This window comes from Cellulomonas jepli, assembly GCF_047229345.1.
GTDB lineage: Bacteria > Actinomycetota > Actinomycetes > Actinomycetales > Cellulomonadaceae > Cellulomonas_A.
Window position 1 is genome coordinate 1 of record NZ_JBFTER010000032.1, and the last position, 44,569, is coordinate 44,569.

At 75.7% G+C, this 44,569-nt stretch carries 45 protein-coding genes; 23 read left to right on the forward strand and 22 right to left on the reverse strand.

Annotation, left to right across the window (positions count from 1 at the left end):
* The 4 genes from AB6N24_RS09610 to AB6N24_RS09625 form a co-directional block, all read right to left on the reverse strand.
* On the reverse strand, nucleotides 1–1,325 hold a 1,325-nt coding region (locus AB6N24_RS09610; protein ID WP_412869177.1), incomplete at its 3' end, for a sensor histidine kinase.
* A 229-nt stretch (nucleotides 1,326–1,554) separates the two neighbouring features.
* Nucleotides 1,555–2,328, reverse strand: a complete 774-nt coding sequence (locus AB6N24_RS09615; protein WP_412869178.1) for an IclR family transcriptional regulator — start codon at nucleotides 2,326–2,328, stop codon at nucleotides 1,555–1,557.
* A 170-nt stretch (nucleotides 2,329–2,498) separates the two neighbouring features.
* Nucleotides 2,499–5,084: an ATP-dependent Clp protease ATP-binding subunit gene (locus AB6N24_RS09620; RefSeq protein ID WP_412869179.1), complete on the reverse strand. Its 2,586-nt coding sequence runs from the start codon at nucleotides 5,082–5,084 to the stop codon at nucleotides 2,499–2,501.
* A gap of 199 nt (nucleotides 5,085–5,283) precedes the next feature.
* A complete protein-coding gene (locus AB6N24_RS09625; RefSeq protein ID WP_412869180.1) occupies nucleotides 5,284–5,751 on the reverse strand; it encodes an NUDIX hydrolase in 468 nt (155 codons plus the stop codon).
* Nucleotides 5,752–5,835: 84 nt separating this feature from the next.
* On the opposite strand from AB6N24_RS09625, the gene AB6N24_RS09630 reads away from it, so the two are divergent.
* Together AB6N24_RS09630 and AB6N24_RS09635 are read left to right on the forward strand one after the other, a co-directional pair.
* On the forward strand, nucleotides 5,836–6,120 hold the full coding sequence (locus AB6N24_RS09630; protein ID WP_412869181.1) for a hypothetical protein: 285 nt from the start codon (nucleotides 5,836–5,838) through the stop codon (nucleotides 6,118–6,120).
* 200 nt (nucleotides 6,121–6,320) lie between these two features.
* On the forward strand, nucleotides 6,321–7,301 hold the full coding sequence (locus AB6N24_RS09635; protein WP_412869182.1) for a hypothetical protein: 981 nt from the start codon (nucleotides 6,321–6,323) through the stop codon (nucleotides 7,299–7,301).
* 181 nt (nucleotides 7,302–7,482) lie between these two features.
* Here the strand turns inward: AB6N24_RS09635 and AB6N24_RS09640 are convergent, their stop codons facing one another.
* Entirely contained in the window at nucleotides 7,483–8,133 is a 651-nt protein-coding gene (locus AB6N24_RS09640) for a DedA family protein (RefSeq protein ID WP_412869183.1), read from the reverse strand.
* A 296-nt stretch (nucleotides 8,134–8,429) separates the two neighbouring features.
* Between AB6N24_RS09640 and AB6N24_RS09645 the strand changes: the two genes are divergently transcribed.
* Complete coding sequence (locus tag AB6N24_RS09645; protein WP_412869184.1) at nucleotides 8,430–9,092, forward strand: HAD family hydrolase; 663 nt, start codon at nucleotides 8,430–8,432, stop codon at nucleotides 9,090–9,092.
* Nucleotides 9,093–9,176: 84 nt separating this feature from the next.
* On the opposite strand, the gene AB6N24_RS09650 is transcribed toward AB6N24_RS09645, so the two are convergent.
* The gene (locus tag AB6N24_RS09650; protein ID WP_412869185.1) at nucleotides 9,177–9,455 is read right to left on the reverse strand and encodes a hypothetical protein; all 279 of its coding nucleotides are present in this window, start codon (nucleotides 9,453–9,455) and stop codon (nucleotides 9,177–9,179) included.
* A gap of 435 nt (nucleotides 9,456–9,890) precedes the next feature.
* Here AB6N24_RS09650 and kdpF point away from each other — a divergent pair, with 435 nt between their 5' ends.
* The 6 genes from kdpF to AB6N24_RS09680 are packed head-to-tail and all read left to right on the forward strand — an operon-like array spanning nucleotide 9,891 to nucleotide 17,601.
* On the forward strand, nucleotides 9,891–9,980 hold the full coding sequence (gene kdpF, locus AB6N24_RS09655) for a K(+)-transporting ATPase subunit F (RefSeq protein WP_412869186.1): 90 nt from the start codon (nucleotides 9,891–9,893) through the stop codon (nucleotides 9,978–9,980).
* Nucleotides 9,980–11,644, forward strand: a complete 1,665-nt coding sequence (kdpA, locus tag AB6N24_RS09660) for a potassium-transporting ATPase subunit KdpA (protein WP_412869187.1) — start codon at nucleotides 9,980–9,982, stop codon at nucleotides 11,642–11,644. The genes kdpF and kdpA overlap by 1 nt, the downstream gene beginning before the upstream one ends.
* Nucleotides 11,641–13,737 (forward strand): potassium-transporting ATPase subunit KdpB, encoded by a 2,097-nt coding sequence (kdpB, locus tag AB6N24_RS09665; protein WP_412869188.1) that lies wholly within the window; start codon nucleotides 11,641–11,643, stop codon nucleotides 13,735–13,737. Before kdpA ends, kdpB begins: the two co-directional genes overlap by 4 nt.
* A 21-nt stretch (nucleotides 13,738–13,758) precedes the next feature.
* Complete coding sequence (gene kdpC, locus AB6N24_RS09670; protein ID WP_412869189.1) at nucleotides 13,759–14,334, forward strand: potassium-transporting ATPase subunit KdpC; 576 nt, start codon at nucleotides 13,759–13,761, stop codon at nucleotides 14,332–14,334.
* A gap of 7 nt (nucleotides 14,335–14,341) precedes the next feature.
* The gene (locus AB6N24_RS09675) at nucleotides 14,342–16,927 is read left to right on the forward strand and encodes a DUF4118 domain-containing protein (RefSeq protein ID WP_412869190.1); all 2,586 of its coding nucleotides are present in this window, start codon (nucleotides 14,342–14,344) and stop codon (nucleotides 16,925–16,927) included.
* Complete coding sequence (locus AB6N24_RS09680; protein WP_412869191.1) at nucleotides 16,924–17,601, forward strand: response regulator; 678 nt, start codon at nucleotides 16,924–16,926, stop codon at nucleotides 17,599–17,601. Before AB6N24_RS09675 ends, AB6N24_RS09680 begins: the two co-directional genes overlap by 4 nt.
* A 98-nt stretch (nucleotides 17,602–17,699) precedes the next feature.
* On the opposite strand, the gene AB6N24_RS09685 is transcribed toward AB6N24_RS09680, so the two are convergent.
* Both AB6N24_RS09685 and AB6N24_RS09690 read right to left on the reverse strand, forming a co-directional pair.
* Nucleotides 17,700–18,209: an acyl-CoA thioesterase gene (locus AB6N24_RS09685; protein WP_412869192.1), complete on the reverse strand. Its 510-nt coding sequence runs from the start codon at nucleotides 18,207–18,209 to the stop codon at nucleotides 17,700–17,702.
* 9 nt (nucleotides 18,210–18,218) lie between these two features.
* Entirely contained in the window at nucleotides 18,219–19,895 is a 1,677-nt protein-coding gene (locus tag AB6N24_RS09690; protein WP_412869193.1) for a SpoIIE family protein phosphatase, read from the reverse strand.
* Nucleotides 19,896–20,066: 171 nt separating this feature from the next.
* Here AB6N24_RS09690 and AB6N24_RS09695 point away from each other — a divergent pair, with 171 nt between their 5' ends.
* The 5 genes from AB6N24_RS09695 (at nucleotide 20,067) to AB6N24_RS09715 (ending at nucleotide 23,950) form a co-directional block, all read left to right on the forward strand.
* Nucleotides 20,067–20,363 carry an ArsR/SmtB family transcription factor gene (locus AB6N24_RS09695; protein ID WP_412869194.1) on the forward strand — a complete coding sequence of 99 codons (297 nt, stop codon included), beginning with the start codon at nucleotides 20,067–20,069 and terminating at the stop codon, nucleotides 20,361–20,363.
* Between the two features lie 81 nt (nucleotides 20,364–20,444).
* A complete protein-coding gene (locus tag AB6N24_RS09700) occupies nucleotides 20,445–20,828 on the forward strand; it encodes a VOC family protein (protein ID WP_412869195.1) in 384 nt (127 codons plus the stop codon).
* Nucleotides 20,829–21,037: 209 nt separating this feature from the next.
* Entirely contained in the window at nucleotides 21,038–22,021 is a 984-nt protein-coding gene (locus AB6N24_RS09705; protein ID WP_412869196.1) for a cutinase family protein, read from the forward strand.
* Nucleotides 22,022–22,553: 532 nt separating this feature from the next.
* Nucleotides 22,554–22,718, forward strand: coding sequence for a hypothetical protein (locus AB6N24_RS09710; RefSeq protein WP_412869197.1), 165 nt, complete (start codon nucleotides 22,554–22,556; stop codon nucleotides 22,716–22,718).
* A complete protein-coding gene (locus AB6N24_RS09715) occupies nucleotides 22,718–23,950 on the forward strand; it encodes a YeiH family protein (protein ID WP_412869198.1) in 1,233 nt (410 codons plus the stop codon). Before AB6N24_RS09710 ends, AB6N24_RS09715 begins: the two co-directional genes overlap by 1 nt.
* A 236-nt stretch (nucleotides 23,951–24,186) precedes the next feature.
* Here the strand turns inward: AB6N24_RS09715 and AB6N24_RS09720 are convergent, their stop codons facing one another.
* The 5 genes from AB6N24_RS09720 to AB6N24_RS09740 form a co-directional block, all read right to left on the reverse strand.
* Nucleotides 24,187–26,151, reverse strand: a complete 1,965-nt coding sequence (locus AB6N24_RS09720; RefSeq protein ID WP_412869199.1) for a carbohydrate-binding domain-containing protein — start codon at nucleotides 26,149–26,151, stop codon at nucleotides 24,187–24,189.
* A gap of 1 nt (nucleotide 26,152) precedes the next feature.
* Nucleotides 26,153–27,028, reverse strand: a complete 876-nt coding sequence (locus tag AB6N24_RS09725) for a polyphosphate polymerase domain-containing protein (protein WP_412869200.1) — start codon at nucleotides 27,026–27,028, stop codon at nucleotides 26,153–26,155.
* The gene (locus tag AB6N24_RS09730) at nucleotides 27,025–27,624 is read right to left on the reverse strand and encodes a DUF4956 domain-containing protein (RefSeq protein ID WP_412869201.1); all 600 of its coding nucleotides are present in this window, start codon (nucleotides 27,622–27,624) and stop codon (nucleotides 27,025–27,027) included. The genes AB6N24_RS09725 and AB6N24_RS09730 overlap by 4 nt, the downstream gene beginning before the upstream one ends.
* Nucleotides 27,625–27,878: 254 nt before the next feature.
* Nucleotides 27,879–28,322: a hypothetical protein gene (locus AB6N24_RS09735; RefSeq protein ID WP_412869202.1), complete on the reverse strand. Its 444-nt coding sequence runs from the start codon at nucleotides 28,320–28,322 to the stop codon at nucleotides 27,879–27,881.
* A 58-nt stretch (nucleotides 28,323–28,380) separates the two neighbouring features.
* Nucleotides 28,381–29,232 (reverse strand): helix-turn-helix transcriptional regulator, encoded by an 852-nt coding sequence (locus AB6N24_RS09740; RefSeq protein WP_412869203.1) that lies wholly within the window; start codon nucleotides 29,230–29,232, stop codon nucleotides 28,381–28,383.
* 100 nt (nucleotides 29,233–29,332) lie between these two features.
* On the opposite strand from AB6N24_RS09740, the gene AB6N24_RS09745 reads away from it, so the two are divergent.
* Nucleotides 29,333–30,001 carry an NADPH-dependent FMN reductase gene (locus AB6N24_RS09745; RefSeq protein ID WP_412869204.1) on the forward strand — a complete coding sequence of 223 codons (669 nt, stop codon included), beginning with the start codon at nucleotides 29,333–29,335 and terminating at the stop codon, nucleotides 29,999–30,001.
* Between the two features lie 28 nt (nucleotides 30,002–30,029).
* Here the strand turns inward: AB6N24_RS09745 and AB6N24_RS09750 are convergent, their stop codons facing one another.
* Nucleotides 30,030–30,983, reverse strand: a complete 954-nt coding sequence (locus AB6N24_RS09750; protein WP_412869205.1) for a helix-turn-helix transcriptional regulator — start codon at nucleotides 30,981–30,983, stop codon at nucleotides 30,030–30,032.
* Between the two features lie 100 nt (nucleotides 30,984–31,083).
* Between AB6N24_RS09750 and AB6N24_RS09755 the strand changes: the two genes are divergently transcribed.
* Both AB6N24_RS09755 and AB6N24_RS09760 read left to right on the forward strand, forming a co-directional pair.
* Nucleotides 31,084–31,488 (forward strand): VOC family protein, encoded by a 405-nt coding sequence (locus AB6N24_RS09755; RefSeq protein WP_412869206.1) that lies wholly within the window; start codon nucleotides 31,084–31,086, stop codon nucleotides 31,486–31,488.
* A gap of 200 nt (nucleotides 31,489–31,688) precedes the next feature.
* Nucleotides 31,689–32,132, forward strand: coding sequence for a hypothetical protein (locus AB6N24_RS09760; RefSeq protein ID WP_412869207.1), 444 nt, complete (start codon nucleotides 31,689–31,691; stop codon nucleotides 32,130–32,132).
* A gap of 19 nt (nucleotides 32,133–32,151) precedes the next feature.
* Here the strand turns inward: AB6N24_RS09760 and AB6N24_RS09765 are convergent, their stop codons facing one another.
* Together AB6N24_RS09765 and AB6N24_RS09770 are read right to left on the reverse strand one after the other, a co-directional pair.
* Complete coding sequence (locus AB6N24_RS09765; protein WP_412869208.1) at nucleotides 32,152–32,625, reverse strand: GNAT family N-acetyltransferase; 474 nt, start codon at nucleotides 32,623–32,625, stop codon at nucleotides 32,152–32,154.
* Nucleotides 32,626–32,671: 46 nt separating this feature from the next.
* On the reverse strand, nucleotides 32,672–32,962 hold the full coding sequence (locus AB6N24_RS09770) for a helix-turn-helix domain-containing protein (protein WP_412869209.1): 291 nt from the start codon (nucleotides 32,960–32,962) through the stop codon (nucleotides 32,672–32,674).
* Nucleotides 32,963–33,028: 66 nt separating this feature from the next.
* Here AB6N24_RS09770 and map point away from each other — a divergent pair, with 66 nt between their 5' ends.
* Complete coding sequence (gene map / locus AB6N24_RS09775) at nucleotides 33,029–33,811, forward strand: type I methionyl aminopeptidase (protein ID WP_412869210.1); 783 nt, start codon at nucleotides 33,029–33,031, stop codon at nucleotides 33,809–33,811.
* A 134-nt stretch (nucleotides 33,812–33,945) separates the two neighbouring features.
* Here the strand turns inward: map and AB6N24_RS09780 are convergent, their stop codons facing one another.
* Nucleotides 33,946–34,329 carry a hypothetical protein gene (locus tag AB6N24_RS09780; protein ID WP_412869211.1) on the reverse strand — a complete coding sequence of 128 codons (384 nt, stop codon included), beginning with the start codon at nucleotides 34,327–34,329 and terminating at the stop codon, nucleotides 33,946–33,948.
* Nucleotides 34,330–34,502: 173 nt separating this feature from the next.
* On the reverse strand, nucleotides 34,503–35,342 hold the full coding sequence (locus tag AB6N24_RS09785) for a PhzF family phenazine biosynthesis protein (protein ID WP_412869212.1): 840 nt from the start codon (nucleotides 35,340–35,342) through the stop codon (nucleotides 34,503–34,505).
* Nucleotides 35,343–35,383: 41 nt separating this feature from the next.
* Between AB6N24_RS09785 and AB6N24_RS09790 the strand changes: the two genes are divergently transcribed.
* The 3 genes from AB6N24_RS09790 (at nucleotide 35,384) to AB6N24_RS09800 (ending at nucleotide 38,383) form a co-directional block, all read left to right on the forward strand.
* Nucleotides 35,384–36,277 (forward strand): Cof-type HAD-IIB family hydrolase, encoded by an 894-nt coding sequence (locus AB6N24_RS09790; RefSeq protein ID WP_412869213.1) that lies wholly within the window; start codon nucleotides 35,384–35,386, stop codon nucleotides 36,275–36,277.
* Between the two features lie 263 nt (nucleotides 36,278–36,540).
* Nucleotides 36,541–37,596: a lytic polysaccharide monooxygenase gene (locus AB6N24_RS09795; RefSeq protein ID WP_412869214.1), complete on the forward strand. Its 1,056-nt coding sequence runs from the start codon at nucleotides 36,541–36,543 to the stop codon at nucleotides 37,594–37,596.
* Nucleotides 37,597–37,741: 145 nt separating this feature from the next.
* The gene (locus AB6N24_RS09800; protein ID WP_412869215.1) at nucleotides 37,742–38,383 is read left to right on the forward strand and encodes a DinB family protein; all 642 of its coding nucleotides are present in this window, start codon (nucleotides 37,742–37,744) and stop codon (nucleotides 38,381–38,383) included.
* Nucleotides 38,384–38,404: 21 nt separating this feature from the next.
* On the opposite strand, the gene AB6N24_RS09805 is transcribed toward AB6N24_RS09800, so the two are convergent.
* Entirely contained in the window at nucleotides 38,405–39,160 is a 756-nt protein-coding gene (locus tag AB6N24_RS09805) for a DeoR/GlpR family DNA-binding transcription regulator (RefSeq protein WP_412869216.1), read from the reverse strand.
* A 49-nt stretch (nucleotides 39,161–39,209) separates the two neighbouring features.
* On the opposite strand from AB6N24_RS09805, the gene AB6N24_RS09810 reads away from it, so the two are divergent.
* On the forward strand, nucleotides 39,210–39,920 hold the full coding sequence (locus tag AB6N24_RS09810; RefSeq protein WP_412869217.1) for an NUDIX domain-containing protein: 711 nt from the start codon (nucleotides 39,210–39,212) through the stop codon (nucleotides 39,918–39,920).
* A gap of 111 nt (nucleotides 39,921–40,031) precedes the next feature.
* Nucleotides 40,032–41,999: a diguanylate cyclase domain-containing protein gene (locus tag AB6N24_RS09815; RefSeq protein ID WP_412869218.1), complete on the forward strand. Its 1,968-nt coding sequence runs from the start codon at nucleotides 40,032–40,034 to the stop codon at nucleotides 41,997–41,999.
* A gap of 107 nt (nucleotides 42,000–42,106) precedes the next feature.
* Here the strand turns inward: AB6N24_RS09815 and AB6N24_RS09820 are convergent, their stop codons facing one another.
* The 3 genes from AB6N24_RS09820 to AB6N24_RS09830 form a co-directional block, all read right to left on the reverse strand.
* Nucleotides 42,107–43,396, reverse strand: a complete 1,290-nt coding sequence (locus AB6N24_RS09820) for a glycoside hydrolase family 6 protein (RefSeq protein WP_412869219.1) — start codon at nucleotides 43,394–43,396, stop codon at nucleotides 42,107–42,109.
* A gap of 150 nt (nucleotides 43,397–43,546) precedes the next feature.
* A complete protein-coding gene (locus AB6N24_RS09825) occupies nucleotides 43,547–43,948 on the reverse strand; it encodes a RidA family protein (RefSeq protein WP_412869220.1) in 402 nt (133 codons plus the stop codon).
* A gap of 196 nt (nucleotides 43,949–44,144) precedes the next feature.
* Nucleotides 44,145–44,504 (reverse strand): substrate-binding domain-containing protein, encoded by a 360-nt coding sequence (locus tag AB6N24_RS09830; RefSeq protein WP_412869221.1) that lies wholly within the window; start codon nucleotides 44,502–44,504, stop codon nucleotides 44,145–44,147.
* Nucleotides 44,505–44,569 lie beyond the last annotated feature (65 nt).

Genomic DNA, 44,569 nt, shown 5'->3' on the forward strand with positions numbered 1-44,569 from the left:
CCGGACGACCCCGTGGCGCCGGCGGGCGCGGCACCGGGCGCGCGGGGCCGGCCGGACGGGACGCTCGCGCCGAGCCGGCCGGACGGGACCGTGGGCCCGTCGGCGGTCGGTGCACCCGCGGGCACCGCGACGTCGAGCACGAACTCCCCGCCCTCGACACCGGCGGACACCGTCCCGCCCAGCGCCTCGACCCGCTCGCGCATGCCGATCAGCCCGCGCCCCGTCGGGCCGGCGGCGCCCGCCGGGTTCGTCAGCCGGAAGCGCGCGGTGCCCTCGCCCTGCGACCGCACGAGCGACGTCGTCGCGCCCGGCGCGTGCCGGCGCGCGTTCGTCAGCCCCTCCTGGACCGCGCGGTACAGGACGTACCCCGGCCCCGCGGCGACGTCGTGCCACGCACCCTCGACGGTCACCGGCTGGCCCGCCGCGACGGCGCTCGCGACGAGCTCGTCGACGTCGCACGCCGTGGGTTGCGGCGCGCGCTCGCCCTCGGCGCCGGTGCGCTGCAGCACCACGAGCACCTGTCGCAGCTCGGTGAGGGCCTCCCGCGCGTCGACCGCGATCGCGGCGAGCACCTCGCGCGCCTCGTCGTCGAGCCCGGGGTGCACGAAGGGCGCCGACTCCGCGCGGACCGCGACGAGCGAGACGTGGTGCGCGACGACGTCGTGCAGGTCGCGCGCCAAGCGGGCCCGCTCCCCCGCGAGCGACTCGGTCTCGAGCGCCTGGCGCTGGGCCGCACGGGCGTCCTCCTCCCGCCGTCTCGACCGGCCGGCCGACCCGACCGCGGCCGACACGCCGACGACCCCGGCGACCGCGACGAGGTACATCACGAGCACCGGCGTCTCGTACGCGGTGCCCGTCCCGGACGTCACCGGCCCGATCGGCAGGAAGGCCGGCGTCTCCGTGCCGCAGTACGCGACGATCACGAGGGCCGCCGCGAGCGCCGGGACGGCCGCGCGCCGGAGCCCGTCGAGCGCCGCGAGGGCCGCCACCGCGAGCGTCCCGAGCCACCACCCCCAGGCCCACCCGCCGAGCCACGGCAGCGCCACGAACGGCGTGAGGGTGAGCGCGGTCGCACCGACCGGGTACCGGCGCGCGAGCAGCACGCCCGCCACGACGACGACCGTGCTGACGACCGCGTACGTGCCCGCGAACGCGGGCGGGGCCGACGGCCGGCTCTCGAGCCCGACGAACCCGTAGGTGAGGTCGAGCGGCGTCGAGACGAGGACCCCCGTGACGAGGAGCGCGAGCGCCCACGCGGGCAGCTGCTCCCGCCGGGACGTCGTCGGCCGCGGCGGGGCAACGGCGGGGAGGACTGCTGCGGTCATGGCGCCATCGTCGCGCAGCCGGCGGCGGGCACGCCTCAGTCGCGCGACGGAGACCTCGGTCCTCCTCGGGTCGAGCCGGCCCGGGCACGCACCGCGCCCCGGCCGCCCGGCGCCCCGCACGAGCACCCGTCGGCGCGACGTCGCGCGCTGCGTCCCGCGCGGCACGCGTGCTCCTGCTCGTCGCCTCGCTCTCCGTCCCAGCCGTGCGCCGGCGGACGGCGACCGGTCCCTACGGCAGCGTGAGCCCCGCCGGCAGCAGCGGCGGCAGGGTCGCCCGGATCTGCTCGTGCAGCGAGGTGAAGCGCTCGGCGGTCATCCGCTCGGCGGGCGCCGTGACGCTCACGGCGGCGATCGCCGTCCCGGACCGCAGGAGCGGGACGGCGACGCAGCTGATGCCCGGCTCGTTCTCCTGCTCCTCGGTCGCGAAGCCGCGCTCCCGGGCCTGCGCGAGGAGCGCCGCCGTGGCGTCCGCGTCGAGCCGCGCACGGTCCCCCGCGGCGCGCAGGTACCCGGCGAGCACCGCGCCGTCCGCCCCGCGGTGGGCCAGGAGCGCACGGCCGAGCGCGGTGGTGACCGCGGGGCTGCGCCGCCCGACCGCCGACCACACGCGCAGCGGCCGCTCGGGCTCGACCTTGTCGAGGTAGACGACCTCCGACCCGCTGAGGACGCCGAGGTGCACGAGCTCGTCGGCCGCCTCGCAGAGCGCGACGAGCGCCGGGCGCAGCAGCGCGGGCAGGTTCTCGTCGCTGAGGAAGTCGTCGCCGAGCTGCGTCGCCGCCGGTCCCAGCACGTACGCACCGCTGACGGGGTCCTGGGTGACGAAGCCGCGGAACCGCAGCGCCGCCAGCGCGCGGTGCACGGTCGTCTTGTTGAGGTCGAGCGACGACGCGAGCTCGGCAAGGGTCAGCCCGCGGGCGCCTGCGCGAGCGAGCACCTGGAGCGCGAGCAGCGCCCGGTCGACCGCCTCGACGGGCGACCCGACCTCACGTGCTGCGTCCGTCATCGCGCTCCACCTCCTGTGCTCGGGACCGTCCGCCCGGTCCGCCGTGGCCGGCGCCCGGCCGGCTCCGCCCACGGTAGAGGACCACCGTGCAGCCCCGGACACGACCCGACCCGGGACCGCTGTGCGGTCCCGGGTCGGGTCGGTCGTGCTGTGCTGCTCAGCCCGTCGGCTCAGCCGAGCTGCGTCTGCGGCCCGGCACCGAGCTCACCGGGTCCGGCCGAGGGCGGCGCGGCCGGCAGGTCGATCCCCGAGTTGGGGGTCCCCACCGAGGCACCGACCGGGACCGGGTCCTTCGTGAGCGACGTGCGCGGCTTCCCGGTGAAGTGGAACTCCCCGAGGATGCCCTCGCCCTCGGCGTCCACGACGACCGTCTGACCGGCCTTGAGCTCGCCGAACAGGATCTTCTCGGACAGGACGTCCTCGATCTCCCGCTGGATCGCCCGGCGCAGCGGGCGCGCCCCGAGGACCGGGTCGTAGCCCTTCTCCGACAGGAGCTTCTTCGCCGCGTCCGTGAGCTCGATGCTCATGTCCTTGTCGCGCAGGCGGACGTCGAGCTTGGCGATCATCAGGTCGACGATCGCGAAGATCTCCGGCTGCGAGAGCTGCGGGAAGACGACCACGTCGTCGACGCGGTTGAGGAACTCCGGGCGGAAGTGCTGCTTGAGCTCGTCGTTGACCTTCCCCTTCATGCGCTCGTACGACGTCGACAGGTCCCCGCCGGCCTGGAAGCCGGTCTGCAGGCCCTTGGCGATGTCCCGGGTGCCGAGGTTCGTGGTCATGATGATGACGGTGTTCTTGAAGTCGACCACCCGGCCCTGCGAGTCGGTCAGGCGACCGTCCTCGAGGATCTGCAGCAGCGAGTTGAAGATGTCCGCGTGCGCCTTCTCGACCTCGTCGAACAGGACGACCGAGAACGGCTTGCGGCGCACCTTCTCGGTGAGCTGACCGCCCTCGTCGTACCCGACGTAGCCGGGGGGCGAGCCGAACAGCCGCGAGACGGTGTGCTTCTCCGAGAACTCCGACATGTCGAGCTGGATCAGCGCGTCCTCGTCCCCGAAGAGGAACTCGGCGAGCGCCTTGGCCAGCTCGGTCTTCCCGACGCCCGTGGGCCCCGCGAAGATGAACGACCCACCGGGACGCTTCGGGTCCTTGAGGCCCGCACGCGTGCGCCGGATCGCCTGCGAGAGCGCCTTGATCGCAGCTTCCTGGCCGACGACGCGCTTGTGCAGCTCGTCCTCCATGTGGAGCAGCCGGCTCGACTCCTCCTCGGTGAGCTTGAACACCGGGATGCCCGTGGCGAGCGCGAGGACCTCGGCGATCAGCTCCTCGTCGACCTCCGCGACCGCGTCGAGGTCGCCGGACTTCCAGGCCTTCTCCTTCTCGATCCGCTTGAGGCCGAGCTGCTTCTCGGCGTCGCGCAGGCGAGCGGCCTTCTCGAAGTCCTGCTCGTCGATCGCGGACTCCTTGTCGCGGCGCGTCTCGGCGATCTGCTCGTCGAGCTCGCGCAGCTCCGGCGGAGCCGTCATGCGACGGATGCGCAGGCGGGCGCCGGCCTCGTCGACCAGGTCGATCGCCTTGTCGGGCAGGAACCGGTCGTTGACGTAGCGGTCCGCGAGCGTCGCCGCGGCGACGAGCGCACCGTCCGTGATCGAGACGCGGTGGTGCGCCTCGTACCGGTCGCGCAGGCCCTTAAGGATCTCGATGGCGTGCTTGAGGTTCGGCTCCGCGACCTGGATCGGCTGGAACCGGCGCTCGAGCGCGGCGTCCTTCTCGACGTACTTGCGGTACTCCTCGAGGGTCGTCGCACCGATCGTCTGGAGCTCGCCGCGCGCGAGCATCGGCTTGAGGATGCTCGCGGCGTCGATCGCGCCCTCGGCGGCACCCGCACCCACGAGGGTGTGGATCTCGTCGATGAACAGGATGATGTCGCCGCGCGTGCGGATCTCCTTGAGGACCTTCTTCAGGCGCTCCTCGAAGTCACCGCGGTACCGGCTGCCGGCCACGAGCGCACCCAGGTCGAGCGTGTAGAGCTGCTTGTCCTTGAGCGTCTCGGGGACGTCGCCGCGCACGATGTCCTGCGCGAGGCCCTCGACGATCGCCGTCTTGCCGACGCCGGGCTCGCCGATCAGCACCGGGTTGTTCTTGGTGCGGCGGGACAGCACCTGCATGACCCGCTCGATCTCCTTCTCGCGCCCGATGACCGGGTCGAGCTTGCCGTCGCGCGCGGCCTGCGTGAGGTTGCGCCCGAACTGGTCGAGGACGGCGGAGCCGGACGGCTGACCCTCGGCGGGGCCGCCCGAGGCGACGGGCTCCTTGCCCTGGTAGCCGGACAGGAGCTGGATGACCTGCTGGCGCACGCGGTTGAGGTCGGCGCCGAGCTTGTTGAGGACCTGGGCGGCGACGCCCTCGCCCTCGCGGATCAGGCCGAGCAGGATGTGCTCGGTCCCGATGTAGTTGTGGCCGAGCTGCAGCGCCTCGCGCAGCGACAGCTCGAGCACCTTCTTGGCGCGCGGGGTGAAGGGGATGTGACCGGACGGGGCCTGCTGGCCCTCGCCGATGATCTCCTGCACCTGGGCGCGGACGGCGTCCAGCGAGATGCCGAGCGACTCCAGCGCCTTGGCGGCGACGCCCTCACCCTCGTGGATCAGCCCCAGGAGGATGTGCTCGGTCCCGATGTAGTTGTGGTTGAGCATCCGCGCCTCTTCCTGGGCGAGGACGACCACGCGGCGGGCTCGGTCCGTGAATCTCTCGAACATGTGCACACTCCTCACGAGCAGCGCTCGTCCCGGCTGAGCGCCCGGGACAGGTCGGCGTTGTTCGACTGTAACGGCGTGACCCCCCGCCTACTGCCCGTGTTCGCCGCAGGCGTGACGCGGCCACCCGCGGCGCGCAGGAGCACCCGCCCGGGCGGGCGGCGGGGTGCGCGCGAGGGAGGTCGGGCGGGGCGGCCCGGGTTCAGCGCCCGCGGTACCGGACCGCGTGCGTGCTGCCGACCGCGGCGTCGTCGAGCAGCCCGGCCATCGCGAGCCCCCGGTCCACGAGGCGGACCCGGTCGAGCGCGGGCACCTCGTCGAGCCGGAACCAGCGGGCGGCGTCCGTCGACCCGCCGACCTCGGCCCGCAGCTCCCCGCCCGTGACGCGCGCGCGGTAGACGACCCGGATGGCGTGCGCGTCGACCGCGGGCTGCACGATGCGCTCCGCCGCCGGGACGACGACCGAGTCGATCCCGAGCAGCCCGTCGAGCTCGGCGGTGTACCCGGTCTCCTCGAGGATCTCGCGCACGGCGGCGTCGGCCGGGTCCTCGCCGGGGTCGATCCCGCCCCCGGGCAGCGTCCAGCCGGAGTGTCCGTCGAGCACCCAGTGGGCGAGCAGCACCTGCCCGTCGTCGACCACGACCCCGTAGGCGGCGATGCGCGTCTCCACCTGCGCGAGCGTACCCACCGGTCCCGCGGACGGCGCGCCCGCCCGGGCCCTAGCATGCGGACCACCTCTCGGGACGGAGCACCCATGAACCTGATCGGCGTCGCGTCCGGCGTCCTGCTCGTCGCGCTCGTGCTCGGCGGGATCGCGCTCGCGGTCCGGTCCGGGCGCCGCACGCCCGGGCCACGCCCGGCGCGCCCGCGGCGGTACGACGGCGGGTCGTGGGGAGGGGACGGCGGCGGGACAGGCGGGTCCGGCGGGGGTCACGCCGGGCACCACCACGGCTCCGGGTGGGGCGGGCACGACAGCGGCGGCTGGGGCGGCGACGGCGGAGGTGGCGGCGACGGGGGCGGCGGTGGCGGTGGCGACTGAGCGGAGCGACCGGCCCGCCGGCCGACGGGGAGCAACCGGCCCGCCGGCAGTCGCGGAGCAACCGGCTCGTCGGCAGTCGCGGAGCAACCGGCTCGTCGGCAGTCGCGGAGCAGCCGGTCCACCGGCCGCCGCGGACCGGCCGGCCCGCGGTGGACCCGACGGCGCGCTGGGATCCCGGGACCGGGTGACGCGGTGACCCCGTGACCCGCACGACGCCGCGCCCGCGCCTCGCGGACGCGCCGGCCGAGGTGCGCGACGCCGTCGACGCGCTGCTCGGCTCCCGGGTCACCCACGAGCAGCCCGCGAGCGCGGGGTTCACGCCGTCGATCGCGTCGACGGTCGCCGGCTCCGGCGGGGACCGGCTCTTCGTCAAGGCCGCGGCCGTGGGCGGAGGGCTCGGGGAGGCCGTCGAGACCGGGGTGCTGCTGGCCGACGTGGTCGGCGACCTCGGTCCCCGGCTGGTGGGCTCGGCGTCCGTCGGCGCGTGGCGCGTCGCGGCGTACGAGGTGGTCGACGGCACCGCGCTCAGCACCTGGGACGAGGCCGACCTCGCGCCGCTGCTCGCGGTGGTGGAGCACCTGCGCGAGCGGCTCGACCCGTGCCCGACCGTGCCCGCGGCGACCACGCCGTACGCGACGTCGTTCGTGCCGCTGCTCGGCACCTGGGTGGCGCTCGCCCCCGGGACGCCCGGGAGCGCGCACGCGCCCCCGCAGCCGGGGTCCGGCGTCGCGCACGTCCGAGGGCGGCCGCTGCCCGTCGACGTCCCCGTCCTGCTGCTCGCCGAGCTCGAGTCCCGGTGGCTCGACGCCCTGGTGCCCGGGACCGCGCTGCACCACGGGGACCTGCGCCGTGACAACGTCCTGCGTGAGCCGGGCGGGCGGCTGCGCGTCGTGGACTGGACGCACCTGTGGACCGCCCCGGGGTGGCTCGACCTGGTGCGGCTCGGGGCCGACGTCGCGGCGTGCGGGCACGACCCCGAGGAGCTGCTGCGCCGCTCGTGCTGGGCCGACGCCCCGGACGACGCCGTCGACGTCACGCTCGCGGGGCTCGCCGGGCGGGCCTGGCGCGAGGGTCACCTGCCGGACGTCCCGGACGTCCCCGGGCTGCGGAGCATGCAGCGCGAGCAGGGCCTCCACACGCTGCGCTGGCTCGAGGCCCGGCTGGCGTCGAGGCCTGGCTGAGCCGGTCCGGGCGTCACGCGCGGCACGGGCCGGCCTGGGTGGCACGGCCCGGCGTGGGCGGCGCGTGGCGGGACTGGCGGCGACGTGGCGCGACTGCGATGCCAGGGCATGACCCACGACGACCCGCGACGGCCCGCATCGGCACGGCTCCGCCTGCCGCGACCGGTCGCGAGCCCCGTCGTCAGCGCGCCGCCGCGCCCTCCCGCGAGCGGCGGCGCAGGCGCTTGCGGACGAACACCCCGATCGCGACGGCGAACGCGGCGTAGATCGCGTAGTTGATGTAGTCGCTGTACTCCCCGATGCGCGTCCAGCGGCTGCCGAGCGCGTAGCCGAGCGTCACGAGGACGCCGTTGTAGACCGCGCTGCCGAGGGTCGTGTACGCGAGGAAGCGCCCGAGCGGCATGCGCTCGATGCCCGCGGGGATCGACACGAGGCTGCGCACCACCGGCACGCACCGGCCGATGAGCACCGCCGAGCCGCCGTGGCGGTGGAACCAGTCCTCGGCGCGCTGGACGTCGCTGGGCTCGACGAGCGGGAGCCGGTCCGCGATGCGCTGGAGCCGCTCGGAGCCGAGGCGCATGCCCGCCCAGTACAGGACGAGCGCGCCGACGACGGAGCCCGCCGTCGCGCCGAGGACCGCGAGCGCGAGCGACATCCGGCCCTGCCCCGCGAGCAGCCCCGCGACGGGCAGCACGACCTCGCTGGGGATCGGCGGGAACACGGTCTCGAGGACGACGAGCACGCCGACCCCGACGGGGCCGAGCAGCTCGACGGTGGACACGGCCCACCCGGCGAGGCCCGTGAGCTGGGACGGGTCGGCTTGGCTGAGCACCGTTCCAGCAGAACACGGAGCGCGGACGCAGGCACCCCGAGCGCGGCACACCTCTCCCGGGTCGGGGGTGTTGCGGGCGCGTGAGCGCCGGACCCGCCACGTGAAAGCCGTGTGAACTCCGGCGCCGGCGCCTTGTGGTGACCGCGCGGCCACGAGGACGCTGGGACGACCACCCTCCGGGAGCCGCCGGCACGAGGGAGCACCGTGACGTCCCACCCCGCACCGCCGCCGTCCCCGGTCGCCGGACCGTCGTGCGCGCCCCCGCCGGCGCCCGGTGCCCGCCGAGGAGCACGGCCGTGAACCTCCCGGCGGCGGTGCTGCTCGACCTCGACGGGACGCTCGTCGACTCCGAGCCCCTCTGGTCGACGGCCGCGGCCGACCACGCGCGCCTGCACGGCTGCTCCTGGAGCGCGCTCGACGCCGCCGGCATCGCGGGGCTCCCGGCGCCGGCCGTCGCGGCGCTGCTGCACCAGCGCGGGGTGCCGCTCGCCGCGGAGCGCATCGCGGAGCTGCTGCACGAGGAGGTCGGGCTGGGCCTCGCGCTCGAGCTGCCGTGGCGTGCGGGCGCGCTGGACCTGCTGACCCTGCTGCGCTGGGCCGAGGTGCCGAGCGCGCTGGTGTCGACGAGCCGGCGCAGCCTCGCCGAGCTCGTGGTGCGCGCGACCCCCGTCGGGACGCTGCGGACCGTCGTCTCGGGCGACGACGTGCACCGGCTGGCGCCGCACCCCGAGGCGTACCTCGCGGCGGCCGGCGCGCTCGGCGTCGACCCGGCGCGCTGCCTCGTCGTCGAGGACTCGTCGAGCGGGGTCGCAGCGGCGCTCGCCGCCGGGACGCTGGTCTTCGCGGTGGACCCGGCGCTCGACCTGCCGCCGCGGCTGTCCGCCCACCCGCGGCTCGTGCGGGTCGACGGTCTGGTGCCCGTGGTGGAGCTGCTCAGCGCGCTGCTCGCGCGCGGCTGAGCGGCGACCCGCAGGGCGGCCACGGCTGGGCGGTCCCGACCGGCGCGGCTCCGCCCGAGGTGTCCCGGCCCGGGCCGTGTGCGCTCAGGCGGTCTCGGCGCAGAACCCGCCCGCGTCGGTCGGCGTGACCCGCCAGGTGCGGATGTCCTTGCCGCCGCCGTCCTCGTCGCTCTTCTCGTGCAGCCGCACGGCACCGTCGCGCACGGAGGCGTCCCCGCGGACGACGTGGCGCCCCGTGCTGCCCTCGACGGTCAGGGTGACGCTCCCGACGAAGTCGTCGATGGTCCGGGGGGCGCGTCCGTCGACGTCGAGCACGGCGTACGGGACGCCGGAGACGACCGGGGCGGGCGGGGAGTAGGTCATCGGGCACACACCTTCGGGTCGGCCGGTGAGGGCCCCAGCATGCGCCCCGCCGGACCCCGGGGGAACACCCGCGACGTATCGAGTGCGTGACGTTCCGGTGTCGCGGGCGGGTCGGGCGCTGCGCCGGCGTGCCGCTCCCTGCATGGGCGGGTCCTCCGGGGGCGGGCCGTCCGTGGACCGGGCCGTGCGCGACGGCGCCGTCGCCGGGGCCGCGTCCGGGTCCCGTCCGGGGACGCGGCGGCACCGTCAGGGAAGCGTCTGGATCGCCCGGGTGCCTCGCCGGTGTCCCCCTGAATGGTCGCGGCGGCCAGATCGGTCGCCACGCCCCTGCGGCGTGGATCTCCTGGGAGTCCCTGTGGCCGACCTGGCCTTCGTGGCACTGACCTGCGGGGGCTTCGTCGCCCTCGGTGCGCTGGTGAAGGCGGTGACCCGGCTGTGAGCGCCGAGTCCGCGGTCGCGCTCGCCGTGGCCGTCGCGCTCGCCGGCTACCTGCTGTGGGCGCTGCTGAAGCCGGAGCGCTTCTGATGTCGCCGTCGGTGGTCGTCCTCGCGCAGGTCGGTCTCGTGGTCCTGGTGCTGGCCGCGGTGCACGTGCCGCTCGGGGAGCACATCGCACGCGTGTTCACGGACCCGCGCCACACGCGCGTCGAGCGTGCGCTCTACCGGGCCGGTGGGGTGGACGCGGAGGCGGACCAGACCTGGCCCGTCTACGCGCGCTCGCTGCTCGCCTTCTCCGTCGTGAGCGTGCTCGCCCTGTACGCGCTGCTGCGGTTGCAGGGCTGGCTGCCGCTCTCGCTCGGGCACACCGGCCTCGCACCCGACAGCGCGTGGAACACCGCGGTGTCCTTCGTCACGAACACGAACTGGCAGGGGTACTCGGGCGAGTCCGCGCTGGGGCACCTCGCCCAGGCGGCCGGGCTCGCGGTGCAGAACTTCCTGTCCGCAGCCGTCGGCCTCGCGGTCGCGGTCGCGCTCGTCCGCGGCCTCGCCCGCCGGGGCACGGACCGGATCGGCAGCTTCTGGGTCGACCTCGTCCGCGGCACCCTGCGCGTCCTGCTCCCGCTCGCGTTCGTCGCGGCCGTCGTCCTCCTGCTCGGCGGCGTCGTGCAGAACCTCGCCGGGCCGGTGACCGTGAGCACGCTCGACGGCGGCAGCCAGACGATCGTCGGCGGGCCGGTCGCGTCGCAGGAGGCGATCAAGCTGCTCGGCACCAACGGCGGCGGGTTCTTCAACGCCAACAGCGCCCACCCCTTCGAGAACCCCACCCCGTGGACCAACCTCGTGCAGGTCGTCCTCCTGCTCGTGATCCCGTTCAGCCTGCCGCGCACGTACGGGCGGATGGTCGGCGACGTGCGCCAGGGTCGTGCGGTCGTCGCCGTCATGGCGACGATCTGGACCGCCGCGGTGGCGGTGACGACGTGGGCGGAGACCCGTGCGCTCGGGACCGTCCCGCAGGCCGCGGGGGCCGCCCTCGAGGGCAAGGAGCTGCGGTTCGGGCCGGCGGCGTCCGCGCTGTTCGCGGCCTCGACGACCGGGACGTCGACCGGTGCGGTGAACAGCTTCCACGACTCGTTCACCGCCGTCGGCGGCGGGGTCACGCTGCTCAACATGATGCTGGGCGAGGTCGCGCCCGGCGGCGTGGGGGCGGGGCTGTACGGGATGCTCGTGCTCGCGGTGCTCGCGGTCTTCCTCGCCGGGCTCATGGTCGGGCGCACCCCGGAGCTGCTCGGCAAGAAGATCGGCCGGGCGCAGGTCACGCTCGTCGCGCTGTACGTCCTGACCGTGCCGACGCTGCTGCTCGTCGGCGCCGCGACCACCGCGGCCACCCCGGCGCTGGTCGAGGCCTCGGTCCAGGACCCGGGGGCGCACGGGCTGTCCGAGATCCTCTACGCCTACGCGTCCGCGACGAACAACAACGGCTCCGCGTTCGCCGGGTTCGGCGCCGCGACGGTCTACCAGAACACCGCGCTCGGTGTCGGGATGCTGCTCGGCCGGTTCGTCCCCCTCGTCCTGGTGCTCGCCCTCGCGGGCAGCTTCGCCCGCGAGCACCCCGCCGCGGCCACGACCGGGACGCTGCCCACGCACGGCCCCGTGTTCGTCGGTCTGCTCACGTTCGTCGTCGTGGTCGTCGCCGGCCTGACCTTCTTCCCCGCTCTCGCTCTCGCTCCTGTCGCGGAGGCCCTGCTGTGACCGTCCAGTCCCCACCCCGCCCGTCCGCCCCGGCGTCCGCCTCCCGCTCGCGCGTCGCGGCCGGAGCCTTCTCCCCCCGGCTCCTCCGGAGCTCCCTGCCCGACGCGCTGCGCAAGCTCGACCCGCGTCACCAGGTCCGCTACCCCGTCATGTTCGTCGTCTGGGTCGGCTCGGTCGCCGCGACGGCGCTCGCCGCGCTGCACCCGAGCGTGTTCGCCTGGTCGATCGCGGCCTGGCTGTGGGCGACCGTCGTGTTCGCGAACCTCGCCGAGTCGGTGGCCGAGGGGCGCGGCAAGGCGCAGGCCGACTCGCTCCGCCGGACCCGCACCGACACCCTCGCCCGGCGCCTGCGCGACGACGGCACCGAGGAGGAGGTGGCGGCGACCGCGCTCGCCGTCGGTGACCGGGTCGTCGTCGAGGCCGGGGCGGTCGTCCCGAGCGACGGTGACGTGGTCGAGGGCATCGCGAGCGTCGACGAGTCCGCCGTGACCGGGGAGTCCGCGCCCGTGATCCGGGAGTCCGGCGGCGACCGCAGCGCCGTCACGGGTGGGACGCGGGTGCTGTCGGACCGGATCGTGGTGCGCATCACCGCGCGGGCCGGGGAGACGTTCCTCGACCGGATGATCGCCCTCGTCGAGGGCTCGGCCCGGCAGAAGACGCCGAACGAGGTCGCCCTGAACCTGCTGCTCGCGGCGCTCACCCTGGTGTTCCTGCTCGCGGTCGTCACGCTCCAGCCGTTCGCGGTGTACTCCGGTGAGGCACAGCCGCTCGTGGTGCTCGTCGCGCTGCTGGTGTGCCTCATCCCGACGACCATCGGGGCGCTGCTGTCCGCGATCGGCATCGCCGGGATGGACCGGCTGATCCAGCGCAACGTCCTCGCGCTGTCCGGGCGAGCGGTCGAGGCCGCCGGGGACGTCGACGTCCTGCTGCTCGACAAGACCGGGACCATCACGCTCGGCAACCGTCAGGCCGCGGAGATCGTGCCGGCCCACGGGGTCACGGAGGACCAGGTCGCCGAGGCGGCGCAGCTCTCGAGCCTCGCCGACGAGACGCCCGAGGGACGCTCGATCGTCGTCCTCGCCAAGGAGCGCCACGACGCCCGCGCCCGGTTCCGCACCCAGCTGCCGAACGCGACGTTCGTGCCGTTCACCGCCCAGACGCGGATGAGCGGCGTCGACCTCACCGAGCGCACCGGCACCTGGCAGATCCGCAAGGGCGCCGCCGGTGCCGTGAGCGCCTGGGTCCGCGAGAACGGCGGTGCCCCCTCGACGCACGTCGACTCCCTCGTGGACGCCATCAGCGCCGCGGGCGGGACCCCGCTCGTCGTCGCCGAACGTCAGGGCCACGCTCCTGCGCGGGCGCTCGGGGTCGTGCACCTCAAGGACGTCGTGAAGCCGGGCCTGCGCGAGCGCTTCGACGAGCTGCGCCGCATGGGCATCCGCACCGTCATGATCACGGGCGACAACGCCCTGACCGCCCGCGCCATCGCCGCGGAGGCCGGCGTCGACGACGTCCTGGCCGAGGCCACGCCCGAGGACAAGATGGCGCTCATCAAGCGGGAGCAGTCCCACGGCCGCCTCGTCGCGATGACCGGCGACGGCACCAACGACGCGCCCGCCCTCGCGCAGGCCGACGTGGGGGTCGCGATGAGCACCGGGACCTCCGCGGCCAAGGAGGCCGGGAACATGGTCGACCTCGACTCCGACCCCACGAAGCTCATCGAGATCGTGGCCATCGGCAAGCAGCTGCTGATCACCCGGGGGGCGCTCACGACGTTCTCGATCTCGAACGACGTCGCCAAGTACTTCGCGATCATCCCGGCGATGTTCGCGGGGCTGTACCCGCAGCTCGGCACGCTCGACGTGATGCGCCTGTCCTCCCCGCAGTCCGCGGTGCTGTCCGCGGTGGTCTTCAACGCCCTGGTCATCGTCGCCCTCGTGCCGGTCGCGCTGCGCGGCGTCCGGTACCGGCCGGCCGGCGCCGCAGCGATGCTGCGCCGCAACCTCCTGGTCTACGGGGTGGGCGGGCTCGTGACCCCGTTCCTCGGGATCAAGGCCGTCGACCTCGTCGTGTCCCTGCTGCCCGGCCTCTGAACCCCCTGGAGCTGATCCCCCGTGCTGTCCTTCCTCCGCCAGTCCGTCGCCGGGCTGCGCCTCCTGCTCGTGCTCACCGTCGTGCTCGGCCTCGCCTACCCGCTCGCCGTGCACGCCGTCGGCCGGCTCGTCCCGGACCGCGCCGACGGGTCCCTCGTGCGGGTCGACGGGGTCGTCGTCGGGTCCCGCCTCCTCGGCCAGTCCTTCGCGGGCGACCGGTGGTTCCTGCCCCGCCCGTCGGCGGCCGGGGACGGGTACGACCCGCTCGCGTCCGGCGCGTCGAACCTGGGCCCGGAGAACCCGGACCTGCTGGCGACGGTGCAGGAGCGGCGCCGCGAGGTCGCCGCACGCGAGGGCGTCCCGCCGGCCGCCGTGCCCGCCGACGCGGTGACCGCCTCGGGATCGGGCCTCGACCCGCACGTGTCCCCCGCGTACGCCGAGCTCCAGGTGGCCCGGGTCGCCGGCGCCCGGGACCTCGACCCCGCCGACGTCCGCGCGCTCGTCGAGGACGCGACGGAGGGCCGCACGCTCGGGGTGCTCGGCGAGGTGCGGGTCAACGTCGTCGAGGTCAACGCCGCGCTGGCGATGCTTGACTGAGGCCACCATGACCACGACCCGCACGTCCGCGCGGCAGGCGGACGCCGAACCCCGACCCCGCGGGCGGCTGCGCGTGTACCTCGGGGCGGCGCCCGGGGTCGGCAAGACGTACGCGATGCTCGACGAGGGGCGCCGGCGCCGCGACCGAGGCGTCGACGTCGTGGTCGCGCTGGTCGAGACGCACGGGCGCGCGCACACCGCGGCCCTGCTCGACGGGCTCGAGACCGTGCCGCGGCGCACCGCCCAGCACCGGGGCGCGACGTTCACCGAGCTGGATGTCGACGCCGTCCTCGCCCGGCGGCCGGGGCTCGCGCTCGTCGACGAGCTCGCGCACACCAACGTCCCGGGGTCGCGCAACGCCGCCCGCTGGCAGGACGTCGAGGAGCTGCTCGCGGCGGGCATCGACGTCGTCACCACGGTCAACGTCCAGCACCTCGAGAGCCTCAACGACGTCGTCCGCACCATCACCGGCGTCCGGCAGCTCGAGACGGTGCCGGACGAGGTGGTGCGGCGCGCGGACCAGATCGAGCTCGTCGACATGAGCCCCGAGGCGCTGCGCCGCCGGCTCGCGCACGGCAACGTGTACCCGGCCGAGAAGGTGGATGCGTCCCTCGCCCACTACTTCCGCCTGGGCAACCTCACCGCGCTGCGCGAGCTCGCGCTGCTGTGGACCGCCGACCGGGTCGAGGACGCGCTCACCGCCTACCGCCGCGAGCACGGCATCGACCGCACGTGGCCGACCCGGGAGCGCATCGTCGTGCCGGTGACCGGCGGGCCCGAGAGCGAGACCCTGATCCGGCGCGCCGCGCGCCTCGCCCAGCGGCCCAGCGGAGGCGAGCTCGTCGCCCTGCACGTGCTGCGCGGCGACGGCCTGACCGGGGTGCCCCCGGACTCCCTGGACCGGTACCGCGCGCTCGTCGAGAACCTCGGCGGGACGTGGCACGCCGTCCTCGCCGACGACGTCGCCGAGGCGGTCCTCGACTTCGCGCGCGGCGTCAACGCCAACCAGATCCTGCTCGGGGCGACCCGCAGGTCCCGGCTCGCCGCCGCGGTCGCGCCCGGGATCGCCGCCGAGGTGATCCGCGGGTCCGGCGACATCGACGTCCTCGTCGTCACGCACGAGCACGCGGGGCGCGGTCGGCGCACACCTCCGCGGCGGGGGGCGATCACGCGGCGACGGGTCGCCGCCGGCTGGGTGCTCGCGCTGGTCGGACCGGCGCTCCTCTCGCTCGCGCTGCTCACCGGCACCGGCCTCGACTCGCTGCCGACCACGCTCATGCTCTTCCTGGCCGTCACGGTCGGCGTCGCGCTGGTCGGCGGGCTGCGCCCCGCCCTCGTCGCGGCCGTGCTGAGCGGGCTGCTGGGGAACTTCCTGTTCACCCCGCCCGTGCGGACCTGGACGATCGCGGAGCCGGGGAACGTCCTCGCGATCGCGGTGCTCGTGACCGTCGCCGTCGCGGTGTCGGCCGCCGTCGACCTCGCCGCACGCCGGACCACCGAGGCGGCCCGCAGCCGCGCCGAGGCCGACGCCCTCATGACCGTGGCCGGGACGGTGCTGCGGGGCGACGACGTGGTGCCCGCGATGCTCGACCAGCTCCGCGAGACGCTCCAGGTGCGCGCCGTCGTGCTCGACCGGACCGGGGCCGAGGACCCGCACGGCGCACGGGCGCGCAGCGCCGACGGCGGGTCCGGGTCGCCTGACGCCACCGGCGAGCCGGACCGCTCCCCCGGGCACGACCCGGACGAGCCGGTGCACACCGTGCGGGTCGCCGACGACGTCGCGCTGCACCTGTACGGGCGCACGCTCGCCGGCCCCGAGCTCCGCCTCGCGAGCGCCGTCGGCCAGCACGTCCAGGCCGCCCTCGAGCGCGAGCGCCTGCGGTCCGAGGCCCGGGCGACCCGCGACGAGCGCGAGCGTGGCGTGCTGCGCACCGCGCTGCTGGCCGCGGTCTCGCACGACCTGCGGACCCCGCTCTCGGTCATCAAGGCCGGCGCGAGCGGTCTGCGGTCGAGCGCCGTCGACATCGCGGCGGCCGACCAGGCCGCGATCCTCGCCGACATCGACACGCACGCCGACCGGCTCCAGCTCCTCATCGACAACCTCCTCGACATGAGCCGCCTGGACGCCGGCGCCGTCGACGCGCGGCTCTCGCCCGTCGCGCTCGACGAGGTGGTGCCGCGGGCCGTGGACTCCGTCCCCGCCGGCTCCGTGGTCATCGACGTGCCCGAGAGCCTCCCGCTCGTCCGGGCCGACGCCGGGCTGCTCGAGCGCGCGCTCGCGAACGTCGTCGAGAACGCGGTCCGGTACGCGCCCGACGGGGTCCCGGTGCGCGTCAGCGCCCAGCAGGTCGGCGACCGGCTCGTGGTCCGCGTCGTCGACCACGGCCCCGGCGTCCCCGACGACCGCAAGGCGCAGATGTTCGCCGCGTTCCAGCGCCTCGGCGACGCGCCGCGCGGCGAGGGCGTCGGGCTCGGGCTCGCCGTCGCGCGCGGCTTCGTCGAGGTCAACGGCGGGACGCTCGAACCCGAGGACACCCCGGGCGGCGGGCTCACGCTGGTGCTGACCCTGCCGGTCCCCCCGGGTGCCGCGTGACGCGCGTCCTGGTCGTCGAGGACGAGCCGGCGCTCGCGCGCGCGCTGGCGGTCACGCTGCGCGCCCACCACTACGACGCGCTCGTGGCGCACACCGGTGCCGCGGGGCTCGAGGCGGTGGCGAGCAAGCACCCGGACCTCGTGGTGCTCGACCTCGGGCTGCCCGACCTCGACGGCCTCGACGTGCTCCGGGCGCTGCGGGCCTGGTCGGGCGTGCCCGTCGTGGTGCTCTCGGCCCGCCGGACGAGCGACGACAAGGTCGAGGCGCTCGACGCCGGTGCCGACGACTACGTCACCAAGCCGTTCGGCATGGACGAGCTGCTGGCGCGGCTGCGCGCGGCCGTGCGCCGGCGCCCCCAGGAGGACCAGCCGCCCGTCGTGACCACGGCGGCGTTCACCGTCGACCTCGCCGCGCGGCGGGTGCGCCGGGCCGACGGCGAGCCCGTCCGGCTCACGCCCACCGAGTGGCACATGCTCGAGGTGCTCGCGCGCAACGTCGGCAAGGTCGTCGGGCGGCGCGAGCTGCTGCACGAGCTCCGCGGGCCGCAGCTCGACCGGGAGACCCACTACCTGCGCGTCTACGTCGCCCAGCTGCGGCGCAAGCTCGAGCCCGAGCCGGCGCACCCGCGCCACCTGCTCACCGAGCCCGGGATGGGGTACCGGCTGGAGCCCTGAGGGCGTGCGGCCCGCCGCAGCCGGGGCCCGGCGTCACGCCGGAGGCCGGCTCGGCGGCACGCCGCAACGCCCGCGGTCGGCGGGCACGACCCGGCCGCTCACCAGCCGCGCAGCGCGGGCCCGTCCTCGCGGTACGTCTCGAACAGCGCGCGCTCCTCGGCGGTGAACGCGCGCGCCGTGTGGGTCGCGTGGTCGAGCTGCACCATGCGCGAGCGCGCCCGCAGGTAGACCGTCCCGGGGTCGGCGACGTCGACGATCTCGTACGCGAAGTCGACGGACGAGGTGCCGATCCGCGGGACCCAGACCTCGACCGCGAACGGCGCGGGGCGGAACGTCAGCGGGGCGAGGTAGTCGATCTCGTGCTTGACGACCACGAGGAGCGACGCGGTGAGTGCGCCGTGCTCGTCGACGCCCATGACGGGGAACAGCGTGAAGCGCGCGTCGTCGAGGTAGCGCAGGTAGGCGGCGTTGTTGACGTGGCCGAAGAGGTCGACGTCGGACCAGCGGACCTGCATGACGACCCGGCCGCGGTGGGGGCGCCCGGTCGGCCCGGGCGAGGGCTCCGGAGCGAGCTCGTGGGGTGGCACGTGGGGCGGTTCGTGGGACACCGCGTCACCCTAGTCGCGGGCGCGCAGGGCGATGAGCGCGACGTCGTCCTCGTGCCCGTGCGACTGGCGCGCGAGCAGCGTGCTGCACAGCTCCTCGAGCGAGAGCGCCCCGAGCGCGGTCGCGTTGCGCCGGAGCCGCGCGAGACCGGCGCCGAGGTGCTCGTCCCGGCGCTCGACGAGCCCATCGGTGTAGAGCACGAGCGTCGAGCCGGGCGGCAGCACGTGCTCGTGGTCGTGCCGGCTGGTCCCGGCCCGGACCCCCAGCAGCAGGTCGGGCGTGCTGTCCAGGTGCTCGACGTGCCCGTCGGCGTGCAGCAGGAGCGGCGGCGGGTGGCCCGCGCTCGACCAGCGCAGGGTGCGGGGACCGCCACCCGTCCCCTCGGTCACGGTCGCGAGGACCGCCGTGGCGACGGCGTCGACGACGAGGTCACGCAGCGCGCGGTCGAGCGCCTCGAGGACCGCGGCGGGCGGGCCCACCACGGCGTGCGCGACACCGCGCAGGACGTTGCGCACCTGCGCCATGTGGACCGCCGCCTGGTGGTCGTGCCCGGCGACGTCCCCGATGACGAGGCACAGGGTGTCGTCGCCGACCCGGAACGCGTCGTACCAGTCGCCGCCGACCTGGGCCTCGTCGGCGGCCGGGACGTAGCGGGCGGCGAGCTCGAGGTCCGCCGACGTCGGGAGATCCGCGAGCAGCGAGCGCTGCAGGCCCTCGGCGATGCGGGCGACCCGGCGGGCCGCCGCGCGCTCGGCCTCGAGGGCCTGGAGCCGGTGCAGCGCCTGCGCGCACTGCGACGCGAAGGTCTCGAGGAGCGCGAGCCGCCCCTCGCCGAACTCCTGCGGGGCGTCCCACCCGGCCGTGAGGACGCCGACGACCCGGCCGCCGATGCGCAGCGGGACGCTGACGAACGCCTGCGAGCCGGTGACCTCGACGACCTCGGCCATCTCCGGGGAGAAGGCGACGGCCTCCTCGCGGTTGCGCACGAGCACGCGCTGACCCGTGGTCGCGGCGACGGCCACGGGCAGCCGCGCGGTCACCGGGAGCCGGCCGTACCCCGCCTGCGCGTCCGGCCCGTAGCTCGAGGTGACGTAGGACAGCAGCGTCGTGTCGTCGTCGGGGTCGAGCACCGCGACCGCGCCGCCGTCGCAGCCGAGCACCGGCAGCCCCTGCTCGGCGACGGCGGTCAGGAGCTCGGTCAGGGTGTCGGCCTCGGCGAGGCCGAGCGCGACCTCCGCGACCCCGGCGAGCCGCCGGGCGGCGAGGTCGCGGGCCTCCTCCGCCTCGCGGCGCGCGGTGATGTCGAGGAAGTAGAGCGCGAGCCCCTCGCCGTCGGGGCTCACCCGCACCTCGTACCAGGCGTCGAGCGGCGCCGGGTAGTAGCCGACGACGGTCGCGCGCCGGCCGGTGCGCCGCACGTCGCGGTACGTCGTCTCGAGCTCGGAGCCGGCGAGGAGGGGGAACCGCTGCCAGAGGTCGGCCCCGACGAGGTCGTCCCGGTGGACCGCCAGCAGCTGCTCGGCCTGCGCGTTCGCGTAGGCGATGCGCCACCCGGCGTCGATCGCCAGGTAGCCGACCGACATCTGCTCGAGCAGGTGCGACGCCCGGTCCTCGCTGCGGCGCCCGACCGGCGGGCCGGGCTCGTGGGCGGCCGAGGCGTGCGGGTGGTCCAGGCCGCGCTCGGTCATCGTCCCCGCCCTCGCTGCCGGGAGCGGGACGGCGATGCACCGACGACGCGTCTTCCCGGACCTGGCGAGCGTACCCGTGGCCACCCACGCCGCCCGCCCGCTGCCGCACCGCGCGCACGCGTCCCGCCCGGGATCTTGTCACGCAAGTCTGCACTTGCCTATGGTGAGGACATGGCCGACGAGGTGTACCGGGCGATCGCGGACCCGACGCGGCGCGCGATCCTCGACGAGCTCGTCGACCGTGACGGGCAGTCGCTGTTCGAGATCTGCACCCGGCTCACCATGAAGCACGGCCTCGGCTCGACGCGGCAGGCCGTCTCGCAGCACCTCGACGTGCTCGAGCAGGCCGGCCTCGTCACCGCGCGTCGCGACGGCCGGTACAAGTTCCACCACCTCGACACCCGCCCGCTAGCGCAGATCGGCGAGCGGTGGCCGCAACCGTCACCCGAGGTCACGCCCGACCCCTGACCCCGCACCCACCCGGCGCCGCCGACGTCCCGCACCACCACGCCCGCACGACCCGAGCACCGCCACCCGAGAGGACCCACCATGCCCCGGATCCAGTTCAGCAGCATCTACGTCGACGACCAGCAGAAGGGCCTCGACTTCTACACCGACGTGCTCGGCTTCATCGTCAAGAACGACATCCCGATGGGCCAGTACCGCTGGATCACGCTCGTGTCCGCGGACGACCCGAACGGCCCCGAGCTCGTGCTCGAGCCGGCCGCGCACCCCGCGGTGGCGCCGTACCGGTCGGCGCTCGTCGGCGACGGCATCCCCATGACGGCGTTCGCGGTCGAGGACGTCCAGGCGACGTACGAGCGGCTCGTCGCCGCGGGCGTGCGGTTCGTCCAGGAGCCCGTGCAGATGGGTCCGGTCACGACCACGGTGCTCGACGACACGTGCGGGAACCTCATCCAGCTCGCGGGCTGACGCCGTGCGCGGGTGGCGCCCGGCAGGGACCGGGCGCCACCCGATCGGCGGTCCTCCGTGCGGGGGACCGGCCCTGCGGACCCTTGTCCGCTTTGTCCGGGCTCTCCTACGGTCCCCGTGGCCGGGTGGTGCCGGTCACACCTCGTGGGCACCGTCCGGGACGTGTGAGCGATCACCCGGTCGGACCTGTCCCCCGACGAGGAGAACTCGTGCACCAGCTCACGCCGCCCGCAGCACCGTCCCGACCTCGCGCCGCCCGCCGTCTCCGACGGACCCTCGCCGCCGCCCTCGCCCTCGTGGCGATGTCCGGCGCCCTCTCCACGCTCGCCGCCCCCGGCGCGGCCGCGGCGCCGGCCTGCTCGGACGTCGAGGTGCTGTTCGCGCGCGGCACGGGCGAGGCGCCCGGCCTGGGCGTCCTCGGCACCCCGTTCGTGCGGTCCCTCACGACCGCCCTGAGCGACCGCACCGTCACCTCCTGGGCGGTCGACTACGCCGCGGAGTCGTCCCAGAGGAGCGCGGGCCCCGGCGCCACGGCGCTCACCAACCACCTCACCGCGACGGCGGCCGCGTGCCCCGGGACGCGGTTCGTGCTCGGCGGCTACTCGCAGGGCGCCACGGTCGTCGACATCGCGCTCGGGATCCGCACCGGCACGACGACGGGCACCGCGATCCCCGCGGCGGTCGAGCCCCGCGTCGCCGCGGTCGTCGTCTTCGGCAACCCCCTCGGGATCAGCGGCCGCACGATCGCCACGGCGAGCCCGACGTACGCGGCCCGTGCGCGCGACTTCTGCGCGACCGGCGACCCGGTGTGCGGCGGCGGCTCGTCGTTCGCCGCCCACCTCGCGTACCGCACGAACGGCGACGTGACCAAGGGCGTCGACTTCGCGGCCGCACTCGTGCGCGCGACGGCTGTCCCGACGGTCCCGGGCACGCCCACGCCCTCCCCGACGGCGCCCGGCACCCCGACCCCGGTCCCGACGACGAACCCCACGCCCGCGCCGTCCCCCACGGCTCCGGCCGCGGCGTGCGTGCGGACCAGCACGCGCGCGCACGTCGACGCCGGGCGTGCCGAGCGGCGCCTCGGCGTCGCGTACGCGATCGGCAGCGGCGACCGGCTCGGCCGGGTCAGCAGCTTCGTGCGCGCGTCGGTGCAGCAGACCGGTGACGGCTGGGAGCGCGTGCTGTCCTGCTGACCGGCGGGAGCACCGCGGGCGTCTCCCCGGCGCACCGCTGAGGGACCACGAGGGCTGCGGCGCGGGTGCGCCGCAGCCCTCGTCGCTCGTCCGGGCACCGTCGCCGCGTGCCACCGTCGTCCGCGGAGCACCTCGACGTGGCCCGGGTCGCGCGGGCCCGGGTCGCACCTCCCCAGGCACCGGCGTGGGCGCGTGGCCGCCCGTCTCACGCGCGTCCATGATCCGGACACCTCTGGCGCACGGTCGGAGGCGGGAGCACGATCCCTCGCGTGACCTCCTGGCCGACCGCACCGCGCAGCGCCTCCCGCGCTGCCGCGTGCGCGCGGGCCTGTACCTGTCGCTAGCCGGGAGGCTCCGCGGTCCCGCCGGACCGGCCCGCCCACGCTGGGCCCGCTCGACTCCGGACCGACCCTGCCGTCGCACGGCACGGCACCCCTGACCGCCCCTCCCGGCGCCCGTCCACCCTCGCGAGCCACCGCTCGCCCGCGCACCTGCGCACCGGACACCCGCCCCAGGTCAGGAGAGCTCCCGCATGGCCACCCCGCACACCCCCAGCCCTGCCGATCCCACCGGCACCGCGTCCCCCGACGAGACGCGCCGCTTCCACCTCAACGAGGACTGGGCGGCCACCGTCGTCGGCCTCGTGCTGCTCGGCCTCGTCCTCACCGGCGTCCTCGGCGCCGACGTGGTGCCGTGATGAGCGCGACGACCCGCCCCGGCACCGGCCCCGAGCAGCCCCGCACCCCGGCGGACGACCGGTCCACGGACTCGACGGCCGTCACCACCACCGACGCTCACGCCGCCGCGCCCGACGGCACCGGCAGCACCGCGGACACCGACGCGGAGCGCCGACCGACGCCCGCGGCCGTCGTCGGCGGGCTCGTGCTCGTCGTCGCGCTCGCGGCGCTCACGCGCTACCTCGAGCAGAACGTGCCCGTGTGGACCGAGGGGACGCCGCTCGGCGGCGTCGCGAAGTCCGTCGAGTTCCCGGTCTACGCGATCGCCCTCGGGCTGCTCGGCAACGCCGCGCTGCTCGCGCTCAACCAGCGCGACCGGCTCGCTGCGGCGTTCCGCACCGAGTTCTTCATCAAGACCGGCGTCGTGCTGCTCGGCGCGTCGGTCAACCTCAGCCTCATCGTCTCGGCCGCGCTGCCGGCGATCGCGCAGGCACTGCTGCTCATCGCCTCGGTCTTCCTGTTCACGTGGTGGATCGGCGGCCGCGCCGGGCTCGACGACAAGCTGCGCGCCCTGCTCGCGTCCGCGGTGTCGATCTGCGGCGTGAGCGCGGCGATCTCGGCGGCCGGCGCGGTGCAGGCGAAGCGCGAGCAGCTCGCGTACGCGGCGAGCCTCGTGATCGTCTTCGCGCTGCCGTCGATCTTCCTGCTGCCGTGGCTCGCGGGGCTGCTCGACCTGTCCCCCGCGGTGACCGGCGCCTGGATCGGCGGCAACATCGACACCACGGCAGCCGTCGCCGCGGCCGGGTCGATCGCGGGCGAGGACGTCCTCGCGCTCGCGACCATCGTGAAGTCGACGCAGAACGCGCTGATCGGCGTCGTCGCGATCGCCCTCACCGCGTACTTCGCGTTCCGGGTCGAGCGTCGGCCCGACGCGCAAGCCCCCGGCGTCGGCGAGATCTGGCGACGCTTCCCGAAGTTCGTGCTCGGCTTCCTCGCGGCGTCGGTGATCGCGACCGTGTACCTCGCGCAGGTCGGCGCCGACGCGGGCAAGCCGGTCATCGCCGTCGTGAACGACCTGCGGACGCTCTTCTTCATCCTCGCGTTCGTCAGCATCGGCCTGGAGTTCCGGGCGAAGGCCCTCAAGGACGCCGGGTGGCGACCCGTGGGTGTCTTCGCCGCCGCGACGGCGTTCAACCTCGTCGCCGGGCTCGCGTTCGCGAGCGTGCTGTTCCGGGGCTTCGAGCTGGGCTGACCCCGGTCCTGTCGCGGCCCGCTGCGCGCGGCCGGCCCGCCACCACCACGCACGACGAGGGCCACCGGCCGGGGAGTCCCCCGGCCGGTGGCCCTCGGGTCGTGTCGCCGGCGGTCACGGCCGGAGCCGAGACGGCGGTGCCGGCCGTCGCCGGGCGCCGCAGCCATGAGGACTCCGGCTCCGCGTGGCCGCCACGCGGCGGTGCCGGACTGCCGCCCGGGACGCGGAGTGCCCCCTCAGACGTCGGTGCCCGTCACGCCGGTCGTGGTCGCGTCGCCGGCCGGCGGGGCCGCGGGCGGCGTGCTGCCAGGTGCGCGACCGCCACCCCGCGCGCCGCCGCCGCTGCCGCTGCCCATCCCGCCGCCCGTGCCGCCGGTGTGCTCGCCCGCGGTCACGGTGGCGATCACGCCGGCGCCGGTGAGGTCGCCGCCCTCGGCCAGCCCGCCGACCACGTCGCCGACGAGCGATCCGCCCGCCCAGACCGCGTACGACTCCCCCGCGGTGACTCCGGCGGCCGAGAGCACGATCGACCGGAACGCCTTCGCCGACTCGTACGCGGCGACGACCGTCCCGTCCGGTGCGACGACCTGGACGACGGTGCCCGCGGGCTGGGCCGCGCCGAGCGACGCCGAGACCCAGCCCTGCCCACCCGTGCCGGGCACGACGACCATCCCGGCGCTGCCCGCGGCGAGCACCGTCCCGCCCGTCACCTCGAAGGTGCCGTCGACGTCGAGCGCACCGTTGCCGTCGTTCGTCGGGCCGGCGATGACCACCGTGCCGCCGCTGACCGACGCGGAGCCGTTGGAGTCGAGCCCGTCGCCGCCCGAGTCGAGCAGGACCGTGCCGCCGGTGATCGTCACCGCGACACCCTCGGTCGCGGCGAACGCTCCACCGCCCCCACCGCCGGGACCGGCGGGCGCACCGGCGGCGGCCGCGTCGTCCGCCGCCGCGTCGTCGGTCGTCGCGACCTCGCCGGCCGAGCCGTTGATCGCGTCGTCGCTCGACGTGACGTCGACCGTCCCGTCGCTCACCGTGACGAGCGCGCTCTCGACGCCCTCGACGGACTCCGTGACGGTCAGCGTCCCGCCCGCGACGTCGAGCGCGACCTCGCTGTGCACGCCGTCGTCCCCCGACGCCGCGGTCACGTCGCCGCCCGTCTGGCTGTAGACGCCGTCGGAGTGCACGGCGTCGTCGGCCGCGTCGACACGGACCGTGCCGCCGCCGACCACGACGAGCACGCCGCTCTTGAGGCCCTTCGCCGAGGTGACGGCCGCGAGCGTCGCACCGGCGCCACCACCGGACTCGACGCTCGCGTCGCCTCCGGTCACGACCACGTCGGTCGCCGCGTCGACCCCGTCACCGCCCGCGGTCAGCGCGAGCGTGCCGCCCGTGAGGGCGACGTAGCCCTTGTCGAGGTCCTCGGCGTCGTCGGCCTTGAGGGCGTCGCCGCCCGCGTCGACCGTGACCGCGCCGCCCTCGACGACCAGGTAGTCCTTGCCGCGGATGCCGTCGTCGGCCGCGGTGACCGTGACAGTGCCCGACTGGATCACGAGGCCGTCCTTGCTCGCGATGCCGTCGTTCGCGTTGCCCGTGACGTCGAGCGCGCCGGTCCCGGTGATCGTCAGGTCGGCGGCGGAGAACAGCGCGGCGTTCGGCTCGTCGGTCGTCGCGTCGGGGTAGATGTACTGCGCGGCGTCGGTCAGCGTGCTCTGCGACCCGTCGGCGAGCACCACGACGACCTCCTCGGCGCTCGTCACGACGAGGGGCGCCGAGGTCGAGCTCGTCAGGTCGACCCCGTCGAGCACGAGCTGCACCGTCCCGGTGTCCGCGGTGTCGACGACGACCTGGCCGTCGTCGAGCGTCCCACTCAGCACGTAGGTGCCGGCCGCGGTGACGGTCACGGTCGAGCCGTCGACGCTCACGCCGTCGCCCGACGCGCTCGCGCTCGCGCCGTCGAGCGTCACGGTCGTCGCGGACGCGGCGTCGTACGCACCGTCGCCGTCCTCCGCGTGGTCCTGCGCGTTCGCGGCCATCGCCTCCTCGGCGGTGGTCCCCGCCTGGGCGTCGGCTGCAGCCTGCACGACGGCGGCGTCCGCCCCGGTCGTCGCGGTGGTCGGGGCGTCGTCGGTCGCGGTGCAGCCCGCGAGGACCGCGGCGACGAGCACCGCGGGGACGAGGGTCTTCAGGGTCGGGCGTCGCATGTCAGGTCCTGTCGTGAGGGGTCGTGCCGCGGAGGGCGGCATCGCTGGTCGTGGGGCTGCCGGGGACGGAGCAGGCGAGGGGCGTCGCGACGAAGTGGCGTCGCAGCGTGCGGTTCCAGGGGGTCGCGGGCAGCGAGGGGTCGAGCGCGGCGAGCCCCGTCGCGTACTTCGAGATGCGTGCCGGGCGGTGTCCGTGCGCCCACAGCAGGCGGTCGACGGCCGACGCGGTCGAGCCGGTCTTGGTCTCGACGATCACCGTGCGGGGCAGCGCGAGCCGCCGTCCCGGGACCTCCCACGTGAGGTCGGTGTCGATCGTCACACGGCTCCCGGCACGGCCGTGCTCCCCCGGCAGGTGGAGCGTCGTGCGCCGGTAGCGCGTGGTCAGCACGGGGGCGAGCGCCAGGGCAGCGGCGCCCGCCGCCACGGGCCCGGCGCACTCCCCGCCGAGCACCTCGTCGACGAACCACCGGCCGCGGTCCAGCCGGTCGCGCGCGTCGAGGCCGTGCGGCACCCGGTTCTTGACCGTGCTCCCGCGGGTCCCGCGCGTCTTGACCTCGAGCCAGCACGAGCGCGTGTCGAGGTAGGTGCGGGTGCGGACCTTGAACCGGCGCCGGCGGCGGTGCGCCGCGAGGTGGTAGCTCGCGAGGTCGGGGGTGTCGAAGTACACCGACTCGTACCCGAACGTGCGCAGCCCGTCGATCTCGAGCACCTGCGTACGGCCGTCGAGCGCGGCCAGCGGTCCGCGCAGCGCGTCCGCGGTCAGCACGTACTTGCGGTCCACCCGGGTCTGCAGCGAGGCCGTCGCAGTCAGGTCGTCGAGCGTGATCCCCGCGAGCGCGTCGAGCGGTGCGACGGTCCCCGTGACGAGCGCGCTCACCGGGCCGCCTCGGCGAGGACCCCGCGCGCGCCCGGCCGGGTGACCGTCGCGCCGGGGAGCACCTCGTAGCGGACCTCGACCGTCGTCGTGTCGTTCACCAGGTCGAGACGCTGGACGTTCGCACCGTGCACCCGGGCGCCGAGCAGCTGCTCGAGCCGGGCGACGAGCGCGAGCTCGTCGGGCACCGCGGCGTCGAGGACGACGACCCCGTGGCGGTACCGGGCGAGCAGCCGCGGGTGGTCGCCGACGAGCATGACCAGCACCACGAGCGCCATGAGCACCACCGCGGGCCAGCCGATCGACCCCCCGAGGCCGCCGAGCAGGCCGAGCGCGAGCGACGCGAAGTAGTAGGCGACCTCGCGCTGGTCGAGCTCGGTCGAGCGCAGCCGGATGATCGACAGCACGCCGAACAGCCCGAGGCCGAGGCCCGCGCCGACCGTGCTCGTCGCGAGCGCCCCGGCGACGGCGAGCACACCGACGTTGACCCCGAGGAACGCGACGACGAGGTCGCGGCGCCGGTGGCGGGGGAAGTACAGCCCGAAGGCGAGCAGGGAGATGGCGACCAGGTCGGTCGCGAGCATGAGCGGCTGGGGCATGACGTCCTCGGGGTGATCGCCGGGTGACCGGCGGGTGGCCGGTCGGTGACGTCTCCCATGACAGGGCGCGGCGCTATGAGCCTGCTGAGCGGGGCCTCCGAGGCGTGTGTGAGACGCGCGCCGCGCGGGCTGCGCTCAGGCGGCGGGCGGACGGCGGGCACGCCGCACAGGGGCGCGGTGCTCAGGCCGCGACGGAGGGTGGTCGCGCTGCGGCGACCGGGCGCGGGCTGCGGTCGTGCCGCGGCAGGTCGCGCTCAGTCCTCGTCGTCGTCGACGGGGCGCGGCAGCGCGAGCCCGAAGATCCGCGTGGGCGGGGCCGCGAGCCGGTCGGAGCCGGGCTCGGGCTCCGGGGCGCCGGCGGGCGGGTGGGCGCCGACCCACACGCGCCACACGTCGCCGTCGCGGTACACCTGCCCGGGGCACACCAGCCGGTCCTTGCCCGCGCGGTGGAGCTGCCCACGCAGGTCCGCCTCGTGCGCGGGCGGGACGAAGCCGACGACGACGTTGCGCCAGATCAGGACGACGCGCCCGCCCTTGCCGCCGTCGAGCTGCAGCTCGGCGGGCACGGGCTCGCGCGCGGACCGCTCACGCCCGGTCAGCGCGGCCTGGAACGACGTCTGCAGCGCGACGGCCTCACCGGCGACGAACCCGTCGCCCACCTCCGCGGGCACCTCGGCGTGCCGACCGAACAACCTCATGGGGCCAGGGTGGCACGGTGCGGTGCAGGCGCGCGCCGAGCGCCGGGCTGCGCTCTCCTCACGACCCCACCGAGCGCAGCGCGCCGGGCTCCCGTCCGGCGAGCCGGTCGAGCCCCACGGCCGTCGCCGCGTCCGCCGGGAGGTGCACCACGAGCCGCTGGTGGTCGGCGTCCGGCAGCGTGAGCGTCTCGAACGCGAGCCGCAGCAGCCCGACCCTCGGGTGCTGCACCGCGCGGACGCCGCTGCGGACGCCCGTGAGCGGCCGCCGCCGCCACCGCGCGGCGAACGGCTCCCCGACCGTCCGGGCGAGGCGTTCGGCGAGCACGTCGGTCGCCGGGTCCCCGCGCCGGTGCTCGTGCAGGTCGGCGACCCCCTGGTCGACGACGTCGTCCCAGTCCGGGTAGACCTCGGGGGCCCGCTCGTCCGCGAGCGCGTACCAGAGCAGGTTCGGCCGTTCGCCGTCGAGCATCCCGAGCGGGCGGGCGAGCCGGTCGAACGCGTCGTTCCACGCCAGGAGGTCGGCGCGGGGGTCGAGCACGTACGCCGGGGTGGCCAGGGTGTCGAGCAGCGCCTGGACGGTCGGGCGCACGGTGCGGGCGGACGGCGGCCGGCCGCCGGGGCACAGCTGCGGCCCGTGGGTCTGGGCCACGAGCTCCTGCAGGTGCGCGCGGTCGGCGGCGGTCAGCCGGAGCGCGTCCGCGAGCGCACCGAGCACCTGCGCCGAGGGGCGGGTGTCGCGGCCCTGCTCGAGCCGGGTCAGGTACTCGACGCTGACCTGGGCGAGCGTCGCGAGCTCGGACCGGCGCAGTCCCGGCGTGCGGCGCCGCGGCCCGTCGGGCAGCCCCGCCTCGACCGGGCCGAGGGCCTCCCGACGGCTGCGCAGGAACGCTCCGAGCTCTCCCTCGATCACCCGTCCAGTGTGCCCCGCGCGCCGCCCGCGAGGGTGTCCCCGCGAGGGCCAGCCTCAGGGCGGCCTCCCCCACGGGCGGCGCGCGCCGGAGGCTCGTGCCATGACGAACCTCTCAGCACGGACCCTGGCGGATCTCTCGGCGGACGGGACGACGACGCGGCTCGCGGTCGTCGTGGGCAGCACCCGGCCGGGCCGGCGCGGGCGGGCGGTCGCGGACTGGGTCGCGGACGTCGCGGCCGGGCACGACGCGGTGGTCACGGGACGCGCGGTCGTCGAGGTGCTCGACCTCGCCGACCACCCGCTCCCGCTCCTCGACGAGCCGGTCCCGGCCATGTTCGGGTCCTACGCGCACGAGCACACCCGGCGCTGGTCCGCCGCGGTCGACCGCTTCGACGCCTACGTCTTCGTCACGCCCGAGTACAACCACTCGATCCCGGCGGCGCTGAAGAACGCGGTCGACCACCTGTACGCCGAGTGGGACGGCAAGGTCGCCGGCGTCGTCGGCTACGGGGTGCAGGGCGGGACGCGCGCCGCCGACCACCTGCGAGCGGTCCTGACCGAGGTCCGGACGGCCGTCGTGCCCACGCAGGTGGGCCTGTCGTTGTTCGCCGACGTGGACGACGCCGGGACCGACCCGGCCGACCTCACCGCGACCGGGCGGCTGGCACCCCGCGAGCACCAGGCGGAGGCGCTCGGCGCGCTGCTCGACGAGGTCGTCCTGTGGGCGGCGGCGCTGCGTCCGTCGACGGCGGGGAGCCGTCCCGCGTGACCGGGTCGCCCCCCGGGCCCGGCGCCGGTCAGCCGCCGTTCCGGGCGACGAGCTGCGCCCCGATCCGCGCGAGCTCGACGCGGACCGACTCCGGCTCGACGACCTCGACGTCGCCGCCCCAGCCCGCGAGGTGCCGGGCGACGTCGAGCGCACGCGGTGCGGTCACGTGCGCCCGCGCGCGCCCGTCGTCGTGCGTCCCCGCAGGTTCGCAGTGCCGGCCCATCCGTTCCTGGAGGATCGGCAGCAGGTGCGCGTCGATGAGGACCGTCGCGCGCAGGGTCGAGCGGCGGCGCTCGACCTCCTCGACCGTGCGGTCCCAGAGCCGCTCGACGTCGAGGTCGTCGGGGCGCTGCGCCGGCAGGTCGGTGACCTCGGCGCGCTCGACGCGGTCGAGCCGGAACGTGCGCGGCCCACGGTCCGTCCCGGCGAGCAGGTACCAGGTGCCGTCCTTGTCGGCGAGGCCCCAGGGGTCGACGAGGCGCTCGGACGGTTCGCGCGTGCGGCCCGCGTACCGCAGGAGGACGCGACGGCGCTGCACGACGGCGGACTCGAGCTCGTCGGCCAGCGCCGGGCGGCGCACCCGGCCCTGCTCGCCCCAGCCCACGGGGTCGACGACGACGGCGTCCGCCGCGGCCGCCGCCTCGGCGCGGAACGTCTGGGGCAGCGCGCGCAGCACCTTGCGCAGCGCCGAGCGGGCCTCGGGGCGGGCCCGGCCCGAGGACGCGGGGCCGAGGAGCGCGAACAGGGTGCGCGCCTCGGGCGCTGTGAGCCCGGTGAGGTCGGTCCGGGCGCCGCCGACGAGCTGCCACCCGCCGCCGCGCCCGGCCTGCGGGTACACCGGGACACCGGCCGCCGCGAGCGCCTCGAGGTCGCGCCGGGCGGTCGCGAGCGACACCTCGAGCTCGCTCGCGACCTCCGCGGCGGTCGCCCGGCCGCGGGTCTGGAGCAGCAGGAGGGTGGCGACGAGCCGGTCCGCGCGCATGTCGCCAGTGTGCGCCGAAAAGTGCTCACCCGGTGAGCACTTCACCACTCAGTCTGGAGATGTGGACGGGACGGACCCGCCCCCGACGGAAGGAACCGACATGCTTCGTGGAGTCGCCACCGTGAACATCTACGCCGCCGACCACGCCGCCGGGTCCGCCTGGTACGCCGAGCTGCTGGGCATCGAGCCCTACTTCCAGCGCCCCGGCTACCACGAGTTCCGCATCGGCGACCACGGGCAGGAGCTCGGCATCATCGACCGGCGCTACGCCCCCGAGGGCGAGCCCGACGCCCCGGGCGGCGCGGTCGTGCACTGGCACGTCGACGACCTGACCGCGGCGGTCGACCGGCTGCTCGCGCTCGGCGCGACGCTGCGCGAGCCGATCACCGAGCGCGGCGAGGGGTTCGTCACCGCGTCGGTCGTCGACCCGTTCGGCAACGTGCTCGGCGTGATGACCAACCCGCACTACCTCGAGATGCTCGACCGGGGCCGGGGCCGGGGCTGAGCCGCGAGGGTCCGGCCGGCTCGACACGCGGGACACCGCCCGGCACGTGACCGCGACGGAGGGGTGGCCGAGGGGCCGCCCCTCCGTCGCGATCGCACACGGCAGCGCCCGGGTGCGTCCTGGCCCCAGCAGCACGCTGACGGCATGATCGGGACAGGGAGCGCGCCACGCCGCCCGGCTCGCGGAGGAGGTCACCGCGCATGGACGAGGTCGTCGCCCGCGCCCCGGCCCGGCGCAACGTGTTCGTGGCGCTCCTGGTCGTCAACCTGATGCAGCTCGCACTCTGGGGCCCGCAGCTCGTCCAGGACCCCGACCCGCTGATCGGAGTGCTGGTCGCGTTCCTGCTGGTCAGCGCTCTGTTCGTGGGCGCGGCGCTGCTGGTCGCCCGGTCGGTCGCGCTCGTCCTCGACAACGACACGCTCCGCCTCGTGCGGCGCTGGCGCCCCCTGGTGATCCCCCGCACGAGCGTGCGCGCGGTGCGCGGCAGCGTGCCCGGGCGCCCGTCGTGGTCCGATGCCGTGCTGCTGGACGTGGACGGCCGGACGGTGCGCCTGCCGACGCTCGAGCCGTCGCCCGCGATCCTCGTCCCGCGACTGCAGAGGTGGGCCGGTGTCGGGGAGGCGCCGGTGGACGGGGTGACCTAGCCCTCGGCGGCCCTCGCCCTCAGAACAGGGGCTTGGCCATGAACAGGCACGGGGTCCCGGGCCAGAGGTCGGCGAGCTCCTCGAGGCGGAAGAAGCCCTGCGCCTCGTAGAACAGCCGGGTCCGGCGATACCCCTCGTCGGGGTGCGACTGCCCGAGCGTCTTCACGGTCAGCATCCGGGTACCCCGAGCGAGCAGGTCGCTCTCGACCTGGCCGAGGAGCCCGGCCCCGACTCCGCGGCGGTGCCACGCGACCTTGACCGCCATGAGGTGGATCTCGGCGGTCTCGGGGAAGTGCTGCTCGACGAGGACGACGCCGATCGGCTCACCGTCCGGGGCCACGGCGACGTAGCCCGGGAGCCTGCCGGCGGCGGCGACGTACGCCTCGGTGGCCTCCGGGCGCCCGAACCACGCGGGCAGGTCAGCCAGGATCTCCCGCACCGCACCGAGATCACCCGCGGCGGGACGTTCGATGCGGATCCGCGGCTCCCTCACGTCTGGAGGCTACGGAACGGCGGTCCGCTCTCGGACCGGGCCCGCGTCAGGAGACCAGCCGCTCCCGTGACCCGCTCCCGATGGCGGCGTCCGCCGCCGGGCCGACCTCCGCCCACAGCGCGTCGAGCGAGAGCCCGAGCACCGCAGCGATGGCTGCGATCGTCGGGAAGGCGGGCGTCGCGACGCGGCCCGACTCGATCTTGCGCAGCGTCTCGGGCGAGACCCCGGCGTCGAGCGCGACCGCGAGCATCGACCGCTCGCCGCGGGCCTGGCGCAGGAGGGCGCCGAGACGGCGGCCGCGCTCGACGTCGGCGGGGGTGAGCGGCAGCCTGACCATGACGCCGATAGTAATACCGGGATAGTCTGACCGGGATAGTTATTGGAACACCGGCAGGAGCAGCCCATGATCGAGATCCTGAGCGCAGCCGAGCTCCCCCGCGCCCGGGCCGCCGGCGCGCTCGTCGCGGACATCCTGCAGTCGGTGCGCAGCCGCTGCACCGTCGGCACGAACCTGCTCGACGTCGACCGGTGGGCCCAGGCGATGATCGTCGACGCCGGCGCGCAGTCCTGCTACGTCGACTACGCGCCGTCGTTCGGGCGCGGTCCGTTCGGGCACTACATCTGCACGTCGGTCAACGACGCGGTGCTGCACGGCCTGCCGCACGACTACGCGCTCGCCGACGGCGACCTGCTGACCCTCGACCTCGCGGTCTCGCTGCGCGGCCTCGTCGCGGACTCCGCGGTGAGCTTCGTCGTCGGCGCCTCGGCACCCGCAGGAGCCCTCGCGATGATCGACGCGACGGAGCGCGCCCTCGCGGCCGGGATCGCCGCCGCCCGCCCCGGCGCCCGGATCGGGGACCTCTCGCACGCGATCGGCACGGTGCTCGGCGAGGCCGGCTACCCGATCAACGTCCAGTTCGGCGGGCACGGCGTCGGGTCGACGATGCACCAGGACCCGCACGTCGCGAACACCGGGCGCCCCGGCCGCGGGTTCACGCTCCGCCCCGGCCTGCTGCTCGCGCTCGAGCCGTGGGTCATGGCCGACACCGACGAGCTCGTGACCGACGCCGACGGCTGGACGCTGCGCAGCGCGACCGGGTGCCTGACCGCGCACAGCGAGCACACGGTCGCGATCACCGAGGACGGCGCCGAGATCCTGACCCTGCCGAGCCGCGCCGCGGCGTGACGCCCGGGCCGTGACCGAGCGGCGCCGCGCTGTGCCGCCCGCCCGGAGGCCGTCCCACGCTGTGACGCCTCGCCCGGACGCCGTGCCGCGCCGCGGTCCGATCGCGCACCGGTCGGCGCGGCCGCGCCCTCACCTCACGGCTGGGTCGCTGCCCGCGCTGCGTGGGCACCCGCGGAGCGGCGCCCGAACCGGCCCCTGAGGGCGCTGAGGGCGCTGGTCGCCCGGGGCTCGCCGCGGACGGGGAAGACCGACCCGTCGGGCAGGGTGTTCCCGGCCGTCGACGGGTAGAACGCGAGGTCCGGCCACAGCCGCACGAGCTCCACGAGCTTGGCCCCGCGCGCGAACGCGGCCGCGAGCTCGGAGTCGGTCCCGGTGTAGGTCAGGGTGAAGTCGTGGTCCTGCACGACCGTCTCACCCGTGGGGACCTCGCCGCGCCGCGGTGTCCAGCCCCACGCGCTCGGGGGCTCCTGGTGGTCCTGGTCCGGACCGACCCGGTAGATGTCGAAGCCGATGCGCATCGCGGAACCTCCCTGTTCGTCGTGAGGACCAGCGCATCGACATCCCCGGCCTCGGTCTGGAGCCTGCCGGGACGATGTCACCCGTCGGGGTGCGGTCCACCTGGGCGCCCGTCCAGCTGGCGACCAGGAGACCTCTCGGGGGTCACGCCCGACGACGCGGTCCGGGACGACGCTCAGAGCAGCACGGTCCCGTCGATGCAGGTCACGGTGTCCCCACCGACCCAGATGTCCTCGCCGACCTGCTCGACGTGCACGCGGCCCTCCCGCCGGAGCGCGGTGCCCTGCGCGGCGACGTACCGCGTCGGGAGCGTGCCGGTGCCGATGAGCCAGCGCGCGAGGCCGGCGTTGAGGCTGCCCGTGACCGGGTCCTCGGCGAACCACTCGCCGAAGATGAACGCCCGCACCTCGACGTCGGCCTCGTGCGCGTGGTCCCACGGCCCCACGACGCCGATGAACAGGTCGCCGACCGGCGTCGGGTCCGGGCGGATCGCGAGGACCTCGCGGGCGTCGGCCAGCACCACGCCGATCCACGGCGGACCGTTGTCGACCCACTCGCACGCCACGATCGCGTCGTCGGGCAGACCCAGGGCGGCCTCGACCCGGACGCGGAGCTCGGGTGACACCGGTCCGGACCGGCGCAGCGGCGGCGCGGCGAACGCGAGCCGCCCGGCCTCCCGGCGCAGGCGCACGAGCCCGATGCCGCACTCCTGCACGAGCACGCCCTCCTGGCGCGGCGCGCCGCCCGCCGCGAGCCACGCGTGCGCGCTGCCCAGCGTGGGGTGGCCGGCGAACGGCAGCTCGCCGCCGGGCGTGAAGATGCGCAGGCGGTAGTCCGCGGTCGCCGCGTCGGTCGGCGGGAGCACGAACGTCGTCTCGGACAGGTTGGTCCAGCGGGCGAACGCCGCCATCTCGTCGTCGGTGAGGTCCGTGCCGTCGAGCACGACCGCGACCGGGTTGCCGCGGTACGGCGTCGCGGTGAAGACGTCGACCTGGGCGAACGCACGCTGCCTCATGCGCCTCAGCGTAGCCAGCGAGCCCCTGGGACGATGGGAGGGTGCCGACCCCCTCCCCCGCGACGCCCGCCGCGCCCGACGTGCCCGACATCCGCCTCGTCGCGGTCGACATGGACGGCACCCTGCTCGACCCGGACCACGAGGTCCCGCCGACGCTGTGGCCGCTGCTCGACGAGCTCGAGGCGCGCGGCATCGCGTTCTGCCCCGCGAGCGGCCGCCAGCTCGCGACGCTCGCCCGGCAGCTCGGCGCGCACGCGCCGCGGCTCTGCTTCATCGCCGAGAACGGCGGGATCGTCGTGCGCGAGGGCGCGGTGCTGAGCACCGACGTCGTCGACCCCGCGGTCGTCCACCAGGTCGTCGAGGCGGTGCGCGCGCTCGCGGCGTCGGGCGCGGACGTCGGGGTCGTCGTGTGCGGGACGCGGTCGGCGTACGTCGAGCGGCACGACGCCGCGTTCGTCGACGAGTGCGACCGGTACTACGCGCTCCTCGCGCGGGTCGACGACCTCACCGAGGTGGAGGACGACGTCCTGAAGGTCGCGGTCTTCGACTTCGGGGACGCCGCCACGACGACCGAGCCCGCGCTGGCCCGCTTCCGCGACACGCAGCAGGTCGTGGTCTCCGGGGCGCACTGGGTCGACGTCATGAACCCGACGACGCACAAGGGCGCGGCGCTCGAGACCGTGCAGCGCGCGCTCGGGGTCACGCGGGAGCAGACGATGGCGTTCGGGGACTACCTCAACGACCGCGAGCTGCTCGACGCCGCCGCGTGGTCGTACGCGATGGCGAACGCGCACCCCGAGGTGCGGGCACGGGCCCGGTTCGTCGCGCCGGGCAACGACGAGAACGGCGTCGTGCGGACGATCGCGGCGGTGCTCGGGATCACGATCGACGGCGTGGCACCGCTCGACGCGGGGGCGGCAGTCACCGCGTCCTGACGTCGGGAGTGCGCACCGCCGCCGAGCCGGCCGCGGCTGCGCGCCGGCTCGTCGACCCGCAGGCGTCGCGGGCGACACCGGCCCAGCCGAGCCACGCGTGTCGAAGCGCTTGCGCATCGAAACGCTTCAACTCCTTCCGTCGACGAGGCAACAGGGCGACGGTGAGGCGCGACGCGCTCCCGTCGCCGCGGACCCGGCAGCGTCGCCGGGCCTCCCGCGGCGACGCCTGTCCGGCGCGTCCCGAACCGAACGGGAGACCTCGGATGACCTGGAGAACCCGGCTGCGCACCCTCGCGCTCGCCGTACCGCTGACCCTCGTCGCCACGACCGTCGTCGCCGCCGTGCCCGCCGCGGCGCACGGCTCCGTGACCGACCCGCCCTCGCGCAACTACCGCTGCTGGGACGTCTGGGGCTCGCGCTTCCAGGACCCGGCGATGGCGTCGCAGGACCCGATGTGCGCGCAGGCGTGGCAGGCCGACACCACCGCGATGTGGAACTGGAACGGCCTCTACCGCGAGGGCGTCGCGGGCCGCCACGAGCAGGAGATCCCCGACGGCCAGCTCTGCTCGGGCGGACGCACCGGCGGTGACCGGTACGCCGCGCTCGACACCCCCGGTGCCTGGGTCGCGAAGACGGTCCCGCAGCGGTTCACGCTCACGCTGACCGACCAGGCGAAGCACGGCGCCGACTACCTGCGTGTCTACGTCACGAAGCCCGGCTTCGACCCGACGCGCGCGGCGCCCGCGTGGTCCGACATGCAGCTGCTCCAGGCCACCGGCCGGTACGCCCCCGCCGGCGAGTACCGCACCGACGTCGACCTCAGCGGCCGGTCCGGGCGCGCGATCCTCTACACGGTCTGGCAGGCCAGCCACTCCGACCAGTCGTACTACCTGTGCAGCGACATCAGCATCGGCGGGCCGGCCACCACACCGACGCCGACCCCCACGCCCACGCCCACAGTGACCCCGACGCCGACGCCCACCGCCACGCCGACACCCACGCCCACCGCCACACCCACCCCGACGCCGACACCCACCCCCGGCACCGGGACGTGCACGGCGGCCGTGCGGGTCGTCGGGCAGTGGCCGGGTGGCTGGCAGGGCGAGCTCACCGTCACCGCGGGCGCCGCGGGGACGACCGGCTGGCGCGCGACCGTCCCCGGCTCGGCCGTGACGCAGGCGTGGAACGCAGCGGTGTCCGACGGGGCCCTGACGAGCGCGTCGTGGAACGGCGCCCTGACCCCCGGCGCGAGCACGACCGCCGGGTTCCTCGCGTCCGGCACCCCGGGGACGCCGACCGCCACGTGCACGGGGGCCTGACACCCCTCCCGCGCACGTGGGCCTGACGCCCGGCCCGGCATCCCTCGTGCCGGGCCGGGCGTCGTGGCGGGGTGGAGCCGCAGACGGCGGGGCAGCGCGGGTCTACGGTCGGACGACGGGTGCCCCGCCCCACGAGGAGACCACGATGAGCGTCCCCGACCGCCTCGCCCCGCTGCTCGCCCAGCTCGACGTCGGCTGCGAGCGCCTGGTCCACCGCCTCGCCGGACCGACCGTCGACAGCGGCGACGGGGAGCCCGTCGCCGTCCCGCCGCTCACCGACGACGAGTACCTGTGGGAGCCCGTCGCCGGGTGCTGGTCCGTGCGCCGCCGCGCGGACGGCCCGGGGCCCGGCGCGACCGTCCTGGTCGGCGCGGGCGGGTGGGGGCGTGACGGCGGCCGTCCGCACCCGTACCCGCCGCCGGTCACGACGGTCGCGTGGCGCCTCGTGCACCTCGCGGAGATGCTCGCCGGGCGCGCCGACCACCTCACGGGCACCCACACGCACACCGAGGAGACGTACCCGGTCCCGGGGACCGCGGCGGAGGGCGTCGCGGCGTTCGAGCGCGCTGCGAGCGCCTGGCGTGCGGTGCTGACCGGGGCCGACGACGAGGCGCTCGACGCCGTGGGGCGCAGCACCTACCCATACGGCAGCGACCCGGAGGACCCGCTGCTCGACACGGTGTGGTGGGTCAACCAGGAGGTGCTGCACCACGCCGCGGAGATCGCGCTGCTGCGCGACCTGTATCGCGCGAGGCCGGTGCGGGGGGCGGGCGCCACGCGCGCGTGACGGGCGAGCGGTCCGGACCGGTCAGGCGCGCACGACCGGCACCCCCGCACGAGCGAGCTCGACGAGCGTGGGGTCCGCGGGGTCGACGTCCGTGATGACGCCGGCGACCTCGGCGAGAGGCAGGACCGTGAACGGCGACGCGGCGCCGATCTTCTCGGCGCTCGCGAGCACGTAGGTGTCGGCGGCGCGGCGGGCGAGGGCGCGCTTCATCGCGGCCTCGTCGGCGTCGCCCGTCGTGAGGCCCGCGGTGGGGTGTACGCCGGTGACGCCGAGCAGGAAGAGGTCGGCGCTCACGCGCTCCGCGGCCTCGACCGCGGCCGCCCCGCACGCGACGGCCGAGTGCTTGAAGATCCGCCCGCCGAGCAGCACGATCTCGACGCGCGGGTGCTCGACGAGCGCCGCAGCGACCGTCGGGCTGTGCGTGACGACCGTCGCCTCCAGGTCGGGCGGGAGCGCACGGGCGACCGCGAGCGCGGTGGTGCCGCCGTCGAGGATCACGGTGCTCCCCGGGGTGACGAGCGCGGCGGCCGCGGCGGCGACGCGCTCCTTGCTCGGCACGCCGACGGTGCGGCGCGCGGCGTAGTCGGCCGTCGCGGGGGACGCGGGCAGCGCCCCGCCGTACACGCGCTGGCAGAGCCCCGCGGCGGCGAGCTCGCGCAGGTCGCGCCGGAGGGTGTCCTCGGACAGCCCGAGCTCGGCGGCGAGGTCCTTGGCGACGATGCGCCCCTCGTCGCGCAGCCGGGCCAGCAGGACGTCGCGGCGCTGCGCGGTCAGCATTGCACGTTTCTCCTTGTTCTTGCCGAGTGATGCACGTAGTGTCCCACACATGCCTCCCCACACGTCCTCGCTCGACCAGCCGACCCGCACACCCGACGCCCCCCGCCCCGGCACGCGCATCCCCGACCACCGCGGCCGCACGGACCTCGACCGCACCGGCCTCGACCTGACCGGCAACCCGCGCGTCCGCGTCGTGGGCGTCGAGCTCCTCGCCGCCGCGTGGCACGTGCTCCGCCGCACCACGTTCGAGTACCTCGGCGCCGACGGCCGCTGGACCCGCCAGCAGCGCGAGACCTACGACCGCGGCAACGGCGCGACCGTGCTGCTCTACGACCCCGAGCGCGCGACCGTCCTGCTCACGCGCCAGTTCCGGTTCCCGGTGTACGTCAACGGGCACCCCGACGGCATGCTCCTCGAGACCGCCGCAGGCCTGCTCGACGACGACGACCCGGACACCGCGATCCGCCGCGAGGCCGCCGAGGAGACCGGCGTCGAGATCGGCGAGCTCGAGCACGTCTTCGGCGTCTGGATGAGCCCCGGGTCGGTCACCGAGCGGCTGCACTTCTCCGCCGCGCGCTACACCCCGGCGCAGCGGACGACCGCGGGCGGCGGGGTCGCCGACGAGGGCGAGGAGATCGACGTCGTCGAGCTGCCCTTCGAGCGCGCGCTCGCGATGACGCTCACCGGCGAGATCGCCGACGCCAAGACGATCCTGCTGCTCCAGTGGGCGGCGCTGCACGGGCCGTTCCGCTCCCGCTGAGCCCGCCGGCGGTGCACGGCAGATCCACCCGCGGCGGCGCTCACGGCCGCACCCGCAGCGCCGATCTGCTCGACGTCTCCCCGCCCGGGGCGTCGTCCAGGAGGGTGCCCGATGAACCACGCCGTCGTGGGCGACGCCGTACCCGCGCCCCGAACGACGCTCGCGTGGGGCCTGGTCGCGCTGGCCACCCTCAACACGGTCGCGTTCGTGGTGGAGCTGGTGACCGGGTGGTCCGCGCTCCCCGCCGTCGGCCACGTCCTCAACCCGCTGATCGCGACCCTCGCGGTCGCCCTCTGCTGGCGCGCGGCCCGGCACCCCTCGACCCCCGCGGTCGCCCGCACCGTCTGGCGCCTGACAGCCGCGGGGATGGCCTTCATCGCCGCGTCGATCACGGTGCGCCTCATGATCGCGACCGGCGCGTCCGACGTCCCGGCGCCGGCGCACACGGTGCTGCAGGTGGCGGGCGCGGTCCTGCTCGCGGCCTCGATCGTGCGGATCCCGCTCGGGCTGCGCACCCGGACCCAGAAGGCCGAGCTCGCCCTGGACCTCGCCACCCTCGTGGTCGCGGCGGGCGTCCTCCTGTGGCACGTCGTCGCGACGTTCGCCGGCGGCGAGATCACGCGCAGCACCGTCTCGCACGTCGCACCCGTGATGGCCCCGGCGCTCATGGCGGTGCTCCTCGCCGCCAAGGCCGCGCTCGCCGGCTCCGGCGTCGTGCCGCGGCGCGCCCTCTACCTCCGCGCGGTGTCCGCGCTCGTCGGCGGGTTCGGGTCGGCGGTCGGGGTGCTGCTGCTGTCGGTCCGCCCGGACGTGGACGTCCAGCTGCTGCTCAACCCGATCGCCTCGGTGACCATCGCCGTGAGCGCGCACCTGCAGGTCGCCGACGCCGCGCGCACCGGCGCGCCGGCCGTCCGCCCGCGGACCTTCAGCACCCTGCCCTACGTCGCGGTGGTCGCCGTCGCGGTCCTGCTGGTCCGCACGTCCGTGCAGGACGCGCCAGACCGTCTCGTGGTCGTCGCCGCGGCGGTCGTCCTGACCGCGCTGGTGATCGTCCGCCAGCTCCTCGCGTTCCGGCAGAACGCCGCCCTGCTCTCGGTGATCGGCACGCACGAGCGCCAGTTCCGCCTGCTCGTGCAGAACAGCAGCGACATCGTCACGATCACCGAGCCCGGGGGCACGATCCGCTACGTGAGCCCGTCGGTCCTGCGGGTGCTGGGGCGTGACCCCGACAGCCTGCTGGGACGGCACGTCCTCGAGCTCGCGCACCCCGACGACCACGGCGTCGCGCGCGCCGGCGTCGCGTCGGTCGCCGGCACGCCCGGCGCGGCGGCCACCTACGAGCTGCGGCTCCGCCACGCGGACGGGTCGTGGCGGTGGCTCGAGGTCGTCGCGTCGAACCTCGTGCACGAGCCGCACGTCGAGGGCTGGGTCAGCAACGCCCGCGACGTCACGGAGACGCGCGAGGTGCAGGAGCGTCTGAGCCACCAGGCCACGCACGACGCGCTCACGGGGCTCGCGAACCGCGCACTGTTCGGCGACCGCGTCCGGGCCGCGGTGTCGACCGCCGCTCCCGGCGAACGGCTGAGCCTCGTGCTCGTCGACCTCGACGACTTCAAGTCCGTCAACGACACGCTGGGGCACGCGGTGGGCGACGGCCTCCTCGTCGAGGTCGCGGAGCGGATGAGCGCCGCCCTGCGCGCGAGCGACACCGTGGCCCGCCTCGGCGGCGACGAGTTCGCGATCCTGCTCACCGGGCTGGACCGGGATGCGGTGGACGCGGTCCTGGTGCGGATCGTCGACGCGCTGCTGGCGCCCGTCGAGGTCGAGCGCCACCGGCTCGTCGTGCGGGCCAGCTTCGGGGTCGTGGACGGAACGCCCGGCGACGACCCCGCCGAGCTGCTGCGCCGCGCCGACATCGCCATGTACGAGGCGAAGCGGCGCGGCGAGGGCGGCGTCCAGCGGTACCGCCCCGGCTCGCGGCCGCTCGGCTCCCCGCACACGGTCGCGGACCCCGCACCCGAGGACGGCGCCGAAGTCGTCCCGCCCACCGGCACGCGCGCGAGCGACCCCGCGGCCTGAGCCTCTCGGCCGACGCCCGCGGCCCCCACGCCGGCCGAGGGCCCCGGCACTCACCGCCGGGGCCCTCGGTCGCGCCGCAGCCTCGCTGCCGGCGCGGCGCACGCGACTCAGCGGAGGGGAGGCTGAGCCAGCGCGACCAGCTCGCGCGCCTGCTCGACGAACCACTGGCCGGCGGCCGGGTCGACGATGCCGCGCTCGGGGTCGGTCGGTCCGGCGGTGCCGCGCAGGCAGCGCCCGTCGGACTCGCCGGGCACCTTGATCCACAGCAGCGCGTCGACGAGCTCGTCGCCCGTCTGCGTCGTCGGGCGCAGGCCGGCGCCGCGGCCGGGCGGGTTGCACCACGTCTCGGCGTCGGTGTACTTCCCGGCGGGCGCCGTCCACGGGCCCTGGCCGTTGCGGCTCGTGTCGACCACGAAGTGGGTCGTCGGCTCGACGCCCCCGAGCACGAGCTCGTAGCGGGAGGTGATGCCGGCGGTGTTGAGCGTCGGGTCCTCCGCCGTGTCGCTCCAGATGCCGGTGTTGCGCAGCACGGTGCCCGTCCAGTCGTTCGCGGGACCGCCGCTCCAGTATTGGTGCCCGCACTCCGCGACGCTGCCGGGCGCCACGACGGTCGCGTACGCGAGGCACTGCGAGATCCACGTGCCGTAGAGGACGTCGTTCTCGGTGCGCTCGTAGTTCGAGACGTTGAGGAAGAACCCGTCGGCGCCCTGCACCCCGGCCTTGAGCAGGCGGTCCGTGATCTCCGGGACCGCGAGCCACGACGGCCCGGTGCCGTCCAGGTACAGCGCGACGTTCGGCTGCTGCGCGATCCGCTCGACGGCGTAGCGCAGCAGCGCGAAGCGCTCGGCCGACGGCTTGACGCCGGTCGTCGCCGGGTCCAGCTCGGCGGGACGGCAGCCCTCGAGCTGGCCGTCCAGCGTCGTGTACCAGGGAATGACGCCGAGGCCGTCGGGCTCGAGGATCACGACGGCCTCCTCGTCGCCGATCCCGGCGGCGAACGCGTCGACCCACGCCTTGTAGGCGTCGGGGCCGGCGGCGCCGCCGGCCGAGTAGAGCGCGCAGTCGCGGAACGGCAGGTTGTACGCGACCAGCACGGGGACCTTGTGGCCCGCGCGGCGGACGAGCGTGCGCACGTCGTGCCGGACCTCGGCGGGCGTGCCCTCGGTGAACCAGGTGGCGCTGGGGATGCGGCTGAGCGTGAGCGCGTCGCGCTTGGCCTGCCCGCGCAGCGTCTTCGCCGCGTCCTTGGTGGTGCTGTGCGGGTCGACGTAGAGGCGGGTCGTCGGGTCGAGCACGTCGTTGGCCGCCGAGGCCGGCGAGGCGGTGAGGGCGCTGAGGCCGAGGGCGCACGCGGTGAGGGCGACGATGCCCCACCGCCTGCGAGCGAGGGTTGCCATGGTGACTCTCCGGGGGTCGTGCCGACGTCGGTGTCGGCTGCAACGGATCGTGCGGACAGAAACTGGAAGCGCTTCCAGTCCGCGCCGCCATCCTGCGCCCCGCCCGGTGTGCCCGTCAAGACCGGCCGCTCCGCGCCCGGGTCTCCGCGCTCAGTCCCGGAGCACCGCGGCGATCGCGCTGACCTCGATCAGTGCGCCCGGGACGCCGAGCCCGGCGACCCGGGCGGCGATCACGAGCGGCGGCGCGCCGGGCCCGGCGAGCAGGGGTGCGATCGCGCCGTACGCGGCGTTCAGGTCGGCGTCCGCGACGAGCAGCACCGTCCACTGCACGACGTCGGCGAGCGTCGCCCCCGCCGCCGCGAGCGCGACGCGCGCGTTCTCCATCGCGCGGACCGACTGCTCGGCGACGTCGCCGGACACGAGCGCCCCCGTCGCGTCGACGCCGTCCTGGCCGCCGACGTAGATCGTCGTCGCCCCCGGGGGGACGACGGCGACGTGGCTGAAGGCCGGGCTCTGCACGAGGCCTGCGGGCTGCAGACGAGTGATCTCCATCCGCCCACGCTGCCACCGGCGTCCGGCACGCCACCCGTCACGGCCGCGGCACGGCCCCGAGGGGCAGCGCGGGGGCCGACGGCGGGCCCGCCAGCCGACGGCGGAGCGGAGCCGGGACCGGGTCGTCCCCCGGCGAGGGCCGGGGCGGACCCGCGCACGACAGCCGGACCCGGCCCGCGAACGTCGGACCGGCTCGCTATCCGACGACGGCCGGGGCGGACCCGCGCACGACGAGCCGCGTCGGGAGGATCACCGGCGACGCCGAGCCGCCCTCCAGGAGGCGCACGAGCATCGCCGCCAGCTCGCGCCCGAGGTCCTCGATCGGCTGGTGCACGGTCGTGAGCGCGGGCTCGGTCTGCTGCGCGACGGGGAGGTCGTCGAACCCGACCACGGCCACGTCCCCGGGGACCGAGCGCCCGTACGCACGGAGCGCCCGGAGGGCCCCCGCGGCGATGTTGTCGGACGCCGCGACGACACCGTCGAGGTCGGGGTGCGCGACGAGGAGCCGGGCCATGGCCCGCGACGCGTCGGCCTCGTCGAAGTCGGCGCGCGCCACGGGTCAGCTGCGCACGCGACGCGGCGTCGAGGTCCGAGGCGAACATCGCGAACGCCTCGAGCGAG

Excerpts from the sequence above, each read along its gene's own strand:
- AB6N24_RS09615 (WP_412869178.1), bottom strand. The coding sequence starts at position 2,328 with ATGACGGACGCAGCACGTGAGGTCGGGTCGCCCGTCGAGGCGGTCGAC.
- AB6N24_RS09620 (WP_412869179.1), bottom strand. The coding sequence starts at position 5,084 with ATGTTCGAGAGATTCACGGACCGAGCCCGCCGCGTGGTCGTCCTCGCC.
- AB6N24_RS09630 (WP_412869181.1), top strand. The coding sequence starts at position 5,836 with ATGAACCTGATCGGCGTCGCGTCCGGCGTCCTGCTCGTCGCGCTCGTG.
- AB6N24_RS09650 (WP_412869185.1), bottom strand. The coding sequence starts at position 9,455 with ATGACCTACTCCCCGCCCGCCCCGGTCGTCTCCGGCGTCCCGTACGCC.
- kdpA (WP_412869187.1), top strand. The coding sequence starts at position 9,980 with ATGTCGCCGTCGGTGGTCGTCCTCGCGCAGGTCGGTCTCGTGGTCCTG.
- AB6N24_RS09675 (WP_412869190.1), top strand. The coding sequence starts at position 14,342 with ATGACCACGACCCGCACGTCCGCGCGGCAGGCGGACGCCGAACCCCGA.
- AB6N24_RS09690 (WP_412869193.1), bottom strand. The coding sequence starts at position 19,895 with ATGACCGAGCGCGGCCTGGACCACCCGCACGCCTCGGCCGCCCACGAG.
- AB6N24_RS09695 (WP_412869194.1), top strand. The coding sequence starts at position 20,067 with ATGGCCGACGAGGTGTACCGGGCGATCGCGGACCCGACGCGGCGCGCG.
- AB6N24_RS09700 (WP_412869195.1), top strand. The coding sequence starts at position 20,445 with ATGCCCCGGATCCAGTTCAGCAGCATCTACGTCGACGACCAGCAGAAG.
- AB6N24_RS09710 (WP_412869197.1), top strand. The coding sequence starts at position 22,554 with ATGGCCACCCCGCACACCCCCAGCCCTGCCGATCCCACCGGCACCGCG.
- AB6N24_RS09715 (WP_412869198.1), top strand. The coding sequence starts at position 22,718 with ATGAGCGCGACGACCCGCCCCGGCACCGGCCCCGAGCAGCCCCGCACC.
- AB6N24_RS09720 (WP_412869199.1), bottom strand. The coding sequence starts at position 26,151 with ATGCGACGCCCGACCCTGAAGACCCTCGTCCCCGCGGTGCTCGTCGCC.
- AB6N24_RS09730 (WP_412869201.1), bottom strand. The coding sequence starts at position 27,624 with ATGCCCCAGCCGCTCATGCTCGCGACCGACCTGGTCGCCATCTCCCTG.
- AB6N24_RS09735 (WP_412869202.1), bottom strand. The coding sequence starts at position 28,322 with ATGAGGTTGTTCGGTCGGCACGCCGAGGTGCCCGCGGAGGTGGGCGAC.
- AB6N24_RS09745 (WP_412869204.1), top strand. The coding sequence starts at position 29,333 with ATGACGAACCTCTCAGCACGGACCCTGGCGGATCTCTCGGCGGACGGG.
- AB6N24_RS09750 (WP_412869205.1), bottom strand. The coding sequence starts at position 30,983 with ATGCGCGCGGACCGGCTCGTCGCCACCCTCCTGCTGCTCCAGACCCGC.
- AB6N24_RS09755 (WP_412869206.1), top strand. The coding sequence starts at position 31,084 with ATGCTTCGTGGAGTCGCCACCGTGAACATCTACGCCGCCGACCACGCC.
- AB6N24_RS09760 (WP_412869207.1), top strand. The coding sequence starts at position 31,689 with ATGGACGAGGTCGTCGCCCGCGCCCCGGCCCGGCGCAACGTGTTCGTG.
- AB6N24_RS09770 (WP_412869209.1), bottom strand. The coding sequence starts at position 32,962 with ATGGTCAGGCTGCCGCTCACCCCCGCCGACGTCGAGCGCGGCCGCCGT.
- map (WP_412869210.1), top strand. The coding sequence starts at position 33,029 with ATGATCGAGATCCTGAGCGCAGCCGAGCTCCCCCGCGCCCGGGCCGCC.
- AB6N24_RS09780 (WP_412869211.1), bottom strand. The coding sequence starts at position 34,329 with ATGCGCATCGGCTTCGACATCTACCGGGTCGGTCCGGACCAGGACCAC.
- AB6N24_RS09785 (WP_412869212.1), bottom strand. The coding sequence starts at position 35,342 with ATGAGGCAGCGTGCGTTCGCCCAGGTCGACGTCTTCACCGCGACGCCG.
- AB6N24_RS09795 (WP_412869214.1), top strand. The coding sequence starts at position 36,541 with ATGACCTGGAGAACCCGGCTGCGCACCCTCGCGCTCGCCGTACCGCTG.
- AB6N24_RS09800 (WP_412869215.1), top strand. The coding sequence starts at position 37,742 with ATGAGCGTCCCCGACCGCCTCGCCCCGCTGCTCGCCCAGCTCGACGTC.
- AB6N24_RS09805 (WP_412869216.1), bottom strand. The coding sequence starts at position 39,160 with ATGCTGACCGCGCAGCGCCGCGACGTCCTGCTGGCCCGGCTGCGCGAC.
- AB6N24_RS09810 (WP_412869217.1), top strand. The coding sequence starts at position 39,210 with ATGCCTCCCCACACGTCCTCGCTCGACCAGCCGACCCGCACACCCGAC.
- AB6N24_RS09815 (WP_412869218.1), top strand. The coding sequence starts at position 40,032 with ATGAACCACGCCGTCGTGGGCGACGCCGTACCCGCGCCCCGAACGACG.
- AB6N24_RS09820 (WP_412869219.1), bottom strand. The coding sequence starts at position 43,396 with ATGGCAACCCTCGCTCGCAGGCGGTGGGGCATCGTCGCCCTCACCGCG.
- AB6N24_RS09825 (WP_412869220.1), bottom strand. The coding sequence starts at position 43,948 with ATGGAGATCACTCGTCTGCAGCCCGCAGGCCTCGTGCAGAGCCCGGCC.